The sequence below is a fragment of the Paenibacillus sp. GYB003 genome (assembly GCF_036577625.1).
Classification (GTDB): domain Bacteria; phylum Bacillota; class Bacilli; order Paenibacillales; family NBRC-103111; genus Paenibacillus_AB.
This window is the reverse complement of sequence record NZ_JARBDC010000080.1, coordinates 1-44716: the sequence shown is the minus strand read 5'-3', so window position 1 is coordinate 44716 and position 44716 is coordinate 1. Positions and strand designations below refer to the sequence as shown.

General features: G+C 60.6%; 39 protein-coding genes. 17 read left to right on the top strand and 22 right to left on the bottom strand.

Features of this window, described 5'->3' with window-relative positions; genetic code table 11:
* On the bottom strand, positions 1 to 3216 hold a 3216-nt coding region (locus PV407_RS25620; RefSeq protein ID WP_332092843.1), incomplete at its 3' end, for a DNA polymerase III subunit alpha.
* A gap of 168 nt (positions 3217 to 3384) precedes the next feature.
* On the opposite strand from PV407_RS25620, the gene PV407_RS25615 reads away from it, so the two are divergent.
* The 3 genes from PV407_RS25615 (at position 3385) to PV407_RS25605 (ending at position 4624) form a co-directional block, all read left to right on the top strand.
* A complete protein-coding gene (locus PV407_RS25615; RefSeq protein WP_332092842.1) occupies positions 3385 to 3729 on the top strand; it encodes a YtrH family sporulation protein in 345 nt (114 codons plus the stop codon).
* Positions 3726 to 4259 carry a hypothetical protein gene (locus PV407_RS25610; RefSeq protein WP_332092841.1) on the top strand — a complete coding sequence of 178 codons (534 nt, stop codon included), beginning with the start codon at positions 3726 to 3728 and terminating at the stop codon, positions 4257 to 4259. Before PV407_RS25615 ends, PV407_RS25610 begins: the two co-directional genes overlap by 4 nt.
* 71 nt (positions 4260 to 4330) lie before the next feature.
* Positions 4331 to 4624: a YtpI family protein gene (locus PV407_RS25605; RefSeq protein WP_332092840.1), complete on the top strand. Its 294-nt coding sequence runs from the start codon at positions 4331 to 4333 to the stop codon at positions 4622 to 4624.
* 24 nt (positions 4625 to 4648) lie between these two features.
* Here PV407_RS25605 and PV407_RS25600 read toward each other — a convergent pair whose 3' ends face one another.
* On the bottom strand, positions 4649 to 5980 hold the full coding sequence (locus PV407_RS25600; RefSeq protein ID WP_332092839.1) for a DRTGG domain-containing protein: 1332 nt from the start codon (positions 5978 to 5980) through the stop codon (positions 4649 to 4651).
* Between the two features lie 331 nt (positions 5981 to 6311).
* On the opposite strand from PV407_RS25600, the gene PV407_RS25595 reads away from it, so the two are divergent.
* Positions 6312 to 6554, top strand: coding sequence for a hypothetical protein (locus PV407_RS25595; RefSeq protein ID WP_332092838.1), 243 nt, complete (start codon positions 6312 to 6314; stop codon positions 6552 to 6554).
* Between the two features lie 115 nt (positions 6555 to 6669).
* Here the strand turns inward: PV407_RS25595 and PV407_RS25590 are convergent, their stop codons facing one another.
* Positions 6670 to 6948, bottom strand: a complete 279-nt coding sequence (locus tag PV407_RS25590; protein ID WP_332092837.1) for a hypothetical protein — start codon at positions 6946 to 6948, stop codon at positions 6670 to 6672.
* Positions 6949 to 7098: 150 nt separating this feature from the next.
* Positions 7099 to 8418, bottom strand: a complete 1320-nt coding sequence (locus PV407_RS25585) for an ABC transporter substrate-binding protein (RefSeq protein ID WP_332092836.1) — start codon at positions 8416 to 8418, stop codon at positions 7099 to 7101.
* A 419-nt stretch (positions 8419 to 8837) separates the two neighbouring features.
* Between PV407_RS25585 and PV407_RS25580 the strand changes: the two genes are divergently transcribed.
* The gene (locus PV407_RS25580; protein ID WP_332092835.1) at positions 8838 to 9659 is read left to right on the top strand and encodes a helix-turn-helix domain-containing protein; all 822 of its coding nucleotides are present in this window, start codon (positions 8838 to 8840) and stop codon (positions 9657 to 9659) included.
* A gap of 139 nt (positions 9660 to 9798) precedes the next feature.
* On the top strand, positions 9799 to 10596 hold the full coding sequence (locus PV407_RS25575; protein ID WP_332092834.1) for a PSP1 domain-containing protein: 798 nt from the start codon (positions 9799 to 9801) through the stop codon (positions 10594 to 10596).
* Positions 10597 to 10717: 121 nt separating this feature from the next.
* Here the strand turns inward: PV407_RS25575 and PV407_RS25570 are convergent, their stop codons facing one another.
* The 3 genes from PV407_RS25570 to PV407_RS25560 form a co-directional block, all read right to left on the bottom strand.
* Complete coding sequence (locus PV407_RS25570) at positions 10718 to 11749, bottom strand: alpha/beta hydrolase family protein (protein WP_332092833.1); 1032 nt, start codon at positions 11747 to 11749, stop codon at positions 10718 to 10720.
* A gap of 31 nt (positions 11750 to 11780) precedes the next feature.
* On the bottom strand, positions 11781 to 13076 hold the full coding sequence (locus PV407_RS25565) for a CapA family protein (RefSeq protein WP_332092832.1): 1296 nt from the start codon (positions 13074 to 13076) through the stop codon (positions 11781 to 11783).
* Between the two features lie 79 nt (positions 13077 to 13155).
* Positions 13156 to 14463 carry an ABC transporter substrate-binding protein gene (locus tag PV407_RS25560; protein ID WP_332092831.1) on the bottom strand — a complete coding sequence of 436 codons (1308 nt, stop codon included), beginning with the start codon at positions 14461 to 14463 and terminating at the stop codon, positions 13156 to 13158.
* Positions 14464 to 14645: 182 nt separating this feature from the next.
* Between PV407_RS25560 and PV407_RS25555 the strand changes: the two genes are divergently transcribed.
* From PV407_RS25555 to PV407_RS25530, 6 genes are all read left to right on the top strand, one after another.
* Positions 14646 to 15497, top strand: coding sequence for an AraC family transcriptional regulator (locus PV407_RS25555; RefSeq protein WP_332092830.1), 852 nt, complete (start codon positions 14646 to 14648; stop codon positions 15495 to 15497).
* 363 nt (positions 15498 to 15860) lie between these two features.
* The gene (locus PV407_RS25550; protein ID WP_332092829.1) at positions 15861 to 17234 is read left to right on the top strand and encodes a YheC/YheD family endospore coat-associated protein; all 1374 of its coding nucleotides are present in this window, start codon (positions 15861 to 15863) and stop codon (positions 17232 to 17234) included.
* A gap of 14 nt (positions 17235 to 17248) precedes the next feature.
* Positions 17249 to 18430, top strand: a complete 1182-nt coding sequence (locus PV407_RS25545) for a YheC/YheD family endospore coat-associated protein (RefSeq protein WP_332092828.1) — start codon at positions 17249 to 17251, stop codon at positions 18428 to 18430.
* Between the two features lie 31 nt (positions 18431 to 18461).
* The gene (locus tag PV407_RS25540) at positions 18462 to 19832 is read left to right on the top strand and encodes a YheC/YheD family endospore coat-associated protein (protein ID WP_332092827.1); all 1371 of its coding nucleotides are present in this window, start codon (positions 18462 to 18464) and stop codon (positions 19830 to 19832) included.
* Position 19833: 1 nt separating this feature from the next.
* Positions 19834 to 20997 (top strand): YheC/YheD family endospore coat-associated protein, encoded by a 1164-nt coding sequence (locus tag PV407_RS25535; protein WP_332092826.1) that lies wholly within the window; start codon positions 19834 to 19836, stop codon positions 20995 to 20997.
* Between the two features lie 26 nt (positions 20998 to 21023).
* The gene (locus PV407_RS25530; RefSeq protein WP_332092825.1) at positions 21024 to 22193 is read left to right on the top strand and encodes a YheC/YheD family endospore coat-associated protein; all 1170 of its coding nucleotides are present in this window, start codon (positions 21024 to 21026) and stop codon (positions 22191 to 22193) included.
* Positions 22194 to 22313: 120 nt separating this feature from the next.
* Here PV407_RS25530 and PV407_RS25525 read toward each other — a convergent pair whose 3' ends face one another.
* From PV407_RS25525 to PV407_RS25505, 5 genes are all read right to left on the bottom strand, one after another.
* Positions 22314 to 23321 (bottom strand): D-alanyl-D-alanine carboxypeptidase family protein, encoded by a 1008-nt coding sequence (locus PV407_RS25525; protein ID WP_332092824.1) that lies wholly within the window; start codon positions 23319 to 23321, stop codon positions 22314 to 22316.
* 238 nt (positions 23322 to 23559) lie between these two features.
* On the bottom strand, positions 23560 to 24504 hold the full coding sequence (locus PV407_RS25520) for a hypothetical protein (protein WP_332092823.1): 945 nt from the start codon (positions 24502 to 24504) through the stop codon (positions 23560 to 23562).
* Positions 24505 to 24538: 34 nt separating this feature from the next.
* On the bottom strand, positions 24539 to 25537 hold the full coding sequence (locus tag PV407_RS25515) for a hypothetical protein (RefSeq protein WP_332092822.1): 999 nt from the start codon (positions 25535 to 25537) through the stop codon (positions 24539 to 24541).
* Between the two features lie 46 nt (positions 25538 to 25583).
* On the bottom strand, positions 25584 to 26495 hold the full coding sequence (locus tag PV407_RS25510) for a helix-turn-helix transcriptional regulator (protein ID WP_332092821.1): 912 nt from the start codon (positions 26493 to 26495) through the stop codon (positions 25584 to 25586).
* A 149-nt stretch (positions 26496 to 26644) separates the two neighbouring features.
* The gene (locus tag PV407_RS25505) at positions 26645 to 26836 is read right to left on the bottom strand and encodes a hypothetical protein (protein ID WP_332092820.1); all 192 of its coding nucleotides are present in this window, start codon (positions 26834 to 26836) and stop codon (positions 26645 to 26647) included.
* A 205-nt stretch (positions 26837 to 27041) separates the two neighbouring features.
* Here PV407_RS25505 and PV407_RS25500 point away from each other — a divergent pair, with 205 nt between their 5' ends.
* Positions 27042 to 28151 carry a stalk domain-containing protein gene (locus tag PV407_RS25500; RefSeq protein WP_332092819.1) on the top strand — a complete coding sequence of 370 codons (1110 nt, stop codon included), beginning with the start codon at positions 27042 to 27044 and terminating at the stop codon, positions 28149 to 28151.
* 52 nt (positions 28152 to 28203) lie between these two features.
* On the opposite strand, the gene PV407_RS25495 is transcribed toward PV407_RS25500, so the two are convergent.
* The 3 genes from PV407_RS25495 to PV407_RS25485 are packed head-to-tail and all read right to left on the bottom strand — an operon-like array spanning position 28204 to position 30874.
* Positions 28204 to 29058, bottom strand: a complete 855-nt coding sequence (locus tag PV407_RS25495; protein ID WP_332092818.1) for an amidohydrolase family protein — start codon at positions 29056 to 29058, stop codon at positions 28204 to 28206.
* Positions 29059 to 29097: 39 nt separating this feature from the next.
* Positions 29098 to 30189 carry a sensor histidine kinase gene (locus tag PV407_RS25490; protein WP_332092817.1) on the bottom strand — a complete coding sequence of 364 codons (1092 nt, stop codon included), beginning with the start codon at positions 30187 to 30189 and terminating at the stop codon, positions 29098 to 29100.
* Complete coding sequence (locus PV407_RS25485) at positions 30179 to 30874, bottom strand: response regulator transcription factor (protein ID WP_332092816.1); 696 nt, start codon at positions 30872 to 30874, stop codon at positions 30179 to 30181. Before PV407_RS25485 ends, PV407_RS25490 begins: the two co-directional genes overlap by 11 nt.
* Positions 30875 to 31122: 248 nt before the next feature.
* Between PV407_RS25485 and PV407_RS25480 the strand changes: the two genes are divergently transcribed.
* On the top strand, positions 31123 to 32670 hold the full coding sequence (locus tag PV407_RS25480) for an MDR family MFS transporter (protein WP_332092815.1): 1548 nt from the start codon (positions 31123 to 31125) through the stop codon (positions 32668 to 32670).
* Positions 32671 to 32935: 265 nt separating this feature from the next.
* Here PV407_RS25480 and PV407_RS25475 read toward each other — a convergent pair whose 3' ends face one another.
* Positions 32936 to 33601 carry an HAD family hydrolase gene (locus PV407_RS25475; protein WP_332092814.1) on the bottom strand — a complete coding sequence of 222 codons (666 nt, stop codon included), beginning with the start codon at positions 33599 to 33601 and terminating at the stop codon, positions 32936 to 32938.
* Between the two features lie 193 nt (positions 33602 to 33794).
* On the opposite strand from PV407_RS25475, the gene PV407_RS25470 reads away from it, so the two are divergent.
* Genes PV407_RS25470 through nagA form a run of 3 tightly spaced genes read left to right on the top strand, consistent with a single transcriptional unit; the run spans position 33795 to position 36562 of the window.
* On the top strand, positions 33795 to 34652 hold the full coding sequence (locus tag PV407_RS25470; RefSeq protein ID WP_332092813.1) for a MurR/RpiR family transcriptional regulator: 858 nt from the start codon (positions 33795 to 33797) through the stop codon (positions 34650 to 34652).
* Between the two features lie 3 nt (positions 34653 to 34655).
* Complete coding sequence (gene nagB / locus PV407_RS25465) at positions 34656 to 35387, top strand: glucosamine-6-phosphate deaminase (protein ID WP_332092812.1); 732 nt, start codon at positions 34656 to 34658, stop codon at positions 35385 to 35387.
* Positions 35384 to 36562: an N-acetylglucosamine-6-phosphate deacetylase gene (nagA, locus tag PV407_RS25460; protein WP_332092811.1), complete on the top strand. Its 1179-nt coding sequence runs from the start codon at positions 35384 to 35386 to the stop codon at positions 36560 to 36562. The genes nagB and nagA overlap by 4 nt, the downstream gene beginning before the upstream one ends.
* Positions 36563 to 36720: 158 nt before the next feature.
* On the opposite strand, the gene PV407_RS25455 is transcribed toward nagA, so the two are convergent.
* From PV407_RS25455 to PV407_RS25430, 6 genes are all read right to left on the bottom strand, one after another.
* A complete protein-coding gene (locus PV407_RS25455; RefSeq protein ID WP_332092810.1) occupies positions 36721 to 37653 on the bottom strand; it encodes a macrolide 2'-phosphotransferase in 933 nt (310 codons plus the stop codon).
* Positions 37654 to 38705: 1052 nt separating this feature from the next.
* Complete coding sequence (locus tag PV407_RS25450) at positions 38706 to 40136, bottom strand: aldehyde dehydrogenase family protein (protein ID WP_332092809.1); 1431 nt, start codon at positions 40134 to 40136, stop codon at positions 38706 to 38708.
* A gap of 497 nt (positions 40137 to 40633) precedes the next feature.
* A complete protein-coding gene (locus PV407_RS25445; RefSeq protein WP_332092808.1) occupies positions 40634 to 40816 on the bottom strand; it encodes a hypothetical protein in 183 nt (60 codons plus the stop codon).
* Positions 40817 to 41129: 313 nt separating this feature from the next.
* Positions 41130 to 42680: an extracellular solute-binding protein gene (locus tag PV407_RS25440; protein ID WP_332092807.1), complete on the bottom strand. Its 1551-nt coding sequence runs from the start codon at positions 42678 to 42680 to the stop codon at positions 41130 to 41132.
* Between the two features lie 32 nt (positions 42681 to 42712).
* Positions 42713 to 43573, bottom strand: coding sequence for a carbohydrate ABC transporter permease (locus PV407_RS25435; RefSeq protein WP_332092806.1), 861 nt, complete (start codon positions 43571 to 43573; stop codon positions 42713 to 42715).
* On the bottom strand, positions 43567 to 44475 hold the full coding sequence (locus PV407_RS25430) for an ABC transporter permease (protein WP_332092844.1): 909 nt from the start codon (positions 44473 to 44475) through the stop codon (positions 43567 to 43569). Before PV407_RS25430 ends, PV407_RS25435 begins: the two co-directional genes overlap by 7 nt.
* Positions 44476 to 44716 lie beyond the last annotated feature (241 nt).

Sequence of the window (44716 nt, the reverse complement as noted above, 5' to 3'; positions counted from 1 at the left end):
CCTGCGCAGAGCGCGGGCCTGCTCGGCGGCGTCCGGCGCGCCCAGCGCCAGCACGCGGTCGGCGATCAGCTTGACGTCCTCGTCGTGGTGCTGGAGGCGCGCCCGGATAAGCAGCGCGCTCCCTTTTTGCGCGAGCGGGGACGCCAGCTTCCACACCTCCGGAAACAGGACGACCTCCACCTTGGCGATCCGGTTTTCCAGCTCGATAAACCCCATCGGCAGCCCTTTTTTGGTCAAAATCGGCTTGCTCGACAGCACCATGCCGGGAACGACCACGTCCGCGTTGTCCGGGTAGTCGGGCAGCTCGTGGATCGCGTCCGCGTCGATTTCCTCGATCAGCTTCTCGTAAACGTCGAGCGGGTGGCCCGACAAGTACAGCCCGAGCAGCTCGCGCTCGAACTCGAGCTGCTGCATTTGCGTATACGGCCGCACCTCCGGCAAATCGATCGTCCAGTTCGTCTCCTCCGTGAAGCCGAACAGGTGAAGCTGCAAATCTTCGCGCTCCTTCTTCCACTTTTGCGCCGCCTCCACCGTCTCGTCGAGCACGGCGATATGCTGCGCCCGGTGGCCGGGCAGCGAGTCGAGCGCCCCGCCCTGCACGAGCGATTCGATCACCCGCTTGTTGCATACGCGCAGGTCGACTCTGCGGCAAAAGTCGAGCAGGTTGGCGTAAGGCCCTTTTTCGCGCTCGCCGATAATCGATTCCATCGCATGCGTGCCGACGTTTTTGATCGCGCCGAGCCCGAAACGGATCGCTCCGCCGTCCGGCGTAAACGGGATGCCGCTTTTGTTCACGTCCGGAGGCAGCACGTCGATGCCCATTTTGCGGCATTCGTCCACGTATTCGGCGACCTTGCGGTGGCTGCCCATGACGGACGCGAGCATCGACGCCATGAACGGAACCGGGTAATGCGCCTTCAAATACGCCGTCTGGAACGCAAGCACGGCGTAGGCCGTCGCGTGGGCGCGCGGAAACCCGTAATCCGCGAAGCGGACGATCATGTCGTACACGTTGTCGGCTTCCGCCTGCGAGTAGCCCTGCCGCAGGCTGCCCGCCACGAAATGGGCGCGCTGCTCGTCCAGCACCTCGCGCTTCTTCTTGCTGACCGCGCGCCGCAGCGAATCCGCTTCGCCGAGCCGGAAGCCGGCCATGCGCGAGGCGATCTGCATGATTTGCTCCTGGTAGACGATAATGCCGTACGTGTCGCGAAGGACGGGCTCGAGCGACGGATGCGGGTATTCGATCTCGACGCGCCCGTGCTTCGCCTGAATAAATTTCGGAATGAAATCCATCGGTCCCGGACGGTACAGCGCCACGACCGAAATGATATCCTCGAACGTCGACGGCTTCAGCTCCTTGAGCACGCGCCGCATGGGAGGCGACTCGAGCTGGAATACGCCGGTCGTATCCCCCCGGCCGAGCAGCGCGAACGTTTGCGGATCTTCGTACGAAACGGCGTGAAAATCGACCGTTTCGCCGAGCTGCTCGCGAACCCATTTCAGCGTCCGCTCGATGATCGACAAATAGCGCAGGCCGAGAAAATCCATTTTGAGCAAGCCGATCGCTTCCAGATCTTCCATCGGATATTGCGTCAAAGGGACGCCGCCCGTCCCTTCCTGAAGCGGAACGTGGTCGGTGAGCGGCTCCCGCGAAATGACGACGCCGGCCGCGTGCGTCGAGGCGTGCCGGGGGAGCCCTTCGACCTTCCTCGCCATATCGACGAGCCGGGCCGTCCCTTCGTGCTTGGCGCACAGCTCCTTCAGCTCCGGACTGAGCTTCAGCGCGTCCTCGATCGTAATGCCGAGCTGATGCGGAATCGCCTTCGCCGCCCGGTCGACCTCGTGATACGGCAAATTCATCACACGCCCGACGTCGCGCACGGCGGCCTTCGCCGCCATCGTTCCGAACGTAATGATTTGGGCCACGTGCTCCCGGCCGTATTTGCGGGTGACGTAATCGATCACCTCGTCCCGCCGCTCGTCGCTGAAGTCGATATCGATGTCGGGCATGCTGACCCGCTCCGGATTGAGAAACCGTTCGAACAGAAGCCCGTACTTGATCGGATCGACGTCGGTAATGCGCAGCACGTAAGCGACCAGGCTGCCCGCCGACGAGCCGCGCCCGGGACCGGTGACGATGCCCTGCTCGTGGGCGTACCGGATAAAATCCCATACGATCAAAAAGTAGTCCGAATACCCCATATTGCCGATGACGTCGAGCTCGTAGCGCAGCCGGTCCTCCAGCTTCGACCGGTACTCCGGGTCGTTCCATTCCGGCAGCCCGGCATAGCGCGCCTTCAAGCCTTCCTCGCACAGCTGCCGCAAATACGTCCCCGCGCCGAGCCCTTCCGGAATCGGACGGTATTCGGGCAAGATCGACTTGCCGAACTCGAGCTCGAGCCGGCACTTGTCGGCGACGCGAAGCGTGTTTTCGAGCGCTTCGGGCGCATGCCGGAACAGCCGCTCCATCTCCTGCGGACTTTTCAAATACATTTGCTCCGTATGGAATTTGAGCCGGTCCGGGTCGTCCAGCGTCTTGCCGGTGCCGATGCAGATCAGGACGTCCTGCATGACGTGGTCTTCCGCGTTCACGTAATGGACGTCGTTCGTCGCGACGAGCGGAATGCCGGTTTCGCGGGACAGCGCGATCATGTCCTGCATTACTTTCTTTTGCTCGAGAAGCCCGTGGTCCTGGATTTCCAAATAAAAATCGTCGCCGAACATGCCGCGGAACCGGAGCGCCGCCGCCTTCGCCTCCTCGTGGCGGTCGTGCAGCAAATGCTGCGAAATTTCGCTGCCGAGACAGGAGCTGAGGCAGACGAGCCCTTCGGCGTGCAGCGCGAGCTGCTCCAGATCGGTTCGCGGCTTATAATGAAACCCGTTCAGGTGAGCGTCCGAGCACAGCCGCATCAGGTTGCGGTAGCCGGTCTCGTTTTTGGCCAGCAAAATGAGATGGTGCGTCGGCTGGTCTTGACGGGACGCCTTCGTCAGCCTCGATCCCGTCGCCACGTACACTTCGCAGCCGATGATCGGCTTCACGCCGTGCTCGACGCACGCCTTGTAAAACGGGATCGCTCCGTACATGACCCCGTGGTCGGTAAGCGCGAGGGCCGGCATCCCGAGCCGGGCCGCCCGCCGCGCAAGCTCCCCGATCGGGGAAGCCCCGTCGAGCAAACTGTATTCGCTATGTACGTGCAAGTGCACAAACCCGTTCAATGCATGACCCTCCCGCTGTTCGCATTTTGTTCGCTTCTTTATTGTAGCATATTCGCGGGGGGAATTCCCATACAATAGTGTAAACCCGCTTAGGCCAAGCCCGGCGGCCGAAAGGGCCGAACGGGAAGCCGAAAGACGCAATCGTCGGAATAAGGAGTGAGCCCGCCGATGAGTGTAACGCTAAAGGAATTTATGACCAATTTGGCGATCGATTTTTTCGTCGCCTTCGGCATCGTGCTGGGCGCGTGCATGCTTGCCGGAATCGGCTCGGTGCTGACGCTGCAGGCGCCCGCCTATAAAATGCTCGACATCGCCGGCCGCATCAAAATATGGGCGATGGTAGCCGCCGTGGGCGGAACGATCGACCCGCTCCGCGTCATCGAGACGAACTTTTTGGAAGGCCATCTGTCGCCCGCCTTCCGCCAGATCATGTACTTCGTGAGCGCTTTCGCCGGCGCCCATATCGGCACCGTGCTCGTCAAATGGATTTGCCAGGGGAGTGTCGAATCTTGAGGGCGCCCTCGCCGCATTTGTTTGCCCGATGGCTGCCCGGCATCGGCCTTTTTTTGTCCGGCATGATAATCGGCAGCGCCGTCTACATGAGCATGCACCAAACGAGCTTCAGCCTGCTGGTCGAGCGCAATTCGGTGCTGCTGGACGAAAACGAAAATATGAGGAAAGAAATTCAAAACTTGAAAAAGTTCCGCAACAGCCAGTCGGTCGTGAAAAAAATAACGGTGCGCTACGAAACCGTCTCCGCCGCGCCGCTCGATCCCGCCATCCAGCAGGAATTGAAAAAGCAGGTGCTGGCCAAGCTCGAGCCCGTCTACGAGGGACACAGCCTGTCGCTGTTCACCTCGGGCGAGGAGGAGGACCGCGATTCGGAAATCCGCAAGCTGCAGGGCGTCGTGTCCAACCAGTATACGGTCAAGGAGCACAGCTTCAAGGTCGAGGCGACGAGCGTCGCCGTCGTTCAGACGGAGCTGATCGTCTACATTAAAGCGGTCGCCTCCGGGGCGGCGGACATGTTCCGGTTCCGTTGATTTTTGAGGATAAAACGGATAAAGTTAAAGAAATACGGCCTGAAGGCCGGCGGCAAAGGAGTTTCGTCATCATGCAGTGGCTTCATGGAGCCCTTCTCATCGTTTTCGCCTGTTCGTTGTTCGGCTCGGTGTTTTTCAGCTTCCGTTACCGGAGACAGCTGTCGCGCAAAGCCCGGGGAATGGACGCCGCCAAAATGAATATGAGCATGGGGATCATGCTCGTCTCGATTTCGATCATTCAGCTGTTTCTGTTTTCCGGCTCGACGGTGCGGGTCATCGTCGGCCTCGTCATGCTGCTGCTCGGCTTGTTCAACCTGTTTGCCGGCATCCGCAATTACGGCCTGTACGACCGGATCAAGGAATGACGCCGGTCCGATCCGGTCCGGCGCTCAATCGATCGCCTGGGCGGCGAGCATCGCCTTGCACACGAGCGAGACGCCGTGGTAAATTTCGACGTCGACTTTCCCGTATTTGCGGCTCAGCTCGATGATCCGCGGACGAATTTCGATCTGGCTTTCCAACTGAAGCGGACGCAAGAAGTAGGCGGCGAAGTTTTCGAGGACGAAGTCGCCCTTTTTTTGCGTCTTCAGCGAGCGGTACGCGCACTGCGTCATCAGCGTCGTCAGCACGCCTTCGGACACGGTCCCGAGCCGGCCCGTCATCTGCGGCGTTATGACGCCCCGGTACGACAGCTGGCCGCCCTCCTCCCGCACCTCCTCGAAGCCGGCGACGATCAGGTCTTCGAACGTTTCCCCGATTTGCGGCTGCTTCTGGATGACCTGCAGCGCCTTGAGCACGTCCTGCCGGCTGATGACCGACAGCAGCTTTCCTTTCGAATCGACGACCGGCAGCAGCTCGATGCCTTCCCATACCATCATATGCGCCGCGGACGTAACCGACGTCTGCGGAACGACGGTCAGCGGATTGCGCGTCATCAGCTTGTCCATCGTCTGCTCCTTCGGGGCGCCGAGCACGTCTTTCGAGGCGATCATGCCGATGACCCGGTTCCATTCGTCGACGACGGCGAACCGGCTGTGGCCCGTTTCCTCGACCAGCCTCTCCCAATCGGACACGGTGCTGCTGCCTTTCAAGGCGCGCGGAGGCAGCTGCGGGGACAAAATGTCTTCGACGAGCGTTATTTTTTTCTTGATCAGCCGGTCGTAAATGGCGCGGTTGATCAGCGATGCGACGGTAAACGTATCGTAGCTCGTCGAAATGATCGGAAGTCCCGATTCGTCGGCGAATCGCTTCACGTCGTCGTTCGTGCCGAAGCCGCCTGTAATGAGCACGGCCGATCCGTGCTCGAGAGCGTACCGGTGCACCTGGTAGCGGTTCCCGACGATGAGCAGGCTGCCCGGCTCGATATAGCGGGCCATCGCTTCCAGCTGCATCGCGCCGATGACGAATTTGCCGAGCGTTTTCCCGAGCCCTTCGGCTCCGCCGAGCACTTGGCCGTCCACGATGTTGACCACTTCCTCGAACGTCAGCCTGTCGATGTTCGCGCGCGGCTTTTTCTCCACGCGCACCGTGCCGATCCGCTCCCTCGTGCTGACGAGCCCTTGGTTTTCCGCCTCCTTGATGGCGCGATACGCGGTGCCTTCGCTTACGTCCATCTCTTTGGCGATTTTGCGCACCGATATTTTCGTGCCGATCGGCAGCGTTTCGATATATTTCAAAATTTGCTCGTGCTTCGTGACCGCCTCTTGCAGCAGCTCGTCCATTCTGTTATACCCCGCTTCGCATAAACTGTACTCTTCTGTATTACACCCTATTATAGTATTCGAGCGGTTCGGCCGCAACAACGGAAGGCGGCGGGAAAGCTTTATACCACATTTGTAACGATTTGTAAACAAAAATTCCGACTGCCGAATTGAACTGTCATTATTCGCAAATATGCTTTATTCTGGAAATACACCCGAAATCGACTACTCACCCCGTATGTCCAGGAGGAAACGAACGCATGAGGAGCATCTTGTCGTCGCGGCGGCATTCCGGATCGACGACCCGAAGCTCGCTTTCCGACAGGGAAGTCCGCTTTTGGGGTTGTCCGCGATGAGTTACAAATCCATTTCGCCGCAGTTGAAATCGAGCTGCTACAACTGTACGCATTTTCAAGCGAGCCACGACATGCTGAACGGCTTGTGCTTCCGCTCGTCGCCGGAAGGCGTCGAGACGGCCGGAATCGGGACGTGCAGCCGGTTCGCGATGAAAAGCATGGCCGAATCCGCGGCGCTGCCGAGGTCGGCGCGACGCGCCGCCGACGCCGCATCGCGCAGGGCGACGGCCGCCCGCTAGCGAACGCGCCGGACGCCGACATGAAACAAAATAAAAGACAGCTTGCGCTGTCGTCGATTTTGCCGCTCCGTTTTGACGGAGCTTTTCTTTTTTTACGGCAAGACGAGAAAGAAAATTACTTCTTCGCGTCGAGCATCCGCAATTTGCCGTTCAGCCACTGCTGCCGCTGCGCCTTGCCGTACTTGCGTACGCGCGCCAGCTCCTTCTTCGTTTCTTCGTCCACGCCCAAAATATGATGCAGGTGCGCGGCGACGACAAGCAGCGCGAAACCGATCCAGACGATGCCGAAAACGGTTTCCGGCGTCCACCCGCGCCCGATGTCGAGCCGGGGAACGGCGTAAATGAGCATGCCCAGCGCGAGGCTCATGTACGCGACGCTTTTCCATTCTTTCACGGCGATCTCTCCTTGGAATGAACTTACATTCATCCTATGAGACAACCCGGCCGATTATGACCGTTCTTGTCCTCCCGTGAAAAGGAGGAGCGTTCCGGCTCCGGTGAACGGGTTCCCGTCCCCGGCCGCAACGCCCCGCTTCGCAAATGATTACTTGCCCGCCTGCTCCGCCACTTTCTTGTTGATCGCCTCTTCCGTTTCCCGGATGATCGTGTTGATGTCCTTGGCGTTTCCGAACAGCTGCAGCGCGCCGGAATTCAGCTGCGCATCGGCGATGGCGTCGTATTTCGAAGGATTGCTGTGAATCGGGACCGGACGGTTTTTGAAAATCGCCTGCACGTTTTTCCCTTTCAGCACTTCCGACTCTTTGCCGAAGCTGTCCCGGACCTCTTTGTCGACAAGCGGCGTGACGACGCTGCCCTTTTTGGAGGAGGCGAGCTGCGCTTCTTTCGACAGGACGGCGGAAATGACCTGGAACGCCTCTTTCTGGTGCTTGCTGCTCGGCGTGACGAACAAGTAATAGGCGTCCGCCTCGCCGTAGACGCCGGGCTTGTCGGGGAACACCGGGTAGGTGACCAAATCCCAGTCCAAGCCGCCCTTCGCCGCTTCCGCCATCCGGTGGAACAACCCGATAAACGGGTACATGGAAATCGTCTTGTCGTAGAGGAAGGCGTTGAGCTCGTCGCTGTTCTTCTTCTCGTTCGTGTTGCCGGGAATCGAAACGATCGACTGGTAAATTTGGTACGCCTTTTTGAACCCTTCCGTATTGATCGCGGCTTTGCCCGACGAATCGAAGCGGTTCAAGGCGAGCGGGGAAGCGATCCGGACGAGGTTGCTCGAGGCGAGCCCCCGGTATTGGACGCCCCCGTCGGTACGCGTCACTTTTTTGCCGAGCTCGATTACGGCGTCCCACGTCATGCCGTCCGTCGGGTAGGCGACCGCGAACCGGTCGAACAACGATTTGTTGTAATATAACGCGTCGTAGTTCAGGCCGTAAGGCATGGCGAAAATTTCGCCCTTTTTGCCGAACGCCTTGATCGTCTGCACGATGACCGGATCGAGCCGGTTCATATCGAAATTTTGCAGCTTGATTTGCTCATTCAAGTCGAGCGCGACGCCGAGGTCCAGCAACTGCTGAAAGTTGGCCGTCCCCATGATGACCATGTCGGGAACGGTGCCCGCCGCGACCATCGTCGTAATGTTGTTGGTCGAAGTCGCCGTCGTAATGTTCAGCTTGATGTGCGGGTATTTGGCCGCCAGCGGCTTGTAAAAAATTTGATCCAAATCTTCGTCCGTAATTTTCCAGCCGGCCAAAAGCTCGATCGTTACCGGCTCCGGCGGAGCTTCTTTCTTCGCTTCGCCGCCCTGGTTCTGCTGTCCGCCTCCCTGACCCGAGCCTCCGCCGCATGCGGCCGTCGCGGCGACCATGACCGCCAGCGCTGCCGCCGGCATGATGCGTTTGTAAAGCATGGCAAGTCCCCCCGAATAGTTGATGAATGGATGATCACATGCAAAGCTTGCCGACCGTCGCTCGAAACGTTTTTCACGCTTCCGGAATCCGTCTTTCGGTAAGCGCTTTCACGTAACCGGAACGACCGAGTCGCGCTCCGGGTCAAGCGCTTTCCTGCGCGCCACTTCGCGCCCGCTTCGTTCCTGCCTTCCCGGCCTCGCAGGCCGGAAATGCCGCCGGCCGCCGGCGATCCGCAGCCGGATGCCCGCTTCCCTCCTCTCGCTCGAACCGGAGCCGGCATGCAGGCGATGCCGATGTCCGATCTATCTGTTATTTCTGTGATATACTTAATGGTAAATAAAGCGCTTATCTTTGAACATGCACATTTTTGAAATGCGATCTATCCAAAATTTCTGGGACGGGGATGGAGGCGTACCGGATGCTCAAACCGCTGCTGTCCGGCTTTTTGCCGCAAGTCGAGTTTTCGATTTATTGGGAAAACAAGCAGAAGTTTTTGCTGTACGAAGACGTTTATCAGGTGTGGGTCATGTTCGCCGTCGAATCCGGCTCGTTCTATTACGAAATCGGCGACAAAAAAGGGTCGGCGACGTTCGGCGATCTCGTGCTTTGCCCGCCGGACACCCCGTTTCGCCGGGTCGTCAATACGCCGCTGACGTTTTATTTTTTCGAGCTGATCTGGGCGGACACGCAGCAGACCGGCGCGCCGAAAGACGAAGAGCTGCTTCCCGTCGGCAAAATCAGCGTTCTCGACACGGCGCGGCTCGCGCAAAATTACGCGATCATGAAAAAATGGCGCTCCTGGCCGCTGGCGGTTCGGCTGCCCCAATACAACCATTACTGCCAGGACATTTGGCTGCTGTACTGCGACGGGCTCGAAGAAGGAATTTTGCCCGCGGAAATCGAATCCGACCGGGAGCGCGACCCGCTCATGCAGGAAGCGCAGCGGCTCATCCAGCAGTACGCGTTTTCGGCGCTGAACTTGAAGCAGATCGCCTCCGAGCTCGGCATTACCCCGGTGCAGCTGACCAAAAAATTCAGCGCCTCGTTCGGGGTGACGCCGCTCCGCTACCTGACGTCGCTTCGGCTCAGCAAAGCCAAAATGCTGCTGCTCGAAACGAAAATGACGATCGAGCAAATATCGGAATGCTGCGGCTACCAAAACGGCTTTTACCTGAACCGGGTGTTCGTCAAATACGAGCATACGACGCCTTCCCTTTACCGGAAAACGCATCGCGTGTAACCTTGCGTATTTGTTCGCGCGGGCGGCAGGAAAACCAGTGTTCGAATGGAATATATTCCATATACTGGATTCAGCCCTGCGGCCGCCGTCCGGTTCACTATAGATCGTTCGTTTTCGTTCGGACAGAGGAGGGATATCGGTGTTTTGCATCGTCGGCGTGCGTTTCAAGAAGGCGGGCAAAATATTTTATTTCGACCCCGGCGACCTGCAGATCGAACCGGAGCAGCACGTCATCGTCGATACGGCGCGCGGTCTGGAGTTCGGCAAAGTCGTCATCGGCAAACGGTTCGTTCGCGAGGAGGAAGTCGTCCTGCCGCTCAAGCCGGTCGTTCGGATCGCCGACGGGAACGATTTTCGAATCGTGGAGTCGAACAGGGAGGACGCCCGGCTCGCCCTGGCCGCGAACACGGACAAGTTCAGGGCGCTGAAAATGAAGCTGATCGACGCGGAGTGGACGTTCGATCGAAGCAAAATTTTTTTCTATTTCACGGCCGACGGCCGGATCGACTTTCGCGAATTGGTGAAAGTGCTCGTCGGCATTTTTCGGACGCGCGTCGAGCTGCGGCAAATCGGGGTTCGCGACGAAGCCCGGATGATCGGCGGTCTCGGACCGTGCGGCCGGACGCTCTGCTGCTCCACCTTTTTGGGCGAGCTCGAGCCGGTATCGATCAAAATGGCCAAAGACCAGAAGCTGTCGCTCAATCCCGCGAAAATTTCCGGCCTGTGCGGCAAGCTGATGTGCTGCTTGCGGTTCGAGCACGACAACTACGAGCGGTCGAGCGAAGCGCTGCCCAAGGTCGGCGCCTTGATTCAATCGTCGTACGGACAAGTGAAGGTGGTCGCGGTCAATGAAGCGGGCAATACGATTCGCGTCAGGCTGCCGGGCAAAGACAAGACGGTCGAGCTCGATCTGGACGATCCGCAGCTGAACTGGTAGCTTCGCCGTCTTACGGCCGCGGCCGAGGGGCCGGAAGCGGACCGCTGTGCACGCAAAAAAATCCTCTCTCGCCGAATGCGAAGGAGGATTTTTCGCTGCGCTGCGCATCTCTAAAGCCCGATCAACCCAAATGCTTGCCCACGAAATCCCATACCCGCTCCTTGTAATAGCGGTGCCCGCCTTGCCCGACGTACAGCTCGCAGCGGTCTTCGGCTCCCATGCTCCGGTACACGTTCCGGAGATGGTCGAACGCCTCGCGCGTCCCTTCGATCGGATAGATGGCATCGTCGCGGCCGTGGACGACGAGAATCGGCCTCGGGGCGATCAGACCGGCCACGTCGTACATTTCGCCGAGCTGCAGCATGCCCGGCACGATATTGCAGGGGCAATGATGGATCGGGACGATCGAACGCTCGAACGTGCAAAAGTACGATCCGGGCACGGCGACGCCGACGCGTTCGTCGAGCGCGGCCGTAAACAAAGAGACGGTGCCGCCTCCCGAATTGCCGGTAATGGCGATGCGCGATACGTCGATCTCGCCGCGCGTGGCCGCGTAATCGATGAGCCGGCCCATATCGTGCACCCGCTCCCCGATCAGCGTGCGCCCGTACATGAGGGCGCTGCGCTGCAGCGTCTCGCAGGAGTTCGCTTTTCCGCGCGCCATATCTTCCTCCGCGGCCATTTCCCAAAAGCCGCGCACGTCCGGGGCGATCACCGCGTATCCCGCGCCGACGGCCTGCAGGGCGATATCGCGATCGCCCTCCAGCGCCTCGCTTCGTTCCCGGTCGTCCGCGAACCGCCCGACGTACACTTCCTTCCCTCTCCGGCCGTGGCCGTGCGGGGCGATCACAAGCGGAAAAGGCCCCGGCTTGCCGCGGGGGAGCAGCAAATAGAAAGGAATGACGATGCCCGGCTCCGTCGCGATATGCCATTTTTCCAACGTATACGCGTCCAGCTCTTCCGTTTCCTCGCATGCCGGGCGCAGGTCCGCCGGCGCCTCGATATGCCGCATGCCCAGCAGCTCGCGCAGCTTCAGGCGAAATTCCCGCCGCCAGTCGGCCCAGCCGCCGCTCTCCGCCGCTTTGCGGTAATCGAACGTTCTGCCGCCCGAACGGGCCAGGTTCGACAAGTACGCTTCCTTGTTCAAATACATGCTCCGGAACCCTCCTCCGTATCCGCCGCCGTCATTGTCGCGTCCGCCGCAGCAGCCCGGTCAAATAGCTGCCGCCCGCGGCGCCGTACTGCAGGCAGAGCCGCTTACCTTCCTCGCAGCCGCATGTTTGCCAATGGCCCACGAGCGTCCTCGCCCACTCGGGCGAATCGCCGAGTTCCCCGCGCGAAGCCCGTTTCAGACCGTTCATAAACAGCTCCCGATGAGCCGGCGTGAAAAACAAATTGTGCAGTCTGGCCGCGCTCGTCGCGGTGTTCCCCGCCATCCCGGCCAAAATCGCCTCCAAGCTGCGCGACATCCCGGCCAAACCGACCGTGTCGACGAACGCGTTCCAAACCGCCCGCACCGCGTCCGGGTCCGCCAAAAGCTCCGATACGGTGCGCAGCGCCTGCAAAAAGCCGGCCTTCATCGCTCCGCTCATCAGCGTCAGGCCGTTTCGCTCGATCAAGTACGGGCTGATTTCCAATCCCGCCACCCGATCCTTCGAAAGCTCCAGATGGACCATATAGCCGGTATGCCGGTAAAACGAGTCTTCCTCCTGCCAAAACACGAAATTGCCCTGGCTGTACACGATCGGCACGCCGCCGTGCAGCTCGAGTCCTTGCGGCACATGCGGGTGATGGGCGACGACCGCCGACGCGCCGGCTTCGGCCAGTTCCCGCAGGCCGTTCGTCACGTAGACCGGAGGCATGGGCGCATATTCCCGGCCCCCGTGAAAAATGACGAGCACATGGTCCGCCCGCGCCTTCAGCTCGCGGATTTGCGCGGCGATCGCCGGAAGATGAAATCCGTGCGCGCCCGGGCCGCCGTCCATCGAACAGCAGGCTTCGCCTTCCCCGCAATTGACGACGGCGACGGAGACGCCGCCGATCTCAAGGCGAAGCGGTTCGGCCGCCTCCTCGCCGGTCATGCCCGCGCCCACCGTCCGAAGCCCCGCTCCCCGCAGCACGTCCAGCGTGCGCCGCAGGCTGTCGGGACCGTAATCCATAATATGGTTGTTCGCCATGCAGGCGACATGGAACGGCGCCTCGATCAACGCCCGCACGGCGTCTTCGTCCGCGCGGAAATTCGGTCCCGCCTTCGGGATCGGCTCCCCCGACGGGCCGAGCGTCGTTTCCACGTTCACGATATTCAGATCGCTGCTTCGCAGCAAAGGCGGCACATCGCCGAAAGCCGCCAGGGCATCGCCGCCGCGCCCGACTTCAAAACCGCGCAAAGGCAGCCAATCCGACGCGACGGTCAGCCGAACGGTCGCCTTGCTTTCGATCGGTTCCGCGGTCCAAACGCCTCGGGACCAGTCCGCTTTCATCCATACCCCTTCCTTCCCGGTCTTTCCGTCCAACGATGCGGAAAGTTAAGTTCGTTGCGGCAAAAAAGCGAATCGCGGCTTATTTCGAAGCTTCGGCCGCCAAAAATTGATTCAGCTTGTCGTCCGCTTCCCTCAAGGCGGTGTTGACGTCTTTCCCCCTGTAGTAGTCGTAAAACGCCTCTTTAACGAAATTGGTCGCCTGCGTCGTATATTTCGGCCGGACCGGCGAGTTGATCATTTTGCTTTTGAACATGCCGGTTATGTTTTTCCCTTTGGCGTACTCGAGATCGGCGGCGAAGGCGGCCTCGAACCGTTTGTCGGCCAAAGGCGATTTCCGCGCCGTCTTTCTCGCCAGCTCCATCTGCGTTTCGTCCGACACAAGCTCGACGAGCACCTTCATGGCCTCTTCCTTATGCTTGCTCGTGCTCGTGATGAAGGTCAGATGGGCGTCGATGTCGTTGTAGACGTTCGGCCTGGCCGGCAGGCTCGGATATTGCGCCACGTCCCAGTTCAGCCCGCTGCGTGTCGGCTCCGCCAGCCTGAAAATCATGTTGTTGCCGCCGTAAATCGCGGAGATGCGGCTGCCGTAAAAGTTCGTTTCCGGGCTGATCGCGTTTTTCAGCTCGGCTTCCGTCCATTCGTTGCCCGGGATCGAAAGGATCGTTTTGGACAGCTCGAAAATCGATTTCCATTCCGGCGTATTCAGCGTCGACTTGTTCGTTTTCGGATCGTAAAACGTGTTGCCCAAAATGCGCTGAAACCGCGTTACCGCATACGGATCGAGTCCGCGAATCTGCACGTCGCCGAGCTTGCGGGTCATCCGTTTTCCGAGCTCGATCGCCTCGTCCCACGTCATGCCGTCCTTCGGATAGGCGACGCCGAACGAGTCGAACAAATCTTTGTTGTAAAACAAGGCGCTGAAGTTGAGCGCGTACGGAATCGCGTTGAGGGCGGCCGGGCCGGTGACGGCCATCGCTTGCATGACGACGGGATCGAAGCGGGACGTATCCAGCTTGTTCAGCCTGGCGAGCTCCGACATGTCGTACATCAGGTTCAGTTCTTGGTACGGACCGAAATTTCCGTTATGGGTCGTAATGAGGTCCGGCGTTTCGCCCGCCGCGATCAGATTGGCGATATTCGTCGTCGATGTCCGCTTCACGGTAATATGCGGATATTTCGTTCGGATCGGCTTCACGAACATCACCTCGAAATCGGCGTCGCTGAGCCCGTTTCCGTCCAGCATCGTCAAAGTGACGGGCTTCGCCGACTCGGCCGGGACGGCTTGCCCTTCCCCGGACGCCGGCGGCGGCTCCCCGCCCCCGCAGCCGGTCCAGACGGCCGCCCCCGCGGCAAGCAGCATCGCAATCTTCCCGGTTCGGTTCCCCATCGGAATGTCCCCCTTGCGATCACGTTTTCGGTAGCGCTACCATGGACTTAGTATAGCTTGAAACCGCTTCCACATCTTGTCGTATTTTGCGCCGGCTTCCGAAAAAGTTGCAAATCTTGCGACGAACCTCCCGGACCGGCCGCCCGCGCTGGTATAATGAAAGCAGCAAAGGAGGGACGCCCATGCCGGATATGCCGGGCTTTGACGACCCCTTGATCCGCACGGGGGAATCGTTCGCGATCGCGCATAACAAATTCGCCTCCAACCACCATATGAAAGAAGCCCATTTTCACGACCATTACGAAATTTACTATTCGGTCGGGGGCGAGAAAAACTATTTTATCAAAGACAAAATGTATCGGATCGGCAAGGGCGACTTATTGTTCATCGAGCCGTACGTCCTGCACAAGGCGACATCGACCGCGCGGCTGGAGCGGGAAAGGGTGCTCGTCTATTTCAAAACGAATTTGCTCGCCAGACCCGAGCTGCTCGGGGACCCGTTATCCCCGTTTCACTGCGGCTCGCCCGTGCTTTCCCTGCAAATTCACGAGCAGGCGTACGTGCAGGAGCTGCTGCGCAAAATGATCGAGGAATACCGCGACCGGCGGCGGAACTACATGCACTGCATCGAGGCGCTGCTTACGGAGCTGCTCGCGTTCGCGATTCGCGTCAGCGAGAGGCGGCAGTCGCAGCCGTCCAAGGAGTGCGGCGCGACGCACCCGAAGGTGATCGAAGCGGTGCGGTACATCACCCGGCATTACGCGGAACGGTTGACGCTCGGCATGCTCTCCGAACGGTTTTCCGCAAGCCCGTATTACATCAGCCGCCTGTTCAAAACGGTGACGGGGCTGTCGTTCGTCGACTACGTGGCCGCCGTTCGCATTATGGAGGCGCAAAAGCTGCTGCGCGATACGAGCCTCAAAGTGTCGACCATCGCCGAAGAGGTCGGATTCGACAATCTCGCCCATTTTCATAAAACGTTCAAAAGACTGACTGCCGCTTCCCCCCTGCAGTACCGCAAAATGAACCGTTAGCGGCGGCGTGCCGCCCGCAGCCCCGCATTCCCGCAGCGATTCCGCCGACCGGCACCCGCTCCGTTTTTCGCGTTCCGTTCTCCCTCCCCGCCTTCCCTGTCCGCTCCTTCGTTCCGTCAATCCGATCCTTTCCGGCACGTTCCCTGCGCCCTTTTTTTCCCGTATCCCCGCGCTTTCCGTCCCCGCGCCGCCCCGCGGCGGACAACCTTGCATCCGCCGCAAAAAAAGAAAGCCGATTCGGCAAATCCGTTCTCCGATAAGCCGTCCAGTCAATCACCACTGGATATATGTCCTCATATGATGGGAGTAGTCTTTGGGAAATAACCGAAAATCGCAGGATGGCGCTTCTAAAGGAGACACACCATGACCAGTACGAAAATGACAATCCATGTGCAAGGCATGGGCGGCCTGCTCCAGGATCAAACCGTGGTACTCGGGGAACGCGCGGTCCGCTTGAACAAAATTCCGACCGGCGCGGCGATCACGCTTCAATTCGGCACGGCAAGGCATCAGGTGAAGGTCGTCTCCGCCTCTCATCTCGACGGCCTCCGCATCGGCGAATCGCTTGCCGACAAGCTCGGTCTCCATCACGGCGCCGTCGTCGGCGTGCGGTACAAATCGAGCAGCCGAACGCTGACGATCGGCCCGCTGATCGGCGTCATGATGAGCCGCGTATACGCCAGTTCGCCCGAGAGACCTTTCGGCACCAACACCGCGTTTTGCAAAGAGCTGGTGGATACGTGCCGGTCGCTCGGCGCTTTCGTCTATTTTTTCACCGTGGACGATATCCCTTCCGGCCATTCGACCGTCAAAGGGTGGACGCTCGTCGGCCGCTACTGGCATAAAACCGATTTTCCGGTTCCGGACGTCGTGTACAACCGGCTTACGACGCGAAAGCTCGAAAACACGCCCAGCGTTCAGCATTTTATGAGAGAAGCGCGCTCCCGCCACGGAACGACCGTTTTCAACGAAAAATATTTGGATAAGACGGACGTGTTCGAGGCGCTCAAACAGGACGCCTCCCTGGTGAAGTATTTGCCCGAATCGCACTTGTTCAAAAATTACCAGATGCTCAAATCGATGGCGGCCCGGTATCCGGTCGTCTTCCTGAAGCCGATCACCGGCAGCCTCGGCAAAGGCATCATCCGGATCAGCCGCGCGGGCGGCCAGTCCTACGCGTGCCAGACGACGAGCCTGAACGGGACGGTCCGCCAAACGTTTCCGAGCCTCGAGGCGTTGTTCTCGTCCATCTCCGGCAAGCTGAAGCAGCGTAAATACCAGATTCAGCAAGGTCTCCATTTGATCGAGACCGGCGGCCGACCGGTCGATTTCCGCGCGCTCGTGCAGCGCGGCAGCGGAGGCGTCTGGGGCGTCACCTCGATCGTGGCGCGCATCGCCGGAAGCAACCACTTCGTCTCGAATTTGGCGCGCGGCGGAACGCTCAGCCGGGTGAAGGAAGCGCTCGGCAAAACGAATTTGTCCCAGCAGCAGCAGCGAAGCGCCTCCGCGCATTTGCGCAAGGCGGCGCTCGATATCGCCAAAGGGATCGAAACGCAGGTCAAAGGCCATTTCGGAGAGCTCGGCGTCGACCTCGCCGTCGACTCGAACGGCAAAGTATGGCTGCTCGAGGTCAATTCGAAGCCGTCCAAAAACGACGGCACGCCGCTCGCCGAAGGCGGAACCCGCCCTTCCGTCAAGCAAACGGTGCTGTACGCCCGGTATTTGGCCGGATTTTAACGAAGGTGAAGCCGATGAATACGAACAGAGCGCGGGCGTCCGCGCGGACGGTCGGCGTCATGGTTTGCCCCGTGCCCGGAGAGCCGCCCATACCCGAAAAACAATTTTTTCGCCGTCTGTCTTCGGTCGGCGAGAAGCTCGGACTGACCGTCTTCGTCTTCTCCCCGCACCGGATCGATTGGCAGCGAGAGCGCGTCGTCGGATACGCCTACTCGGCGACTGCGGGCCGGTGGCAAAAAAAATGGTTTCCGCTGCCGGACGCCGTGTACGACCGATGCTTTTATTCGACTCCGCAATCGTTCGCCGCTTTCCGGAAGCCGCTCCTTCGTCTGGCGAACACTCCCGGCGTCCGCTTTCTCGGCTACGGGCTCAAAGGGAAGTGGAACGTTCACCAAATGCTGATGCGCGACGAGCGGCTGCGCCCGCATATTCCGAAAACCGAGCTGCTGGAAGGCGCGGACGATATCGAGCGATGGCTGGAAGAAGAAGGCGAGCTGTTTCTGAAGCCGCACGGCGGCAGCCACGGCAGAGGCGTGCTGCACATCGCCGCATCGCCGAGGGGCTACGTCGCCATCGGCCGGACGTATCGGAACGAACAAGTCCGGTACAGCTTCCGCTCGCTGCCGAAGCTGCTGGAATGGACGGCCAAATTTACGGCCGGGCGCAAATATTTGATCCAGCGCTTTTTGCGTCTTACGGCCGATGACGGGACGGCGTTCGACATCCGCGCGCTCGTGCAAAAAAACGGCAAGGGCCGCTGGTCGCTGACGGGAATCGCCGTCAGGCAAGGCGCCCCCGGCAGCGTCACGTCCAATCTGCACGGCGGCGGCCACGCCGAGGAAGCGGAGCCGTTCCTTCGAAAGCTGTACGGCAAGGCGGCGGCGGACATCCTGCAAACCGTGCGCGACATTGCGCTGCGCGTGCCCGAGGTGCTCGAGACGCATCACGGCCGGCTGGCGGAGCTGGGCGTCGATATCGGCGTCGATGCGGAAGGCCGCGTGTGGGTGCTCGAGGCGAACTCGAAGCCGGGCCGTTCTTCGTTCGCGGCGCTTCCCGACAAGCAGGCGAGCCGGGACGCGATCGTCAACCCGCTGTTATACGCCAAATATTTGCTCGATACGCGCGGGCCGTATGCCGCGCCGCCGGGCTCGATGAAAAGCACGGACGCCATTCATGACGCTTCCGACGCCATATAGCGCTTCTCGCAACCTTTTAGGAGGGTAACTCATGAGTTTGACAACGTGTACTATCCATTTCGCGGCGCGGGGCGACAAGACGGTGTACGCCAGCTCCGCCCTGATGAAGTCGCTTGCGCTGACGGGGACGAAACAGGTGACGCTCAAGCTGGGAAGCAAGACGGCGAACGCTTCGCTCAAAGTCGTAAAAAAAACCGGCAACCATCTGTACATTCCGCTCCCCGTCAAAAACCAGCTGCAAGTGCCGCGAAGCGGAACATGCATGGCCTTATCGAACGGAGCGAAAGAAATCCAGCTCGGGCCGCTGATCGGCATATTGACGAACGGATCTTCCTCGAACCTGTCCCGGCCGTTCGGCTCGCGCTCCGGGCTGATCCGGGATTATATGCGTCCGGGTCACAAAAAGTCGTTCGTATTCGCCTTCGTGCCTTCGGACGTGGACTGGACCGCGAACACCGTCGTCGGCTATTTCATGTCGGAGGGCGGATGGACGCGCAAAACGGTGCCGCTGCCCGACGTCGTCTACAACCGGTTGTCGAGCCGAAAGGCGGAGAAAACGTCGTCGGTCGAGCATTTCAAGGAACGGTTCGTCCGCCGCGGCATCCCGCTGTTCAACTGGAGCTTCTTCGACAAATCGGACGTGTACAATTTGCTGGACGGAGACAAGGAAGCGTTCAAGCACGTGCCCGAATCGCATCTGAACCCGACGCCGGAGCGCGTGCGCGACATGCTGGAGAAGCACCGCTTCGTCTATTTGAAGCCGACGGGCGGCAGCCTCGGCATCGGCATCTACCGGGTCACCTACCATCCGAAGCGCGGCTATTTCGTCCGTTTTCGGCGAAACGGCAAAAACGTGCTGTACCGGTTTCAGCATTTTTCCGGCTTGATGAATTTGCTCAACGCGCGAAGCGGACGGCTGCGCAATTACGTCGTCCAGCAAGGGATACGGCTGATCGAAATCGACAGCTGCCCGATCGACTTCCGGTTCCATCTGCACAAAAACGGCCATAACGAATGGGTCGTCGCCGGAATCGGCGCGAAGAAAGCCGGCAAAGGAAGCGTCACGACGCACGTGAAAAACGGCGGCCAGGTGATGACCCCGGAGCAGGTGCTCGACCGCGTGTTCGGCAGCAAAGCCGACGCGATTTTGCAAAACTCGAAGCAGACGGCGATCAAGCTGGCCGAATCGATCGAGAAAAACAGCCGGCATCTGCTCGGCGAGCTCGGCTTCGACATCGGGATCGACCAGAACGAGCAGGTGTGGATGTTCGAGGCGAATTCCAAGCCGGGCCGGTCGATCTTCAAGCATCCGTCGCTGAAGTCGCAGGGGAAAACGTCGCTCGCCCTCATTTACGAGCATTGTCTGCATTTGAGCAAGTTCAAATCGAGGAGGGAATCTTGAGATGGAATTCTCCTCAACGCTCCCCCTTCATCGGCCGCTGCTCGGCATATTGACGATGGACGATCCGGCGGAGCTGTTCCGCGGCAACCGCAGCAACTTCATCGATTTGATCCGGACCGGCGCCGAGATGGGCGTCTCCGTATGCGTCGTCACGGTCAAAGATTTGAAGCCGGGGCACAAAAAAATAATCGGCTACACGTACGATTCGGCGTCGAAGCAGTGGTCGCAGCAAATCATCGGCATTCCGCGCGTGCTGTACAACCGGATTCCGCAGCGCGAGGACGAAGCGGATCCCGAGGTGCAGCGAACGCTGCAGGCGATCTTGAGGCAGCCGCAGGTGCGCATTTTCAACCCGACCTTTTTCAACAAATGGTCGCTGTTCGAATGGCTCAACAAGGCGAAGACGACGGCGCGCTACATTCCGGCGACGCGCAAGCTGACGGCGAGCCACGAGCTCGAAAGCTTGCTGAAGCTGTACCCGTCCGTCTATATGAAGCCGATCAGCGGCAAAGCCGGCAAAGGCATCATGAAGGCGGAGCGATACGTCGGCAAGCTGGACCGGAAGACGGAATACGCCTTGAGCGTCCAGGAAACGAAGGGCAGCGTCGTTTACAAATATCCGAAGTTTTCGCAGCTGTGGGCGAAAATCAAGGAGGAGATCGGCCGCGAGGAATATATCGCCCAGCAGGGCATCTCGATCGTCAAATACAAGAAGCGGCCGTTCGATTTGCGCCTGCTCGTGCAAAAAAACTATAAGGGCGAGTGGGACGTAACCGGCATCGGAGCGCGGCTCGCCGGCAAAATGAGCATTACGACGCACGTGCCGCGCGGCGGCTCGATCGACGATCCGGAGAAGCTGCTCGCCGCCGCCTTCGGTCCGGAAGGCACGAAGCGCATATTGGGCAGGGCGCGCAAGGCGGCGCTGGCCATCGCGAGACAGGTCGAGAAAAAATCGGGCCATATGCTCGGCGAAATGTCGATGGATATGGGCGTCGATGTCCACGGCGGCATCTGGTTTTTCGAAGCGAACTCGAAGCCGATGAAATTCGACGAGCCGCAAATCCGCAAAAAGTCGCTCGAGCGCATCGTGCAGTATTCGCTTTATTTAATCCGGACGAATCAGGCGAAGACGGGCGGCATGCCGGCCGGCAATCCGAACTCGTAACCTATTCGTAAAAGCAGGTGATCCGCATGGCGGCTGGGCCGACGCTTGGCATCGCAACGATCGACATTCACGACAAGGAGGAACGCAGCTACTTTCGCAAGCTGATCGCGAGGGGGAATCAGCTCGGATTGCGGACGTTCGTCTTTACGCCCGAACATGTGCATGCGGGGAGCAGGCGCATTTTCGCTTACGTCTACGACGCGTCCGCGAACAAATGGGTGCGGGAATGGAAGCCGTTTCCGAACCTCGTCTACGACAGGTGCCGCTACAAGGAGACGGAGCCGTACCGCCGGTTTCGCCGGTTTCGCGACGCCGAGCAGTCGCGCCTCATTTTTTTGAACAGTCCGATTACGCATAAATGGGGCATGCACCAGTTGCTGACGGCGTCTCCGCTCGTCCGGCCTTATCTGCCGGAGACGCGGGTATATACCGATCACGCCGTCCTGCTCGACTCCTTGCAGCGTCATCCGCTCGTCTACTTGAAGCCGATCAACGGCACCGGCGGGCGCGGCATATTGCGCATCGAGCGAAAGCGCGGCGGCCGTCTGCTCGTCCAGGGCAGACAATGGAACCGCCGCATCATCGCGCCGAAGCTCGTGTCCGAAGGCCGGCTCGCTTCCACGCTGGCCGGCTGGAATTTGAAGGACCGCTATTTGGTGCAGCAAGGCATTCTCAACAAGCTGCCGGACGGGCGCGTGAACGATTTTCGGCTGCTCATCCAAAAAAACGGCGGCGGCGAATGGGACATTACCGGCTGCGCCGGCCGGATCGGACCGCGGCAAAGCATAACGTCGAACCTGCACGGCGGCGGACGGGCGGTGCCGATGGCCGACCTGCTGAACCGCCGGTTCGATTCCGAGGAGCGCGCCGAATCGATCCGCAAGGAAGTGTACGATCTCGGCCGGCATACGGCCGTGGCGATCGAAAATCATTTCGGCCCGCTGTGCGAGCTCGGCATCGACATCGCCGTCGATCCGGACGGTCATCCGTGGCTGCTCGAAGTGAACCCGAAGCCGGCCCGCGAAGTGTTCGCGCGCATCGGCGAGAAGGAGACGTACGACAATGCGATATCCCGACCGCTCGAATACGCGCTGTGGCTGTACGACCAGCATCGGAAAAAGAAAGCCGAGTCGCGCGCTCGCGCGCGAAAACCGCTTTCCCCGCGCGTAAGGCGCACGGCCGTCCGCCGCAAGTAAGAGCGCCGGAGCGAAAGCGAATAGGACGGACGGCAAACGGCCGAAAGCCGGGTGGAAACCCGCTTTCGGCCGTTTCGGTTTTACGGGCCGCTTCGGCCGTACACGCCGCTCGGCCGGCCGTCAATGCTTCGCCGCTCCGTTCGCTTCGCCCAGTCCGTATTCCAGCAGCTTTCGCGCATCGGGGTATACGTCCTTGGACGTGGAATGCAGCACGACCGCGATGACCCGCTTCCCCGCCGACGCGGCGGACGACACGAGGCAATAGCCGGCCTCGTCGGTAAACCCGGTTTTGATGCCGGTCGCTCCTTCGAAATAGTTGGCGCTTCCCGGCTGCAGCAGCTGATTCGTATTGGCGAGCGGCAGCTTCGCCGCCCCTCCGGAGCCGTTCGCCACGGTCGCGGCGTAGTCGGTCGCCTGCACCGCCTGGCGGAACAGCTTGTTGTCCATCGCCGCCCTGGCGATGACGGCCATATCCCGCGCCGTCGTGTAATGCCGCGGGTCGTGCAGGCCGCTCGCCGTGACGAAATGGGAGTCGGACGCTCCCGCTTTTTTCGCCCGCTCGTTCATCAGCCCCGCGAACCGGCGCTGCGCCTCCGCGATATCGAGCCGCGGATCGCCGGCCGCCTTGCGCCCGAAATGGACGGCGATCGAGCGCGCCGCGTCGTTGCCGGACGGAAGCAGCGCCGCCTCGACGAGATCGTACAGCTTGATGCGCTGTCCTTGCCGCAGGCCGGCGCGGCTTTCCTCCGGATCTTCGGGATTCGCCTCCGCCCCGATCGTCACGAGCTCGTCCGGCCTGCCTTGCTCCAGGGCGATCAAGGCGGTCAATATTTTCGTCGTGCTGGCCGGATACGCCCGCTTCCGGTCGTTTTTGGCGAACAAGACGTCTCCCGTGGCCGCATCGATGACGATCGCCCGGTCGGCCTGAAGCGCGATGCCCGGCGCGCCCCCGCCCGCGCGCGAAGCGAAGACGTTTTTCGCCGTCGTGACGAGCTTTTCCCCGTTCGCCGCCGCGATCAGGAGGATGACGAAGGCGATGCCCAAACACCCCCGCAAAGCGATGCGGGCCTTTCGAAGCTTTTTCCCCCCGCCTTGCGGGGTCCCCGGGTTACCGGCTGTCTTGCGCATATCGATTCCGTTCCTTTCTTGCGTTGTCGTCTTCCAGTGTAGGGGACAACGTTTAAACGAAAGGGAAGGAATCTTTAACTTTTCCTTAACGTTCTTTAAAAGTCGGGTAAGAAAGTCGCTCGATCGTTAAAACGGCCGATCCGCCGATAACAGAAGTCCCGAACGTCCGCTATTGGGCCGAGCCCGGCGGCATACCGTACGCGCGCGGCGCGAGGCGAGAGGCTGCTTCGCGCTCCGCTCACCTCAAGCCGGTATCGCCGAACCGGTTGCCGATCGACTCCCGCAGCAGCGAGCGGATCGCCGCGATCGCCCGCTCCTCCGCCCGCCTCGCCTTCTCGAGCAGCCGGATCAAGCGAGGCGCGCGCCCGTCCGCCTCCGTCATCGCCTGAAACAGCGCCGCCGCTTCGGCGTACGCTTCGGCGATCGCGCCGCACTCCGCCCAATCGTCGCGAACGGCGGCGGCGTACAGGGCGATTTGCCGCTTGGCGGCCGCATAGCGGCGCAGCAGCTCGCGCGCGCCGCCCGGATCGCATTGCCCGCTGCCAAGCGCGGCGATCGCGGCGTCGTAGGCGTTTTTGCCGCACGCGTATTCCGCTTCCGGGAGCATCGGGTCGTGCGACTCCCATTTGGCGACCGCCTGCATCCACGATTCCTTGACGACTTCCCGGTCGTCCAGCTCGATGATGTCCTCGGCGATCTGGTAATACCAGTACGGCGACTCGTTCCGTCCGAACGACGCGTACGGGATCGCGCCGTCTTCGTCGGCTTTGCCGTCGCTGCAATACAGCAGCGCCTTCTCGTCATCGTAGCCCGTGACGACGACGAACGCGTCCTTCCATGCGATCGCGCCGACGCCGCGATCGATCGATGCCTTGATCGCCGGGACGGCGTGCTCGCGATACAGCGGAAACGTCGCGTCGAACCGGAAGCCGGCTTGCTGGGACGTGACGACGCCGATCAGATCGGCCGCCACGAAATGCTCGGCCATCCAGTTGTATGCGGTCGCCGCTTCCGCCGTCAGCCGGCGATCGACGACGAACCGGAACGCGAACGCGGTCATGCCGGAAAGCATCGGCTTCGACAGCGACGTCCATCCTTTATGGGACAATACCGCATGCAGAGCGTCGACGTACGATTCCGCGTCCGCCGTCATCCGCAGCCCGGCCAGCTTCGCGACTCCCATCTCATCCCCCCCTTTCCCGAGCGGGTCATGCTTCTTATCGCGGCGTATGGGCGCCCCATCTCGGGACATGCGAACGCTTCGCGTCCGGATACCGGGCGGATATGGCGCGGAACCGATCGATCGCGAGCGATTCGAGACGTTCGGCGGCCGCCAGCCCGTCGCAAAGCTCCCCGATGCTCGCCCGGTCCGCCCGGGTGCCGGCGGCCCCGCCCGGCAAACGATCCGCGAGGCCCGCGCCGGTCCGGACGAGATCGCCGTACAGTTCGGCCGCTTCCTCCAAGCCGGGCAGCGTATCCCGGACGTCGCGCAAATAATCGCGAATTTCCGTGCGCGCCTGCACGTACGATCGCAAAATGTAACGGGCGCCCCGCTCGTCGTAGTCCCCCTGCCGCAGCCCGCGGATCAAGTACGCGTAAGCCAGCTTGCCCGAGGCGATGGCGGTGTCCGGCAGCGTCTTGTGCGGCGTATCGTAGTCGCGGACGGCAAGCCGCAGCGATTCGAGCACGGCGTCGGGCAGCCCGATTTCGATTTTCGGGCCGAACGTCCGGCAGTACCAGAACGGCGTGACGTTCAAGCCGAAGTTGTCGTACAGCACGATTTTGCTGTCATCCCCGATCCCGTCCTGCGCGAAAAAGACGCCGTCCTCGTCGTCGTATCCGTGAATGACGCCGAATTCGGGGAGCCAGCAGACGGCCCCGACGCCGCGGTCGAGACCGCTTTTCACCAGCTGCACCGCCTTCCGTTGATAATACCGGAAGGTCGGATGCCGAACCCGACCGCCGTCCCCGATCGTGAATACGCCCAAGTTGTCGATCGCCGGGCGATGCTCGGTCCCCCACTGGCCGTAAGCGGAAACGGACAGCGGCAGCAGCCGCTCGTGAACCGTAAATTTGAACGCCATGCCGCTGAGCCCGGACAGCATATGCTTCGGCCCGTCGAACAGGCCGGCCGCGGTCAGGACGGCGTGCACGGCGTCGGTGAACGATTTGGATTCCCGCTTCATCCGAATGTCATCGAGGAGAACCGTAGACACCGAATCCCTCCTTTCGCCTGCTGCGTCGGCTTGCAGCCGCCCCCCGTCAAGTCGCCGCGTCATCGCCGTTCAACCGGGCCAGCGCCCGTTCGCATTTGTCGCGCAGCATCGTCCGCAGCCATTTCGGCGAAAGCAGCCGCTCCCACTCCGCGACGAGCAAATGCCGGACAAACGAATCGGCGTCGTAAAACGATATCTCGTAAACGGAATCGCCCGCGAGACGCGCCGGAAACCCGTTCCACGCCCCGTTTCCGGGAGGCTGCGCCAGCCTCAGCCGGGCCGTGAACGGCTTCTTCCCCGGAGCCGGCTCGCCCCATCGGTCCGTCTCTTCTCCCGCATAGTCGAACGGCTCCGCCGTTACGACGGCTTCCCGGATTCCGTCGAGCCGGAACTTCCGCTCTTCCCGCAATCGTTCGCAATAAGCGATCGCATAGTCCGCGTTATAGCGTGAGACGAGCTTGAGCGGCCATATTCGCATGCCGGCCGTTTCCCCGTCCTCGTCCCGGTACGTCATGACGACGACGAGCCTCCCCCGGATCGCCTGCGACAGCAGCTCGACGTTTTGGAGCAGCCGCGGGTTCGTCTCGAACACCGGCAGCCGGCAGCCGGCAGCCGTCTCCCCGTCCGCGAACCGTTCGAGCAGGTCCGCGATGCGGGCGACCGACGCCGCATTATCGTACTGATAGCCGCGGTACCGGTGCGCGAGATAGTTCAGCACCCGTTTCTCCTCTTCCGTCATGTACAGGTGAGGCAGCGCATACGTTTTGTCCCCGTAGCAGTATCCGCGCTTTCCCGCCACATAGACGAGCGGGGCGCGCAGCGAATCTTCCATATATTCGATGTCCCGTTGGGCTTGCCTTCGCGATATTTCGAACTGCTCCGCGAGACGTTTGCTGTTCGGATAGCCGCCTTCGCGGATTTGCTGGTCGAACCAGCCGATTCGATGCATGTTGCCCATCCGGCGGTACAAGCTCCTTTGCGGAAAAGTAATGCCATCGTCGTCTTCTTCCTATTACATCATGCGAGAAAGCCGCCTGGCAAGCCGCCCAAGCGGAAACGTCCCGTTCCCGGGCGGGAAGGGACGTTCGTCGCGGGCTCCGCCGCGGATTATGTGGCGGCTGCGGCATCCACCTTGCTCTGATCCGCTCCCGCGCACCGCTTGCATACTTTAAGCGATTGGCCGCCGGACGTCGAGCGCGGATACAGCAGCTTGATCCGGGTGCTGGCGCATATCGGGCAAGTTCCGCGCCCGCGGGAAGGCAATCCCCAAAGCGCGCGTCCCCTTTTCGTTTTCGGCATCGGTTGTCCCTCGTTTCCGTCTTCGTTATTATCCCGTATCGGGTCCCGCCTTATAGAGGCGAGTCCGACACGCCTACATCATAACCGGTGCGATACGACATAAAATGTCGCAGCAAAACGGACGAACCGAAACCGCGCGAATGAACCCCGGGCGATTCGGATTCGTCTTATTCGGGTAAGCAACTGACAGAGAGGGAGTGAACTTATGAACATGCGGCGCATGCGCCGAAACGCGCTGTTCGCCCTGTACGCCGGCGTAACGATCGCGACCGCGCCGGCCGCGGCGGTATTGCCGCCGTCGGTCGCGCACGCGGAGGAAACGTGGCAGCGGCCTCCGCTGACGATCGTGTCCGCAAACTTGACGATCGACGGACAACCCGCCGTCGTGCCGGCCGCGAACGACCAAGGCACTACATACATCGGGCTGCGCTCGTTGAACGAGCGGCTCGGTCTCGCGACCGATTGGGATGCGGACCAACGGAAAGCGACGGTGAGCGGACGGGGACGGACGCTCGTTTTGGACCCGGACAGCGGGTCGTATACGATGAACGGGCAAACGTCGTACGGATCGCCCGCCGTTTTGCAGGAAGGCTCGATTTACGTGCCGCTGCGGTTTTTGCTGGAGCGGATGGGCTACGGCATATCGTACGATCCCGTCACGCGCTTGATCGGCATCGAAACGATCCGGGAAAACGAGCTCGCCGTCCAAACCGCGACGATCGAAGAAACAGGGGACGGCCGGTCGCTTGCGATCCATTACCCGCAGTTGAGCGGTTACGCCAACCCGGACGTGCAAAGCGCCGTCAATGCGTTTCTGAAGCAAGAAGCCGAGGATCAGGCCAAGTGGGGAAAGGAAGAGCTGGCCAAAGCCGCCGACGCGCTGAAGGAGATGCCGGCAGGCGACGGGGAAACGAAGCCCGAAGTCAGCTACGGCGGCGCTTACACCGTGACGTACAACGAGAAAGGGCTTCTCAGCCTTTACGTCGACTATCACTTGTATACGGGCGGCGCCCACGGAATTACGTTCCGGAAGCCGTACACGTTCGATCTGGCGACAGGCAGGACGCTGTCGTTGAAAGAGGCGACCGGCGGGGCGGCCGACTACGTGCCGATCATCAACGACGTCATCCGCACGCATCTTCGCGAGACGGACCTCGCCCTGCTGACGCCGTTCGAAACGATCGAGCCGGATCGGCCCTTTTTCCTGAAGCATAACGGCGTGGTCGTCTATTTCGACCTGTACGAGTATGCGCCTTACGCGGCCGGAATGCCCGAATTCGAAATCCCGTTCGACGCGTTCGCCAAAACAGGATGACGCCGCGTCAAAGCGAAACGCCCGGGCTCGCGAGCCCGGGCGTTTCGTCGGTTTAAGGCACGAGCTTCAACGAATTGCGGAAAAAGATGTCGTCCAGCACCTCGTCCGGAAGCTCCAGCGTCCGGAGAAACTCCTGCAGCTTGTTGTCCCAAATGTCCCGTCCGTACAAGACGCGGTCGCGGAATTCGAGCAAAAACGCCTTGGCGAACGCGGCGTCCCGGGTCAGCGCGTTCAAGCCCGAGCCCGCGGACAAATCGCAGTACAAATTGTCGTACGCGCGCATCATCTCCGTTACTTTGCCGCCGGGCATGACCGGGCCCGTCGGATAGCTGTGGGTCGCATACAGGTCGTCGCCGGAAATATGCGCCCAGAAGCCGGGGCCGTGGCCGAGAAATACCGTATCCGGGCATTGCCGGACCGCCCGCTCGAACGCTTCGATGCCGCCGCCGTACCAATAGCCGGGCGTGGCGTACGGCCCGCCCCCGCCGTGTCCGTAGTTCACTTCGACGACGACCGGCAGTCCCCGTTTGCCGCAATAGCGGAACACGCTCAGAGCGTCGGGATTGTCGTACGTCATCCGCAGCATCACCTCGCCGTAGACGCGGACGCCGTACATCTCGATCGCCGCCTCCAGCTTGTCGATCGCGTACGGCTTGCGCGGATCGGGCGCATAGCCGAGCACGAACCGGTCGGGCGCCTGCTGCGCGCAGGCGAGGCAGTTCGCGAACGGGATCGGCCCGTCCTCGTTTCCCCGCGTCATGCGGTGGTAGGCCGGAGAATATTCGAACTCCGGCGTTTCGAGCGTAAGCAGCCATGTCCGGTCGATGCCGTACTTCCGCATGTTGTCCAAAATCGCCTCGCAGGACATGTTCAAATAGTTCGGATGGTTGTGCGAATCGATAATCACGTTCATTCGCCTCCGTTCTTATACGATCGCGCTCCGGCCTCATTGAAGCGGCAGCACGACCTCGAACACGGTGCGGCTTCGGTCGCTGACGGCCCGGATCGCCCCGCCGTGCAGCTCGACGATTTGCTTCGCGATCGCCAGCCCGAGCCCCGAGCCGCCCGTATCTTCCGATCTCGATTTTTCCACGCGGTAAAACCGGTCGAAAATATGCGGCAAATCTTGCGGCGGGATCGGATCTCCGTAATTGGTCACTTCCGCGACCGCCTCCTTGCCGTTCAGCCGGACGGATACGTCGATGTAGAGGCCGTCCTTGCCGTAGTTGACCGCATTGGCCAGCAGGTTGTCGAACACCCGGGCCAGCTTGTCGCCGTCCGCCTCGATCATCGCCTTGCCCTGCGGAAACGAGAGCCGGATTTCCATGCCGGCCTGCCGCATCTCGTATTGAAACTGGGCCGTCAGCTGGCCGATCATCTCGACCAGGTCGAGGCTCGTCTTTTTGAGCGACAGCCCGCCGCCGCTTAACCGGGTATATTCGAACAGATCGTCGATCAGCGCGTGCAGCCGTTTCGATTTTTCGTACGCGATATGGACGTAGTGACGCAGCTCGATTTCGTCGCGGTACCGGTCCTGCTCGATCAGGCCGAGGTAGCCGGATATCGACGTCAGCGGCGTCCGCAAATCGTGGGACACGTTCGTGATCAGCTCGCTTTTCGTCCGTTCCGCCCTGCGCTCGTCCTCGATCGACGTTTTCAGCTGCTCGGACATTTTGTTCAAATTCGCCGCCAGCTCGCCCATCTCGTCGTTGTAGCGCACCGGGATCCGCTCGTCGAAACGGCCGTCGGCGATCCGCTGAACGGCTTCGGTAATGCGCATCAAATAGACGATCCGTCTGTGGCTGAGCACGAAAATGTACAGGACGAAAAACGCGATCCCGGACACGATCAGGACGAGCGGTACGCCGAACATGTCGCTCAGCCTTCGGGCCAATCCGTAAAAGACCCGAATATTCATTTCGTTCGTAACAAAAATGACGAAAATAACGCCGACGATGCTGAGCGCCGACAGGGCGAGACTCATGACGAACAGGGCGACGAGCTTCCAGCGGAGGCTGTAGAACAGCTTACCGATCAAATTTGTAGCCGACCCCCCATACCGTATGAATCCACTTCTGCCCCGAATCTTTCTCCAGCTTGTCCCGCAGCTTGCTGATATGCACCATCACCGTCGTGAACGTGGGGGAATACGGCTCGTTCCATACGCGCTCGTAAATCGCCTCCGCGCTGAAGACGCGGCCCGGCTGGCTCGCCAGCATATGCAAAATGCCGAACTCGATCGAGGTCAGGTGTACCGGCTTGCCGTCCATCGTCACCGAATGGGTGCCTTTGTCGATCTCGAGCCCGTCGAACGTCATAATGTCCGCGCCGCGGCCCCGGTTCGCCTTCGGATTCAGCCCGTAAGCCCGGCGTATCAGCGAACGGACGCGGGCGAGCAGCTCGAGCGGATTGAACGGCTTCGTCAAATAGTCGTCCGCCCCCGTCATCAGCCCCATAATTTTGTCCATGTCTTCGGCTTTCGCGCTCAGCATCAAAATCGGCACCGTCTGATCGGCGCGAATTTGCCGGCATACTTCCAAGCCGTCCAAGCCCGGCATCATGACGTCGAGGATGACGAGCCGGATGTCTTTCCGCGCCAGCCTCTCGAGCGCCTCCGCACCGTCGAACGCTTTGACGACCTCGTACCCCTCGTTGACCAAATAAATTTCGATCAGGCCCGCTATCGCCCGATCGTCGTCGACAATCAGTATCGTATCGTTCAAATCCGAATGCCTTCCTTTCCACCTCCGCTTTCCTGTATCATACGCCAAACCGGAAGGGAGCGGCAACCGCCGCGACGGCTGCGACGCATCCGGCCCGCCCGCCGGCGCGGAACGTTTCGGCCGCGCTTGACGGGCTCCTACGTTTCATTATAAACGTTTTTTACGGAAAATTATTTTGCATCGCGGAAAAAAATGGATTATAGTAATGGTTCGTGAAACTTATTTTTTCCGAAACCAAGAGGTGAACGATGGATCGCAAGCAAACGAAAATCAATTGGGTCGTGGCCGGCCTGCTCCTCGGCATGTTCGTCGGGGCGCTCGACCAAACGATCGTCTCCACGGCGATGCCGACGGTCATTACGGAGCTCGGCGGCTTCGAGCATTATGTCTGGGTGTTTTCGGCCTATATGATCGCTACCGTCGTGGCGACGCCTATATTCGGCAAGCTGTCCGACATTTACGGGCGGAAGCTGTTTTTCCAGCTCGGACTCGTCCTGTTTTTGATCGGCTCGGTGCTGTGCGGCATCGCCGGCACGATGACGGAGCTGATCGTGTACCGGGCGATTCAAGGGATCGGCGGCGGCGCCCTGATGCCGATCGCCTTCGCCGTCATCTTCGATATTTTTCCGCCGGAGAAGCGCGGCAAAATGAACGGCTTGTTCGGAGCGGTATTCGGGCTGTCCAGCGTATTCGGACCGGCGCTCGGCGCCTACATTACCGACTACATCGACTGGCGCTGGGTGTTTTACATCAATTTGCCGATCGGCCTTGTCGCTTTCCTGCTTATGCATCTCGGCTATCGGGAGAAACCCGCGCTCCGCAAGCAAACGATCGACTGGGGCGGCGCCACGACGCTCGTCCTGGCCATTCTCGGCTTCATGTTCGCGATCGAGCTCGCCGGCTCGGAAACGTACGCCTGGGGCTCGTGGCAAATCATCGGCCTGTTTCTGCTGTTCGTCGTCTGCTTTCTGCTGTTTCTCGCCATCGAGCGGAAAGTTGCCGACCCGATCGTGGAGCTGAAGCTGTTCAAAAGCCGCCTGTTCACGGCCAGCCAGGCGATCGGCTTCCTGTACGGGATCATCATGGTATCGGGCGCGACGTACATCCCGCTGTTCATTCAGGGCGTTTACGGCGAATCCGCCAGCGCGGCCGGCCAGACGCTCACGCCGATGATGCTCGCGGTCGTCGCCAGCAGCATGCTGGGCGGACCGCTCGTCAACAAAATGTCGTACCGCGGCATTATGCTGATCTCGACGCTGATTCTCGCCGTTTCGATGGCGCTGCTCGGCACGATGACGGTCGATACGCCGCGATGGACGGTAACGCTGTACATGGTGCTCGTCGGCTTCGGCATCGGGGTCAACTTCGTCGTCCTGAACATATCCGTCCTGCACGGATTGCCCGGACAATATAAAGGCGCGGCGATTTCGCTCATCACGTTTTTCCGGACGATCGGCTCGGCGCTCGGCGTCACGGTGCTCGGCGTCGTCCAGAAGGTCGACTACAAGGCGCGCGTCGAAGCGGCGCTTCCCGATCCGGCCGCGGCGTCCCAATTTTCCGACCCGAAGGCGCTGCTCATTCCGCAGGTGCGCGCGGCGCTGCCTCCGGACATCGTCGCGAACGCGACGAAGGCGCTCGCGGGCTCGATCTCCTACTTGTTCCTGATCTCCATCCTGATTATCGTCGTCGGCTTCGTGTTCGTCATGATGCTCGGCAAAGCGAGAATGGAGCTTCCGTCCGCGGCGGCGAAGGGCGATAAAGGAAACCTGGAGCCCGGTCCTGTCGGGCATATGTGAATAAACCCCCGCCGGCGCAAGCCGACGGGGGTTCGTCTGTTGGGGATGCTTCCCCTGATTCGTCTCTATGTGTTACGCGGTCGGGCTTGAAGCGCCCCGGCGTCAATTCGAATCCGGCGGGACCGGCCCAATGTTCCGTATGCGAATCCGGCAAAAACAGCTCCGGTCGTTTGTCGTTCCCAACCGGAACCGCCGCGAATCGGATGCGTCGGATCGGACCGGTTGCAAACAAACGTCCGCCGATCTGCCGCCCCATCTTGGCGCGTTACTCCACCAAATTCAGCAGCTGGCCGAACTCCGTAATGATCGCATCCGCGCCGTCCAGCTCGCTCGCTTCGCCGAACTCCGCATAGCGGCAGCCGACGACGGTCAACCCGTTGCCTTTGCCCGCCTCGACGTCGGACGAGCGGTCGCCGACCATCCAGGCGGAACGAATGCCGTGCCGTTCGAGCAGAAGCCGCACCAGATCGACCTTCGACTTCGTTGCGTATTCGCCCGCGCTGTACAGGCCCGTAAACAGCTCCGCCAGCCCTTTGCTGCGGATCACCTCTTTGACGTACGCCTCCAGGCCGTTGCTCGCCACGAACAGCTTGACGCCTTTGGCGCGAAGCGCCCGCAGCGTCGCCTCGACGCCTGGATACAATGCCCCGTCCCCCCGCTTCAGCCCTTCCATCTGATGGCGAAGCAGCAGCTCGTCCGCCCGGCGCCGCACCTGCTCGTCCGCGTCGGGAAGCACCCGTTCCCATATATGCTCCAGCAGCATGCCGAGGCTGCTCAAAATGCGCTCCTTCGGCGGCGTTCCCCGCGTATACGTGCCTTCCCGGTTCAATTGCGCGAACGCGGCCTCGTACGCGGGCAGCAGCAGCGTTTCCGTTTGGAACAGCGTCCCGTCGAGATCGAACAGCATCGCTTCCGGACAATTTCGCTTCATTTTGGTTAAGTCTCCTTTTGCCTGTGTCGAATTGAGGAAATAATAACTATCTAAGCATGACGCGTCCGCCTTGTCAACGAAGCGGGGCGATAAACGAAAAACCGATGGCAAAGAAAATGTTTTTCGTGTAATATGGAAATATACAAAAATCATTTTCATCCGGGCCCCGGTAAGAGAGGTGAACCGTTTCCGTATGTCAGATTTGCTCAGATCGATCCGCGAGCAAATGCCGGGCCTTAACCCGAAGGAACAGGCGCTCGCCTCATTTATTGCCGATCATCCGCAGCTTGTCGTGCGCATGGGCATTACCGAGCTGGCCGACCAGTCCCAGACGAGCGCGGCGACCGTGTCCCGCTTCTGCAAAAATTTCCACGCCGGCGGCTTTTCCGGCTTGAAAATGCAGCTGGCGACCGAGCTTGCGCTGCAGCCCGCGGCGGATTCGTACCAGGACATCGTGGCCGGCAACACGCTCGAAAGCATCGTCTCCGCGATGGAAGCGAACCATATCCGCTCCATTTCCGATACGTCCCGCCTGCTCGATCCGAAGCTGCTGGAGCAGGCGGTCGCCGCGCTGCGCTGCGCCGGGCAAATCGACATATACGGCGTGGCGACGTCCGGCGTCGTCGCGCAAGATTTTTACCAGAAGCTCGTCCGCATCGGCAAACGGGCGACCGCCTTCTCCGACCCGCACATGCAGGTGACGTCGGCTTCGAGCTTGGGCGAGGGCGACGCCGCGTTCGCCATCTCCTACTCGGGCGAGACGCCGGAAACGATCGACGCGCTGCGCTGCGCCAAAGAGCGCGGAGCGACGGCCATTTCGCTGACGAAGTTCGGCCCGAACACGCTATCCGCGCTTGCGGACATCCCGCTGTACACGTCGTCGCTCGAGGAAGGGATGCGCCGCGGCGACATGGCGTCCCGAATCGCCCAGCTGCACGTCATCGACGTTTTGTTCACGGGACTGATCAGCGAATCGTTCGACGACTACGTGCCGAAGCTCGAGCTGTCGTATCAAATGGTGAAAAAATATCGCAAAGAAAAAGGGAGATAACCGATGAACATTTTAACTTTCCGCTCCACCGAAGAATTGAACGAAGCGGGAGCGGGCATCATTACCGGTCTCGTCCAGACGAACCCGCGGGCGGTGCTCGGCCTCGCGACAGGCGGCACCCCGGTCGGCATTTACGAGGAGATCGTCAAGACGCACCGCAAAGGCATGGTCAGCTTCAAAAGCGCGACTTCGTTCAATCTCGACGAATACGTCGGCATCCCGGAGGATCATCCGGAAAGCTACCACGCTTATATGAAGCGTCATTTGTTCGACCATGTCGATTTCGCTCCGGAACGGACGCATATTCCGAACGGCAACGCCTCCGACCTGGAGCAGGAATGCGCCCGCTACAACCAGCTGCTCGACGACGCGAAGCAGATCGACCTGCAGCTGCTCGGCCTCGGCCATAACGGCCATATCGGCTTCAACGAGCCGGATCACGCGCTCGTCAGCGGCACGCACATCGTCAAGCTGAAGGACGAGACGCGCGAAGCGAACGCCCGCTTCTTCAACTCCATCGACGAAGTGCCGACGCATGCGCTCACGATGGGCGTCGGGACGATTTTGAAGGCGAAAATGATTTTGCTCGTCGTGCGCGGCGCGGACAAGGCGGAAATCGTCCACAGGGCGCTGACCGGACCGATTACGACCGAATGCCCGGCCTCCCTGCTGCAAACGCACCCTCACGTCGTCGTGCTGCTCGATACCGAATCGGGGAGGTTGTTCAACGCATGAGCCGGACCATTCTCATTACGAACGCCAACGTAGTTACCGAGCGGGAAGTGATCGAAGGCGGCCATATCGCGCTCGCGGACGGCAAAATCGTGTCGCTCGGACGGACGGCGCCCGACGAAATCAAGCGGGAGGCGGCGGAAACGATCGACGCGGCCGGCGGCTGGGCGCTTCCCGGCTTCGTCGACGTGCACGTCCACGGCGGCTATGGCGCCGACTTTATGGACGCGAGCCGCGAATCGCTCGACACGATCACGAAGTTTCACGGCGGCAACGGAACGACCTCGATCGTCGCCACCACGCTGACCGGTCCGAAGGACCATTTGGCCAAAGTGCTGGAAACGGTGAACGCCTATATGGCCGGTCCGATGCCGTACGCGCAGGTCGTCGGCGTCCATTTGGAAGGTCCGTTCATCAACGTCAAATATAAAGGCGCGCAAAATCCGGCCTACATCGTGCCGCCGCAAAAAGCTTGGCTCGAAGAATGGCACGCCAAGTATCCCGGCCTTATTCGCCAATTATCGCTGGCTCCCGAAACGGAAGGCGCGCTCGAGCTGATCGCCTGGCTGCGCCGAAACGGCATCAACGCCGCCGCCGCCCATACGGACGCGACGTACGACCAAGTGATCGCGGCCGCCGACGCGGGGCTGAACCAGGCGGTGCATACGTACAACGCGATGACGCCGCTCCATCACCGCAATCCCGGCGTCGTGGGCGCCGTATTGACCGACGAGCGCATCCGCGCGGAAATTATCGCCGACGGCCATCACGTGCATCCGGCGTGCATCCGGCTGCTGACGAAGACGAAAACGGACGACACGCTGATCATGATTACCGACGCGATGTCCGCCGCCGGCCTCGAGGACGGCATTTACGATTTGGGCGGACTCGCGGTCAATGTCAGCGGCGGCGTCGCCACGCTGAAGGAAGGCAACAGCCTCGCCGGCAGCACGCTCACGATGATCGGCGCGCTCCGCTACGTGACGGACAAGGTCGGCGTCTCCGTGCAGCAGGCGAGCCGGTACATGAGCGGCAATCCGGCGCGACAGCTCGGCATTTTCGACAAAACCGGCAGCCTGGAAGTCGGAAAGCAGGCCGACGTTTTGCTCGTCAGTCCGGACCTCGAGCTGCAGCGCGTATGGGCGCTCGGCCGCGAAATCGAACCGTTCCGGGGGTAAGCGGCGGCTGACGCGATACGAAACGCGCAATATCGAAAGGACCGTACGCCTTTGCGGCTAACGGTCCTTTTCTTTACGGCGTTCTTTACGGCGTGCCGCCGATCGCGTCAATCGTTAAGGCCCAGCCGGGCGGTCGGCCGATATCAAGCTAGGCGGTTTCAGTCCGCGCTCCAGCTCGCAATCATCCCTTTGGCCATTTCCATATCGGACGGCTTCCCCGTCACGAGCGCGAACTTGGCAACCAAAGCCGGGTACGCGGCCCACTGCTCGGCGATATGCTCGTGCATGCGCGGCCAAACGCGGCCTCCGAACGTCTCGTACCGGCGCAGCAAATCGCGAAGCCCCTCCATGCCGAACAAAGCGTAGAAAATGACGAAATCTTTTCCCGGATCGGCGCACTCCGCCTCGGTCCAGTCGATTAATCCGGAAACGCGCTTCGTTTCGTCGACGAGGATGTGAGGCGGATGCAAGTCGCCGTGGTTGAACGTCGAATGTCCGGGCCAGTACGAGTCCGTATCCAGCCATCGGCTCCATCGCTCTTGAAGCCGGTCCGGGATCGCGAAGCTCCGTTTGATGTCCTCGATATTGGCGGAAAACGCTTCGCGCGCCTCTTGCGGGCTTTTGACGCGAACGCCGGCTTCGGCCGCCGCGCCGTGGTCGATGCCGTGCAGAGCGGCCAGCGTTTCGGCGAGCGAGTCGAAAAACGGCTCCGGCAGCGTATGCTGCTCGTATTGCCACGCATATCCCCCTCCCGCCGGGTCCACGGTCGCGACGGGCCGGCCTTCGAGCAGCGGATACGCGATCAGCTCGGGAGTGCAGATGCGCCAATCCGGAACGCGAACCGGGACGTTCGCGCGGACAAGCTCAAGCGCCTTGCGCTCGTTTTCCGCCCGCTCCCAAACGTCGGACCGTCTCGGCTTGCGCAATACCCAAGCTTGCCCGGCTTCGTCGGTCGCGAACGCGACGAGAAAATCCATCCCGGATTCGTTCACTTCCGCTGTCGTTCGGTTCAACCGCAGCCCGTTGCGGGCGGCGGCGGAAATCATGGCATCGATAACGGCTTGATGTTCGTTGGAATAGGGCATAGTCATAGTCGGGCTCATCTCCTTTTTCAATGAAAACGCAAAAAGCACAGACGCATCGCCGCCTGTGCAGCCGTAATCGGGAAAAAGGACATGATCGACCGGCACGTTCGTAAACATGCGCAAAGACAACCGTTCCGAATCGTTTCGGCGAACGTTTCTTCGGGCGCATGGCAAATAGACGAAGGCAGCGACGCAGGCAGACAGACCGATCCCGATTACTCCGCACAGAGGCAGAGCGCAAAAAGCAAGCTGCAAATTAGTTGCATTGCTTTCTCAATCGGAAATGATCTACCACACGTAACCCTCCGTTCCGTTCGAATACGTTCACCATACCATAATCGGCTCGCCAGTTCAACTGCTGTGTCGTCGCTCTAGGCAGGCTAGGGCATATAGTGTGCAAAAGCGCACTATATGCCCGCTCCCCCGGCGTTTTTGCGGACATAGTGTGCAAAAGCACGCTATTCCCAACCTGTTGCAGCTTCAAACGGGGGGCGGCAGGCATATAGTGTGCGAAAGCGCACTATCCGCCCGCTCCCCCGGCATTTTGGCGGGTATAGTGTGCAAAAGCGCACTATTCCCACTCTGACGCGGCTTAAAACAGGGGGGCGGCAGGCATATAGTGTGCGAAAGCGCACTCTCCGCACGCTGCCCCCGGCGTTTTTGCGGATATAGTGTGCGAAAGCGCGCTATTCCCGCAGCGGTGCAGGCGCAGTCGGAGGCAGGCAGGCATAAAGTGTGCAAAAGCGCACTATTTGTCTGCTCCCCCGCCGTTTTTGCGGGGATAGTGTCCAAAAGCGCACTACTCCCACTCTGACGCGGCTTCAAACGGGGGACGGCAAGCATAAAGTGTGCGAAAGCGCACTCTCCGCACGCTCCCCCGGCGTTTTTGCGGGTATAGTGTCCAAAAGCGCACTACTCCCACTCTGACGCAGCTTCAAACGGGGGGCGGCAGGCATATAGTGTGCGAAAGCGCGCTATCCGCACGCTGCCCCCGCCGTTTTTGCGGGGATAGTGTCCAAAAGCGCGCTATTCCAACAGCCGCTCCAACGGGGACGCCGTTACCGGCCCATATGGATCGAAATGAGCTTCAGCTCCGTCAGCTCTTCGACGGCGTAGCGGATTCCTTCGCGCCCGAAGCCGCTCTCCTTGACGCCGCCGTACGGCATGTTGTCGACGCGGAACGTCGGGAAGTCGTTGATCATGACGCCGCCGACTTCCAGCTCCATCGCCGCCCGCATCGCGGCATGAATATCATTCGTATAAATGCCGGCCTGCAGGCCGTAGCGGGAGTCGTTCACGTCCCGGATCGCCTCGTCCAGCGTGGAGAACGATCCGATCGTGACGATCGGCCCGAACGCCTCCTGGCACGAAACGGGCTCGTCCTTCGGCACGCCGGTCAAAATCGTAGGCGCAAAAAGCCGGGAACCGACCGCTTGCCCGCCCGCGACGACTTCGGCGCCTTTGGCGCAAGCGCTGGCGACCCATTGTTCCATTCGTCGCACGTCCTTCTCGCTGATCAAAGCCGACACGTCGGTCGCTTCGTCCAGCGGATCGCCGACGACAAGCTTGCCCGTTTCCGCCTTAAACTTCTCCACGAATTCCGCAAACAACCGCTCGTGAACGAGAATGCGCTGGATCGAGATGCACACCTGCCCGCTGAAGGAAAAAGCGCCCGTCACGCAGCGCCGGATCAGCTCCGGCGTCAAGTCGCACGACCGGTCGATGACGAGCGCCGAATTCGAGCCGAGCTCCAGCGTCATCCGCTTCAGGCCGGCTTTGCCCCGCATCGCGATGCCGACGGCCGGGCTGCCGGTAAACGATATCGCCTTGACCCGCTCGTCCCTCACAAGCATCTCCCCGACGACCGAGCCCGGGCCCGGAACGATATTGAGCGCGCCGGCGGGCAAGCCCGCTTCCTCGAAGATGTCGCCAAGCGCGAGCGCCGACAGCGGCGTTTGCCCGGCCGGCTTCAGCACGACCGTATTGCCCGCGGCGATCGCCGGCCCGACCTTGTGAGCGACCAGATTGAACGGAAAATTGAACGGCGTTATCGCCCCGACGACGCCGATCGGCCGGCGCAGCGTGAAGGCGATGCGCCCTTCGCCACCCGGAGCGGCGTCGAGCGGGACCGTTTCTCCGTGTATGCGTCGCGCCTCCATCGCCGAAAACAGGTACGTCTGAATCGTGCGGGCGATTTCGCCCCGCGCCGTCTTGATCGGCTTCGCCGCTTCCATCGCCAACAGGCGCGCGAGCTCCTCCGAACGCCGCTTGAAGATGGAGACGACGCTGTCCAAAATCGCCGCCCGCTCGTGGGCGGGCATCGCGGCCATCGTGGCGGCTGCGCCTTGCGCCGCTTGGATCGCCAGCTCCGTTTCCGCTTCCCCGGCTTCGCCCACCTCCGCGATGAGCTCGCCTGAATAGGGCGAGTGCAGCGGAACGTACCGGGCCGCTTCCTTCCACCCTCCGTTTATATACAGATGGCGTTTCATCGTTCATCCCCGCTTCGTTGATTTGTCGGCTTACGGACGGCCGATAGGTCGGCTTTCTCCGATCATATCCGATTTCCGGCTTCTGGAAAATAGCGGGCCGCATTCGTATGTAATGATTGTTACCGATTCCCCGGAAAATATCCGACGTAGCGAGCGGATCAAATCGATACGCTTGACCATGGGGAGGGAGCGGGGATTAGGCTCAAAGCGGACGAACCGTGCGATCGTTATCGGAGCCAAATATGTAGGTTTGAACTTGTAACGAACTCTGGCAACGGTATTACCCGCGAATCGGATCGTTTTCCTCCCATTTCGGCTCGATAACGATGCACCGATTCGTTAGGCTAGAAAAACGATCGTTTTTCCGCCTATAAGCATGGTAAAGTTCGTTAGCCATCGATCCGGATCACGGATCCGCCCGAAGCTAAAAAAGAACCGCGGCGTCGTCCGACGCGCGGTCCCCATATTCGTGCGGCCGCGGACAACCGTCCCTCGGCTTATTTGCCAATGAGCGCCTTCACGCCGCCATAAATCAGCATGCCCGAGAACACAATCATAGACAACATTCCGACGCCGTCCAGAATCGGCTCCACGCTGGACAAAAACGTGCCTTCTACCGGCATGGAAGTCAGCGCGTATCCGGCCAAAACGCCTCCGACATAAGTGAGGAGTTTATCCATGGATCTCACACCTCCCGTCCGTTAGATACTGCCAGTCTATGCTTGGTTCTCGCCGCGTGCTTGGACAGGGAGCCCGATTCTATCACGAATATGCGCATTCTAACGAAAGTCTCGCAAAAATAGGGTGGCATTGAGGATGTCCGCAGCCCCTCGCCTCGCCTCACCCCGGAAAGAACGCAACCGCATCCGCGCACGGCAAAAGGGACCGTCAGCGCCAGCGCGCCCGGTCCCCTTGCATGTTCGAACTGTTATTTCCTCAGCATGCCGGAAGCATTCATCAACATTCAGCATCCAGCCTCCCGCCGCCTCCGCCTTACTTGACGAAGCCTTGCTCCTTGATCTGCTTCGCGCCTTCGTCGACGTACGTTTTATATTTGAACGTCGTCTCCAGCGTCTTGAGGAAGTCGGCGTATTCCGAGATCGGTCGCTTGCCCGTCACGAACTTGATCATCTCTTCTTCGGCGAACCGGTCGGCATCCGCTTTATTGAAGCCGGTCGGCGGAATGACCGAGCTGTCGAACGAGGAAATGCGCGGCGTCTTGATCGCGAATTCGGTCGCGGCGGCCTGGTTCGGGAATTTGATCGCCAAATATTCCTTGTTCGGGCGCCCCGTAATTTGATACAGGTTGAAATAGTTGCCTTCCTTCGCCATCAGGTCGGTCGGCACGAGCTTGCCGTCCTTCATGTTGTAATGCTTGCCCTCGAGGCCGTACATGACGAGATTGTTGCCTTCCTTGCCGGAAACGTAGTTGATCAGGTCGAACACCTTTTGCAGCTTCGCCTTGTCTTTTTCCAGCGCCTTCGGAATGACCCAATAGCGCGACGGCCGGTCGTAATCGTAGGAACCGTCGAACTGGCCGCCCGGTCCTTTCACCGGCGTCATTTGCACCCAGTCCGCTTTCGGGTTGATCGCTTTGTACTGCGCGACGAATTCGTCCTTGGCGATATCGGTCCAGCCTTTGAAAATAAGGCCGGCCTTGCCCTGAAACGCCTTCTGCACCTCGACGTTCCCTTTGTTCGTCATAATTTCCGGATCGACGACGCCCGCGTCGAACAGCGACTTGATATATTTCAGCGCCTCCGGCATCGCGGGGTCGTAATACGCGTTCATCACCTTGCCGTCTTTCTGGTAAAACGAGCCGGGCTGGCCGACGCCGAAAGCCCCGAAAATCGTGGCGAAGCCGTCGAGCTTGGCGCCCGTAATGCCGTACGTGTCTTTTTTGCCGTTTCCGTCCGGATCCTGCTCGGTGAACGCTTTGGCGACCGCCATAAATTCGTCGAGGTTCGTCGGCGCCTTCAGGTTAAGCTTGTCAAGCCAGTCTTTGCGCACCCACATCGAGGAAAACGGCACGTCGGCGGTACGCGGAACGGCGAATATTTTGTTGTTCACCGTCACCTTTTTCAAAATGTTCGGCGTCAGGCCGACGACGAAATCTTTGGCCGGCTTCAGCTCTTTGTCCATATACGGCGTCAGGTCGAGCAGCAGTCCTTTGTCGGCGAACTCCTTCACGTCGGAAAATTCGACCGAGAACAGGTCCGGATAGTTGCCGCCGGAGATGCGGACGCGAATCTGGTTTTTGTAATCGTCGTTCGAGGCGATCGCCGTCAGCTGCAGATCGATGCCGAGCTTCTGGTCGATCGTCTTCTTGATGTCGTCGGCGTCCGGCGAAGGCAAGCCCGAGGCGGCCATCGCCATCTGGATTTTCACCGGCGCGCCGCCGGCCGCCGGATTTTGCGCGCCGCCCGGGCTGTCTCCCGTTTTGCCGCCGCCGGAGCCGGAGCCCGAGCCGCAGCCCGCAAGCACGCTTCCCGTCAGCAGCATCGCCGTAAGTCCGACCGGAACCCAACCTTTTTTCCCTTTCATGCGTTTCCCCTTCTTTCTGCTGGATTAACCGCTCACCCTTTAATGGATCCGAGCAGCATGCCTTTCGTAAAATGCTTTTGCAAAAACGGATATACGATCAGCACCGGCAAGCTGGCGAAAACGACCGCCGCCATTTGCATCGTCACGGTCGGCACCTGGTCCTCCGCGTTTTCGAGCGGCTGCTGCGACAGCATCAAAATTTCGCGGACGACGACCTGCAGCGGAAACAGCGTCCGGTCGGTGACGTACATGATCGCGTTGAAAAACGAATTCCAATGGCCGACCGCGTAAAACAGGCCGACGGTGACCATGACGGGCAGCGACAGCGGAACGGCGAGCCGGAACAAAATGCGGAATTCTTTGGCGCCGTCGATGCGCGCCGATTCGAACAGCTCTTCGGGCAGCTGCTCGAAGAAGCTTTTCATGATGAGCACGTTGAAGCTGGACACGGCGGTCGGCAAAATGAGCGCCCACAGGCTGTCGATCAGTCCCGTCGCCTTGACGACCAGGTACGTCGGGATGATGCCGCCGCTGAACAGCAGCGTGAACACGACCATGAGCAGAAAGACGGACCGTCCCGGCAGCTGCTTCCGGCTGAGCGGGTAAGCGATCAGCGCGGTCAGGATCAGGTTGATCGTCGTGCCGACGACCGTAATATACACCGTGACGGCCAGCGATCTCGGGATGGCCGACGTGCCGAGCAGCTTGTTGTAGGCGCTGAACGTCAGCTCCTTCGGGATGAGCACGTATCCGCCGTGGCGGAGCACTTCCGCGAACGGGGTCAGCGACACCGAGAAGACGTACAGCAGCGGAACGACGGCGGCCAGGCCGACGATCGCCAGAACGAAGTAGCTGAACGCGCCGAACAGTTTGTCTCCCGCGTTGTTCACCATATGCTCTCCCCCCATCGTTTGGCGATCCGGTTCGAGAAGTAGACGAGGATGAGCCCGATCGCCGATTTGAACAGGCCGACGGCGGAAGCGAGACTATAGTTCCATTGCTCGAGTCCCGTGCGGAACACCCAGGTGTCGAGAATGTCCGCGACCGGATACACGTGCACGTTGTACAAAATGTAAATTTGCTCGAAGCCGGCGTCCAGCATATGGCCGAGCCGCAAAATGAGCAGCAGCACAATGACGTGGCGGATGCCGGGCAGCGTAATGTGCCATACCATTTTCAACCGGCTCGCACCGTCGACCCTGCCCGCCTCGTACAGCGTCGGGTCGATTCCGGCGATGGCGGCCAAATAAATGATCGCGCCCCAGCCGAGGTTTTGCCATATTTCCGAGCCGACGAGCACCGACCGGAACCATTCGGTCGAGGTGAGAAACGGAACCGCCTTGAAGCCCGCGTCGACGAGCCACCGGTTGACGATGCCGGAATCTTGGGACAGAAACATGAGCAGAATGCCGTAAATGATAACCCACGACAAAAAGTGCGGCATGTAGCTGAGCGTCTGGACGAGCGACTTGAACCATTTGACGCGGCATTCGTTCAGCAGGATGGCCAGAATGATCGGCGGCACCATCCCGAAGACGAGCTTGTAGACGCTGATCAGAAACGTGTTCGTCAGCAGCTGGGCGAAATACGGCGATTCGTAAAATTGCTGAAAATATTTGAACCACGGATCGGCCCAAGGGCTGCGCATAATGCCTTCCATCATGTCGTAATCTTTGAAGGCGATGATGACCCCGTACATCGGAACGTATTTGTAAACCAAGTAGTAAATTACGCCCGGCAGCAGCATCAAGTAAAATTCTTTGTAAGCCCATACGGCTTTCAGCCCTTTGCGCATCCGGGCGCCGGCAGCGGGCGTCGGCGTCCGCTTCGTGTCGAGTATGTCGGGCTGCATGCAGGTTCCTCCTTTCGCTTCGGGGCGGCGTGCGGCTGAGCCGGTCCGGCTACCGCGGCAGCTCCCGCTTGCGCCGCAGCAGCGCGTACAGCGTCGCGGCGAACTCGCCGCGCGTCACCGCCTCGCGCTGCTCCGCGGGCAGCGCCTCGGCCGCCGGCGCTTCGACGCCGAGCGCCCGGGCCGC

What these genes read in the sequence shown, in the direction of transcription:
- PV407_RS25615 (WP_332092842.1), top strand. Translation starts at nt 3,385, where the DNA reads ATGAGTGTAACGCTAAAGGAATTTATGACCAATTTGGCGATCGATTTT.
- PV407_RS25605 (WP_332092840.1), top strand. Translation starts at nt 4,331, where the DNA reads ATGCAGTGGCTTCATGGAGCCCTTCTCATCGTTTTCGCCTGTTCGTTG.
- PV407_RS25600 (WP_332092839.1), bottom strand. Translation starts at nt 5,980, where the DNA reads ATGGACGAGCTGCTGCAAGAGGCGGTCACGAAGCACGAGCAAATTTTG.
- PV407_RS25595 (WP_332092838.1), top strand. Translation starts at nt 6,312, where the DNA reads ATGAGTTACAAATCCATTTCGCCGCAGTTGAAATCGAGCTGCTACAAC.
- PV407_RS25585 (WP_332092836.1), bottom strand. Translation starts at nt 8,418, where the DNA reads ATGCTTTACAAACGCATCATGCCGGCGGCAGCGCTGGCGGTCATGGTC.
- PV407_RS25580 (WP_332092835.1), top strand. Translation starts at nt 8,838, where the DNA reads ATGCTCAAACCGCTGCTGTCCGGCTTTTTGCCGCAAGTCGAGTTTTCG.
- PV407_RS25570 (WP_332092833.1), bottom strand. Translation starts at nt 11,749, where the DNA reads ATGTATTTGAACAAGGAAGCGTACTTGTCGAACCTGGCCCGTTCGGGC.
- PV407_RS25565 (WP_332092832.1), bottom strand. Translation starts at nt 13,076, where the DNA reads ATGAAAGCGGACTGGTCCCGAGGCGTTTGGACCGCGGAACCGATCGAA.
- PV407_RS25560 (WP_332092831.1), bottom strand. Translation starts at nt 14,463, where the DNA reads ATGGGGAACCGAACCGGGAAGATTGCGATGCTGCTTGCCGCGGGGGCG.
- PV407_RS25555 (WP_332092830.1), top strand. Translation starts at nt 14,646, where the DNA reads ATGCCGGATATGCCGGGCTTTGACGACCCCTTGATCCGCACGGGGGAA.
- PV407_RS25550 (WP_332092829.1), top strand. Translation starts at nt 15,861, where the DNA reads ATGACCAGTACGAAAATGACAATCCATGTGCAAGGCATGGGCGGCCTG.
- PV407_RS25545 (WP_332092828.1), top strand. Translation starts at nt 17,249, where the DNA reads ATGAATACGAACAGAGCGCGGGCGTCCGCGCGGACGGTCGGCGTCATG.
- PV407_RS25540 (WP_332092827.1), top strand. Translation starts at nt 18,462, where the DNA reads ATGAGTTTGACAACGTGTACTATCCATTTCGCGGCGCGGGGCGACAAG.
- PV407_RS25535 (WP_332092826.1), top strand. Translation starts at nt 19,834, where the DNA reads ATGGAATTCTCCTCAACGCTCCCCCTTCATCGGCCGCTGCTCGGCATA.
- PV407_RS25530 (WP_332092825.1), top strand. Translation starts at nt 21,024, where the DNA reads ATGGCGGCTGGGCCGACGCTTGGCATCGCAACGATCGACATTCACGAC.
- PV407_RS25525 (WP_332092824.1), bottom strand. Translation starts at nt 23,321, where the DNA reads ATGCGCAAGACAGCCGGTAACCCGGGGACCCCGCAAGGCGGGGGGAAA.
- PV407_RS25520 (WP_332092823.1), bottom strand. Translation starts at nt 24,504, where the DNA reads ATGGGAGTCGCGAAGCTGGCCGGGCTGCGGATGACGGCGGACGCGGAA.
- PV407_RS25510 (WP_332092821.1), bottom strand. Translation starts at nt 26,495, where the DNA reads ATGGGCAACATGCATCGAATCGGCTGGTTCGACCAGCAAATCCGCGAA.
- PV407_RS25505 (WP_332092820.1), bottom strand. Translation starts at nt 26,836, where the DNA reads ATGCCGAAAACGAAAAGGGGACGCGCGCTTTGGGGATTGCCTTCCCGC.
- PV407_RS25500 (WP_332092819.1), top strand. Translation starts at nt 27,042, where the DNA reads ATGAACATGCGGCGCATGCGCCGAAACGCGCTGTTCGCCCTGTACGCC.
- PV407_RS25480 (WP_332092815.1), top strand. Translation starts at nt 31,123, where the DNA reads ATGGATCGCAAGCAAACGAAAATCAATTGGGTCGTGGCCGGCCTGCTC.
- PV407_RS25475 (WP_332092814.1), bottom strand. Translation starts at nt 33,601, where the DNA reads ATGAAGCGAAATTGTCCGGAAGCGATGCTGTTCGATCTCGACGGGACG.
- PV407_RS25470 (WP_332092813.1), top strand. Translation starts at nt 33,795, where the DNA reads ATGTCAGATTTGCTCAGATCGATCCGCGAGCAAATGCCGGGCCTTAAC.
- nagB (WP_332092812.1), top strand. Translation starts at nt 34,656, where the DNA reads ATGAACATTTTAACTTTCCGCTCCACCGAAGAATTGAACGAAGCGGGA.
- nagA (WP_332092811.1), top strand. Translation starts at nt 35,384, where the DNA reads ATGAGCCGGACCATTCTCATTACGAACGCCAACGTAGTTACCGAGCGG.
- PV407_RS25455 (WP_332092810.1), bottom strand. Translation starts at nt 37,653, where the DNA reads ATGACTATGCCCTATTCCAACGAACATCAAGCCGTTATCGATGCCATG.
- PV407_RS25450 (WP_332092809.1), bottom strand. Translation starts at nt 40,136, where the DNA reads ATGAAACGCCATCTGTATATAAACGGAGGGTGGAAGGAAGCGGCCCGG.
- PV407_RS25445 (WP_332092808.1), bottom strand. Translation starts at nt 40,816, where the DNA reads ATGGATAAACTCCTCACTTATGTCGGAGGCGTTTTGGCCGGATACGCG.
- PV407_RS25440 (WP_332092807.1), bottom strand. Translation starts at nt 42,680, where the DNA reads ATGAAAGGGAAAAAAGGTTGGGTTCCGGTCGGACTTACGGCGATGCTG.
- PV407_RS25435 (WP_332092806.1), bottom strand. Translation starts at nt 43,573, where the DNA reads ATGGTGAACAACGCGGGAGACAAACTGTTCGGCGCGTTCAGCTACTTC.
- PV407_RS25430 (WP_332092844.1), bottom strand. Translation starts at nt 44,475, where the DNA reads ATGCGCAAAGGGCTGAAAGCCGTATGGGCTTACAAAGAATTTTACTTG.